The following is a 57671-nucleotide window of genomic DNA, read 5'->3' as shown; positions in this document are numbered from 1 at the left end:
AGGCGCCCGTCCTCCAGGCGCCGCTCGGACTGCACGTCGGGGACGTGCTTGATGCAGACCACGGTTTTCATGCCCCCAAGGTTGCCATAACCGGGGCCGCACTCCGATGAGCGCTGGATCACCTGGGACACCCCGGCCGCGGCCCCACTGCTAAGACGATATGTCAATCGAAAACCATAGCGAATGGCGAGAACCGCGTATTGCCGCGCTCAAGTGAGCGTGGAGAAGGGCCCTGCTCCGGCGCCGCCGGCCGGAGCGGCACGGGGATTAAGAATTCATCCCTCCACGACGGCTCGCCGAGTTGGCCAGCATGGAGTTGAGTCGCGACAATGGAGCCCATGTCCTATCCACCCCTTACCGAGGCAGCACCGCTAGCCGCCTGCGACGCCACCAACCGCAGCCGCGTGGGTGCGACCCTGGCAGGGGACGGCACAGACTTCGTCATCGTCGCCCCGCACGCCCGGGCCGTCGACCTGTGCCTGGTTCAAACTGACGCCGAGGGGGCCATCACCAGCGAGCGGCGAATCGGGATGCACGGCCCCCTCCACGGGGCCTGGAGCGCCCACGTGCCCGGGGTGGGTGCGGGCCAGCGCTACGGTTACCGCGTTCACGGCGAGTGGAACCCCTCCGAGGGCCTGCTCCACAACCCCCGCAAACTGCTCATCGACCCCTACGCCAGATCCTTGGCCGGTCAAACCCTCCTATCCCCTGAGGTCTACGCGCACGCCGTCGATAAGGATTTGGCCCCCACTTTCGTGCCCTTCAGCCCCTCCGCCCTGGACTCTGCGGGCTTCGTGAGCCTGAGCGTGGTCACCGGCCCCTCCTTCCCGGTGGTCCCCGGACCGCGAATCCCCTGGAATCGCACGGTCGTCTACGAGACCCACGTTAAAGGACTGACACTCAACCTCCCCGGTGTGCCCGAGCACCTGCGCGGCACCTACGCGGGCTTGGCCCATCCGGCCACCATCTCCCACCTGAAATCCCTGGGCGTGACCACCATTGAACTGCTGCCCATTCACGCGGCCTTCTCCGAGGCGTTCCTCCAGCTCAAGAACCGCACGAACTACTGGGGCTACTCGACCCTGAGCTACTTCGCCCCCGAACCCTCCTACGCCACGGCCGCCGCCCAGGCCTCCGGGCCCCAGGCCATCCTTGACGAGGTCCGCGGCATGGTCTCCCTCCTGCACGAGGCGGGCCTGGAGGTCGTCATGGACGTGGTCTACAACCACACCTGCGAGGGCGGCATGGACGGGCCCTCACTGTCTCTGCGCGGCCTGGGCAACTTGGAGTACTACCTGCACGCGCCGCACCGCCCAGCCGGGTACGTGGACGTCACGGGCACCGGCAACACCGTGGACTTCCGTTCCACCCGCGCCGTCCAGCTGGTCCTGGACTCGCTGCGCTACTGGGCCGGTGACGTCGGCGTCGACGGCTTCCGCTTCGACCTGGCCGTGACGCTGGGCCGCAACGCCGCGGAGTTCACCCCGCGCCACCCGCTGCTCGTCGGCATGGCGGTCGACCCGGTCCTCAGCGATGTCAAGCTCATTGCCGAGCCCTGGGACATAGGCCCCGGCGGCTGGCGCACCGGGGAGTTCCCCTCCCCCTTTCACGACTGGAACGACCGCTACCGGGGCACAGTGCGCTCCTTCTGGCTGCACGACGCCTCAGAGATGTCCAAGGGCCGCCCGGGCTCCGATCTGCGCGACCTGGCCACGCGCCTGTCCGGCAGCGCCGATGTGTTCATTCACGGCGAGTACCCCGGCGGGCGCGGCCCGCTGGCGAGCATCAACTTCGTCACCGCTCACGACGGCTTCACCCTGCGGGATTTGACCTGCTACGACCACAAGCACAACTTGGCCAACGGTGAGGACAACCGCGACGGCACTGACGACAACCGCTCGTGGAATCACAACTTCGAGGGCCCCGTCCCCGAGGGTTTGGACGGCGGGCCGATCGAGGTGCTGCGCCGCCGTTCAGCCCGCAACTTGCTGGGCACCCTGCTCATTAGTGCCGGCACCCCCATGCTGCTGGGCGGTGACGAGATGGGCCGCACGCAGGGCGGTAACAACAACTCCTACTGCCAGGACTCCCCCATCTCCTGGTACAACTGGGACCTGGAGGCCTGGCAGAAGGACCTGGTGGCCACCACCCGCTTCCTCATCCGGCTGCGCGATGAGCATCCGGTGCTCCGTCCGGACCGTTTCGCCACCGGCATGGTCCCTGAGGATGACACTCTGCCGGACCTGTCCTGGTATCGGGCCGACGCCATGCACATGAGTGCCCAGGACTGGCACGACTGCCACACCCGGGTGGTACAGATGCTGCGATCGGGAGCCAGCTGGGGCGACGACGACCTGCTGGTGGTCATTAACGGCTCACTGGACCAGGTCGACGTGGTCCTGCCCAATGGGCACAACACCGACTGGCACCTGATATGGGATTCCACCTGGGCGGTGCCGCGCCCGCGCACCTCGGCCTTCGCCCTGGCCCGACGGGTGTTCCGCACCGAGGCCGCCGCCCGCGCGGTGTGTCATGGGCGCTCGCGGGGCCCGCGGGCCGGGACCACCGACTGCCGTCAGGACCGGCCCGGTGATACCACGACCATGGATCCCCTGAGCCTGAGGATCTACCTGTCCGGGGAGCTCCTGGGGCCGGCTCCCCGCGACCAGGACGAGATGGCCACTGCCGGCTAGCCAGTCGGGCAGGATTACTGTTTCGACCGAGGAGCCCATCGGCTGCCGGCGGACTCCTCGGCGGGGCGCGTCGTAGCCGGATTGTCGCCGCCCCTTGGGGCGGGCGGCGCTCAATCCTCGGGGAGGAAGCCCACGAGCTCGCCGTTCTGGTTGGCGACGACGAGCCTGGAGTAGAGCGCCGTGACTGTTCCCGCCACGGTGCTGCTGGGCGCGTTCGACTTGGTGGAGGCGGTCGTCACCTGTGCCCCGCTCGGGCCCTGAAGCAGGATGACGGACGCCCCATCATCGGCCTTCCCGTCCAGCAGGGTCAGTGTGACTGGGCAGGTGCCCGAGCCATCAGCCAGGCTCGTAATGTCCACTTCCCGGCCCTCGACAGTCCATGTCGCACAGTCGGCGCCGGCCGACGGGAGCACGACATTGACCTGTTGCGCTCCTTGGTAGAGGTTCCACGTCCCCCTCGCAGCGGCCTGAGCCCCGTCCTCCACAAGGGCGTTGAACTCCTCTTCGCTGAAAACGCTCGGGCTCCCCAGGAGATGCACCGGGCGCCCGGCGTCGACCTCGTAGGGTGCTGACGGCGACGCACCCGCGGCGTCGTAGAACTGGGCGCGGCCGGCCTCGGCCTCAATCAGAAACACCCCCTGACCGGACCCGGCGAGGAGCACCTGGGCATCCTGCGCGCCGCGCAGGACCTCCTGGCCAGTGGCCCACTCCAGGAGCACCGTCTCACCGCTGGTGGCGTCCTGCGCCCGCAGGAGTCGGCTATTGACCTGCTCAACATTGCGGAAAGGACCCGGCGAAGACCATAACGGCGTCGAGTGGTTCACCATCCAGACTGAGAGCGCTCCCTCCGGCCGGCCGTCAGAGCCCGTGCCCTCCACAAAAAGCGCCCAAGAACTGCGTTGAGCAACCAGGCGGCCAGTGGCATTGGTGCTGACCTCATCGGTTGCCGCGCTCTGGGAGCCCTGCCCCTGCTCGTCCTCTGAGACACTGATCTGCGTGCTCCCGCACCACAGGGACCTGGCCCCCAGGGCCCACCCCTGGGGGCAGGGGCCCGACCATATCTGAACCGGCCCCTCCTCGGCGCCATCCCCCATGTCCCATAGCCCCACAGAACCGTCGGCGAGCTCGGCGGCAATCAGGTTCCCGCCCTCAGAGTCCTCAACCCGACTCCCGGGAGCCAGGCCCGGGATCCGCCAGGCCTCGGTGAAACCGGAGGCGAAATCGGGGTCAAGACGGGCTGGATCCAAAATCCAAGTGCCGTAGCGGAGCCAGCCCAAGGACGGAGTGCGCACATCTAATCCCGGGATGGTCGAGGGCCGCACGCTCGGGGCGTGGCTGGTGCTCTGGCCGTCAAGACCAAGCATCCCGATGCAACCCCGCCCTAGGCCCAGGATCAGGACAATGACCGCCAGTACTGCCACCCAGGATCCAGAACTCTTTCTCTGCTGCGCTTTTCTCCGCTGCGCCGTAGCCTGGCCGCTCCGGCGGCGCTGCGCGGCGGGAGCGGCCGAGCCGCGCTGGCCGGGCGCTGTCCCTCTGGACGCCTTCCCTCCCTGGGGTCCCCTACCCGCCCCGGGGCCGCCGCCCCAGGGCGGCGCCGACTGCCCCCGGCCGTCAGAGGGACAACTGCGATCACCGCCGTCCCGGGGCGGCGGTGACTGGCCCTGGGGCGGCCCTGAGGCCTGGAAGCGATTCGGCGGCGCCTCCGGCGCCCTGAACGCCTCAGGCTGGGGCGCCTCGGCCGGCTTATGGCCGCGGGGGTGCCGGGTCCTGGCCCGCCTACCGCCGGCCGCCCGCCGCCTGGGGGGCTGAGAGGGCTGGGAGCCCCAGGAATAGATGGGAACCGGGGGCAGCAGGCGCACACCATTACTGAGGTCCCAGTCATCCTGGTCGCCCACAGCCCCCAATGGCCCACCCTCAACGACACCGAGGGGGCCTTGGGAGTCTGTTGCGACCTGCCTGAGGGATGAGCGGGACCCGGCCGTGGGCGTCTGTCGATGCGCAAGGATCTCTTGGACCTGAGCAGACCCGTAGGAACGCATGACTCCCAGCACCGTTTCCGGCGTGGACGGGTTGGCGGCCAGGACGGGCCACAGATCAACACGGGAGACGGCAATGCGCTCCAGGGTGAAGTCCAGGGCCGTCGGATCTGCCGCGGCGAGGGCATCAAGGTCATCAGGCGGACTCGGGACCATGGGGGTCATTCTATGGTGTGCCATACCCTCCCCGCTGAGCCGGGGGTCAGGGACGCCGGGGAGAACTGCCCACGAGTCCGCATAGGATGTCACCATGACATTGACCTCCACCGCTGGCGAGGATGCGCTGGCCAACGCCACCAATGAAGCCTCGCTGGCCCGCTCGATCGCCCGCAGCCAGGAAATCAGGGCGGACCTGGTCGTCAATCCCGGCCGCTACCGCATGCTCACGGGGGTGCGCCCCACCGGGCACATGCACCTGGGCCACTACTTCGGCACCATGCACTCCTGGAAGACCATCCAGGACATGGGCATCGACACCTGGATCCTAGTGGCCGACTACCAGGTCATTACCGACCGCGACGCCCTGGGACCCCTGCGCGAGCGAGTCCTGTCCCTGGTGGCCGACACCCTCGCCGTGGGCGTGGACCCGCAGCGCTCCACCGTCTTCGCCCACTCGGCCGTGCCAGCGGCCAACCAGCTCATGCTGCCCTTCCTGTCCCTCGTCACCGAGGCCGAACTGCACCGCAACCCCACGGTCAAGGCCGAGTTGGAGGCCACCGACGGGCGGGCCATGAGTGGGCTGCTGCTGACCTACCCGGTCCACCAGGCGGCCGACATTCTCTTCTGCCAGGCCAACCTGGTGCCGGTGGGCAAGGACCAGCTCCCCCACCTGGAGCAGGCCCGCCTCATCGCCCAGCGCTTCGACAAGCGCTACGGGCGCGCAGTCAAGGACCATCCGGTCTTCCGCCGTCCCGAGGCGCTGCTCAGTGAGGCGCCGTTGCTCCTGGGCCTCGATGGGGAGAAGATGAGTAAGTCGCGCCGCAACACCATTGAGTTGCGCATGAGCGCCGATGAGACCGCCAGGCTCCTGAGGAAGGCTAAGACGGACTCTGAGAGGGTCATCACCTACAACCCGGCGGACCGTCCCGAGGTCTCCAACTTGCTTATGCTCGCCTCCTTGTGCGGGGCCGGAACACCCCGGGAGATCGCCGAGCGCGTCGGCGATGGCGGCGCCGGCACCCTTAAGAAGGTGACCACTGAGGCTGTCAACGAGTTCCTCGCCCCCGTTCGGGCCCGCCGCACCGAGCTGGCGGCCAATGAGGATTATCTTGTGGAGGTCCTGCACGCCGGCAACGAGCGGGCGCGTGAGGTTGCCGGGCAGACCCTTGACGCCGTGCGCGCCGCCATGCACATGAACTACTGAGACTGCTGAGACCGCAGCCGCAGGCATGAGGCGGCGGCCGAACCGATTTCGACAAGGGAACGCGCGGGGTTGACGTGACGCAAACGAGTATGAACCCGTAGGCTTGGCCTGTGACCGCGAACACCACGCGCAACGCCGCGCCCCAGCCCCCTGCCCCCGCCACCGCCGCACCCGCGCCGCAACCGGCGCCGTTTGCGCCGATCGGCCGTATTCCAGTGACCGAGGTCTTCCCCGTCGTCGAGGACGGGCGCTGGCCAGCCAAGGCCGTGCCCGGCGAGGTGATCCCGATCCGGGCCACCGTCTTCCGCGAGGGTCACGATCGCTTCGGTGCCACTGCTGTTCTCATCCGCCCCGATGGCACCGACGGCCCCAGCGCCCCCATGCGCGAGGTTCTTATGGGCCTGAACCGCTATGAGGCCCGCCTGGCCGCCGATGAGCCCGGCGACTGGTCCTTCCGCGTCGAAGGCTGGTCAGACCCTTACGCCACCTGGAGCCACGACGCCGGCATTAAGGTTCCTGCTGGCGTAGACGTCGAACTCATGCTCGAGGAGGGCGCCCGCGTCCTGGAGCGCGCCGCTGAAGTCCCCGGCCGGGCCGGGGACGATATCGCCGTCCTGCGCAGCGCCGTGGAGGCCCTGCGCGATCAGTCGCGTGAGAGCGCCGACCGGCTCGCGGCCGGCCTGGCCCCCGCGGTCGTCGAGGTCTTGGATCGTCTGCCCTTGCGCGACTTCGTCACCCCCTCCCCGAGCTACCCGCTGCAGGTCGACCGCGAGCGCGCCCTGGCCGGCTCCTGGTATGAGATTTTCCCGCGCTCCCTGGGCGCGCATGTCGACGAGAACGGCCAGTGGCATTCGGGCACATTGCGCACGGCCGCCGCCCGCCTGGACCGTATCGCCGCCATGGGCTTCAACGTCCTCTACCTCACCCCCATCTCCCCGATCGGCCTGACCAACCGCAAGGGCCGCAATAACACGCTGACGGCCCGTGAGGGCGATCCGGGCTCCCCTTACGGCATTGGCTCCCCCGATGGCGGCCACGACGCCATCCACCCCGACCTGGGCACTTTCGAGGACTTCGAGGCCCTGGTGGCCCGCGCTCGCGAGCTGGGCATGGAGGTCGCCCTGGACCTGGCCCTCCAGTGCTCCCCGGACCACCCGTGGGTGTCGGAGCACCCCGAGTGGTTCACGGTCCTGGCCGACGGCTCTATCGCCTATGCGGAAAACCCGCCCAAGAAGTACCAGGACATCTACCCCCTGAACTTCGACAATGATCCCGAGGGCATCTACCAGGCGATCTTGGAGGTGCTGCGCACGTGGATCTCCCATGGAGTCACCATCTTCCGGGTGGACAACCCCCACACCAAGCCGCTGAGTTTCTGGCACCGCCTGCTGCGCCAGATCCATGAGGAGAACCCCGAGGTGCTTTTCCTGGCGGAGGCCTTCACCCGTCCCGCCATGATGCGCACGTTGGGCATGATCGGCTTCCACCAGAGCTACACCTACTTCGCTTGGCGCAACACCAAGGAGGAGCTCACCTCCTACACCGTCGAGTTGTCCCAGGACACCGCGCACCTGCTGCGCCCGGCGTTCTGGCCCACCACGCACGACATCCTCACCCCCTTCATGACCAACGGGAAGGTGCCCGCTTTCAAGCTGCGGGCCGTTCTGGCGGCGACGCTGTCGCCAACGTGGGGCATCTACTCGGGCTATGAACTGGCTGAGTCCACTCCGCGACCGGGCTACGAGGAGCAGATCGACAACGAGAAGTACGAGTACAAGCCGCGCGACTTCGCCGCCGCCCGTCGCAATGGCATTGAGATCCTTCTGACCCGTCTCAACGAGGCCCGCGCCAAGCACCCGGCCCTGCTCCAGCTGCGTGACGTGTGGTTCCACGGCACCAGCGATGACAACCTCATCGCATTCTCCAAGCGTGTCGACGCCGCGCACTCGCCCACCGGCGAGGATGACACCGTCCTGACGGTGGTTAACCTCGACCCGCACGGGGCGCATGAGGGCGAGGTCTACCTCAACCTGGAGGCCCTGGGCCTGCCGGCGGGCACGGACGGCTCCCACCCGGTGCTGGCAGTCACTGATGAACTCACCGGCTCCACCTTCGAGTGGTCCGGCCAGAACTACGTCCGCCTGGACCCCTACGGCGGCCAGGTCGCGCACGTACTCAGCGTCAAGCCCCTATAAGGCCACTCCGGTGTGGTGATGAACGGTTCGTTCATCACCACACCGGTTCCTTCGCCCGCCCACTCTTATCCAAGGAGCCCCGTGACCGCTTTCGGCACCTTGTCAGCCTCTGCCGTCTCGGCGTTCCCCGGCGTCCCCAATTCTCCGCCTCAACGGCCATGGCGGCCCACCGGCCCCGGTTCGGCGCAGCGTGGCGCCGAGCATTCCGCCGTCGGGGCCGGCCTGCCGGATGCGGCCGCCCGCGAATCCCGGGCGCGGGGATCGGGCGCATGGGGTCGCCGCCGCATTGTCCGTCAGCAGGACGGGGAGGGGAAGGACAATGGCTGATCGCACCCAGGTGCCGGCATGGCCCGAGGACGCTGCCCTGCTGGCCGCGCTCGAGTCCTGGATGAGGGACCGGCGCTGGTTCCCGCTCAAAGGAGACGCCGCGCCTGAGCCCGGTTCGCTGTCCATCATCGGCAGTTGGGAACTCGCTCCCAGTGTCCGCGATCTGCTGGTGTCTGCTCGCCGCACCGGCTCCCGCCAGACGGCTCCCGTCCTCATGCACGTGCCCGTGGTGCTGGAGAGCGCCGCGGAGCTGGCGCGCTTCGCCGTCGATGGCGAGGCCCCCGGCAGTGAGGGCGTGCTGGCCCCCGCCCCTGACGGGAGCCAGGTGGCGCTGGTCGACGGCGCCCACCACCCGGCCTTCTGGCGGGCCTGGGCACTGGCGGCGCTGGCGGCCGGCACCACTGTGGACCCGGCAGGCACGCGCGCCATCGCCCAGCGCGCCCAGCGGCTACGGGTCATCACGGGGGAGCAGTCCAACACCAGCGTGGTCATGCCCGCTCCCGCCGAGGGCCAAGAAGCCCAGGGCCGTGAGGACGGGGCCACTGGAGACGTCATTGTCAAGCTCTTCCGGGTGCTCGCCGCCGGACGCAACCCCGATGTCGAAGTGTGCGTGGCCCTGGCCCACGATGGCTGGCAGCAGGTTCCACCCCCGGTGGCCTGGTCGACCCTGACCTGGAGCGACCCGGACACGGGCCAGGAGGCGACCACCGACGCCGCGGTCGCCTGCGCCTTCATCCCCCGGGCTCGCGACGGCTTCTCCCTATTCTGCGACCTGGCCCGGCAGGACGACGCCGGCGGTCCGGCGCGCCGCCGCGCCATTGAGTTGGCCACGGACCTGGCCGCGACCACCGCCCGCATGCACGCCCACCTCGCCTCCGCCCTGGGCACCGCCGACGGCGGCCGGCCGGCCGAGCTGGCGGCCGGGTTGCGCCGTCGGGCCGCCTGGGCCCTGGATGAGGTGCCGGCGCTCATTGGCGACCTGCCCGGCCTCCAGGGGCGCCTTGACGCCCTGCTGGCCGACCTGGCCGCCCTGCCGCGCCTGGCCGCCGCTACCCGGGTCCACGGCGACTACCACCTGGGGCAGGTCCTCCACACCAGTAGCGCTGAAGGTCACTGGTATGTCCTGGACTTCGAGGGAGAGCCCTTGCGCCCCCTGGCCGAGCGCAGCGCACCGGACCAGCCGGCGCGCGACGTGGCGGGGATGCTGCGCTCCTTCGACTATGCCGCGGCTGTCGGCCGAGCGCAGGACCCCTCCTGGCTTCCGGCCGTGCGCGCGGCTTTCCTGCGCGGCTACCGGGACGCCGCCCCGCCTCGGACTCCGGAGCAGGAGCGGACCGAGGACTGCCTGCTGGCGGCCCTGGAGTTCGACAAGGCCCTCTATGAGGCGGTTTACGAGGCGCGCAACCGCCCCACCTGGCTCACCATCCCAGTCAATGGCCTTAAGGCCCTGTTGGCCGGGGGTGAGCGCTGATCCGGGCCGGACGCCCGTCCTTCCCAACCGACACACCAGCCGCCTGAAACACCCGGTGCAAAGTAGCCCTTGGCACCCACACCTCATGGAAGAGTTGATGACATGACCGACGTCAATAGCCCCGAGTCTCCGTCCCCCGTTCCCGTCGATCCCTGGATCCTCGCGGATGTCGCCTACGCCCGCTACCACAACCCTCATGAGGTGCTGGGCGCCCATGTTGGCGAGGACGGCATCACCATCCGCACCGTTCGTCACCTGGCCGACGGCGTTAGCGTTGTCACCAAGGACGGCACCTACCCGGCCGTGCACGAGTGCGACGGCGTGTGGGTCGCCGTCATCCCCGGTGACACCATCCCGGACTACCGCATTGCGGTGACCTACGGCGAGGACACCACCACGGTGGACGACCCGTACCGCTTCCTGCCGACCCTGGGGGAGATGGACACCTATCTCATCTCCGAGGGCCGCCACGAGGAGCTGTGGGAGGTGCTGGGATCCCACATTAAGCGCTACTCCGGCGACATGGGAGAGGTCGAGGGCGTCGCTTTCGCCGTGTGGGCCCCCAACGCCCGCGCGGTGCGCGTTGTCGGCGACTTCAACTACTGGGACGGCACCGCCACCGCCATGCGCTCCCTGGGGGCGTCTGGCGTGTGGGAGCTGTTCATCCCCGGAGTGGGCGTGGGCGCCCGCTACAAGTACGAGTTGTGCTTCGGTGACGGCTCCTGGCATCAGAAAGCGGACCCGCTGGCCCGCGCCTCGGAGGTCCCCCCGGCCACCGCCTCGGTGGTCACTGAGCGCTTCCACGAGTGGGGCGACCAGGAGTGGATGGAGAAGCGCGCTAAGACCAATGCGCACAACGGGCCCATGAGCATTTACGAGGTCCACGTCGGCTCGTGGCGTCAGGGCCTGGGCTACCGCGGCCTGGCCGAGGAGCTGGTGCCCTACGTCAAGGAGGCCGGTTTCACTCACGTGGAGTTCCTGCCGGTGGCCGAGCACCCCTTCGGCGGCTCGTGGGGCTACCAGGTGTCGGGTTACTACGCGCCCACGGCGCGCTTCGGCACCCCGGACGACTTCCGCTATCTGGTGGACCAGCTCCACCAGGCCGGGATTGGCGTCATTTTGGACTGGGTGCCCGCCCACTTCCCCAAGGACGAGTGGGCGCTGGCCCGCTTCGACGGCACCGCCCTGTACGAGGATCCGGACCCGCAGCGCGGCGAGCACCCGGACTGGGGCACCTACGTGTTCAATTTCGGGCGCAACGAGGTGCGCAACTTCCTGGTGGCCAACGCCCTGTACTGGCTCTCGGAGTTCCACGCCGACGGCCTGCGCGTGGACGCCGTCGCCTCCATGCTGTACCTGGACTACTCGCGCCAGGACGGCCAGTGGCACCCCAATCAGTTCGGTGGCCGGGAGAACCTGGAGGCGATTTCCTTCCTGCAGGAGGCCACCGCCACCGCCTACCGCAAGCACCCGGGCATCATTATGGCCGCCGAGGAGTCCACCGCCTGGCCGGGGGTGACCGCCCCCACCGAGTACGGCGGCCTGGGCTTCGGCCTGAAGTGGAACATGGGGTGGATGAACGACACCCTGCGCTACCTCGCCGAGCTGCCCATTAACCGCCGCTACCACCACGGCGAGTTGACCTTCTCATTGGTGTACGCCTTCTCCGAGCAGTTCGTCCTTCCGCTCAGCCACGACGAGGTCGTGCACGGCAAGGGCTCACTGCTGTCCAAGATGCCCGGCGACGCCTGGCAGGAGTTGGCCGGTCTGCGCGCCCTGTACGCCTACCAGTGGTCGCACCCGGGCAAGCAGTTGCTGTTCATGGGCCAGGAGTTCGGTCAGGGCGCGGAATGGAATGCCGACCAGTCCCTGGACTGGTGGATCCTAGACGACCCGGGCCACCAGGGGCTGCTCAAACTGGTCAGCGACCTCAACAGCCTCTACAAGGCCTCCCCCGCCCTGTGGGCCGATGACTTCTCCCACCGCGGCTTCGAGTGGATCGAGGCCGGCGACGGCGACCACAATGTCATCTCCTACCTGCGCAAGGGCACTGACTCCGAGGCGCACAACGACCTCATGGTGTGCATTGTCAACTTCGCCGGGACCCCGCATGAGGGCTACCGGGTGGGTCTGCCCTTCGCCGGCGAGTGGGACGAGGTCCTCAACACCGACGCCCCCGAGTACGGCGGCTCCGGCGTGGGCAATATGGGTCACGTTGAGGCCGAGGAGCTGCCGTGGAACGGCCGCCCGGCGTCGGTCAAGCTGCGCGTGCCCCCCATGGGGGCGGTCTTCCTGCGTCCCACGCGCGACTGAGGCGGTGAACCACCGGGCTTGCTCGGTTTCGTGTGAGCCCACGGGGCAGCGGGTGAGGCCCCTGGGCTCGCCCTGGCGCGACTGAGGCGGTGGAGTCGAGTCCGCCCGGGCTCGCGTCGGTGGTCGACGCCATGGCGTCGGCCACCGACGCGTCGCGCGTCCCCGGCGTGTTCCCCTGTCCGTTCACGCCGCTGACGGCATGCGCAGATCCATCCCGCCGGGGTCGCCCCGCCAGGAATACAGTTCTGAATTGTCAGTCGAGGAGCACGCCCAGATAATCGAAAGACTTTTGGTGCGTAAAAAACTGGAAACGTGTCGCGCCAACGTCTCCAAATCTCAGTGGCAAGGACGACAACCCCTCAGCGGGCACCTGCCACATCCACCCGGTAAGGTCTTGGCCCGTGGCAAGCGCCATCCATGCGCACGGGCTAAGGCAGGTCCTCATGATCCGGACTGTGCCCAGCGCCGTGGGGCGCTGCACATGTTGGCGGCAATCCCCATGCGGCCAACCGTCATGTTGCCTGACAAGGGAAGAAAAATGACCAAGAACCTGGCCGCAACCGTGCCTTCCCAGGTGCGCGCCGTCTCCGGTCACCCGGCCGCCGCATCCACCCAGATGGAGGTCTGGCAGGGCCTGTCCTCCGCCATTGTCGACGCGATCGCGGATGAGTGGCACGCCACCGAGCAGACATACCGCGCCGGGCGGATGGAGCACTACTTCTCCGCCGAGTTCCTCATGGGTCGCGCCCTGCTGAACAACCTCACCAACCTCGGCCTGGTCGATGAGGCCGCAGCGGCTGTGGGCGCCTTCGGCCAGAATCTCTCCGACATCCTCGAGCAGGAGCCCGACGCCGCTTTGGGCAATGGGGGCCTGGGACGGCTAGCGGCCTGTTTCCTTGACTCCTGCGCCACCTTGGACCTGCCGGTGGCCGGCTACGGCATCCTCTACCGCTACGGCCTGTTCAAGCAGCTGTTCTCCGACGGCTTCCAGACCGAGCACCCCGACCCGTGGATGGAGGAGGGCTACCCCTTCATTATCCGCCGCGAGGAGGCTCAGCGCCTGGTGCGCTACGCGGACCTGACCGTGCGGGCCGTCCCCTACGACATGCCCATCACCGGGTACGGCACCAAGAACGTCAACACGCTGCGCCTGTGGCGGGCCGAGTCGGTTGAGGAGTTCGACTACGACGCCTTCAACTCCCAGCGCTTCACCGACGCCATTGTGGAGCGTGAGCGCACCGCCGATATCTCTCGTGTGCTCTACCCCAATGACACCACCTATGAGGGCAAGGTCCTGCGCGTGCGCCAGCAGTACTTCTTCTGCTCGGCCTCTCTGCAGGAGATCGTCGACAACTACGTCGCCCACCACGGCGAAGACCTTTCCGGCTTCGCCGAGTACAACTCGGTCCAGCTCAACGACACCCACCCGGTGCTCGCCATCCCCGAGCTCATGCGCATCCTCATGGACGAGCACCACCTGGGCTGGGATGCGGCCTGGTCGGTGGTGACCCGCACCTTCGCGTACACCAACCACACGGTGCTGGCAGAGGCCCTGGAAACCTGGGAGATCTCGATCTTCGAGCGCCTTTTCCCACGCATTCTGGAGATTGTTCGCGAGATCGACCGTCGCTTCCGCGAGGATCTGACCGCGCGCGGAGTCAATCAGGGCGCCATCGACTACATGGCCCCCCTGGCCGGCGGCAAGGTTCACATGGCCTGGTTGGCCTGCTACGCCTCCTACTCCATTAACGGGGTGGCGGCCCTGCACACTGAGATCCTCAAGCGCGACACGCTCAAGGACTGGTATGCGATCTGGCCCGAGCGCTTTAACAACAAGACCAATGGCGTGACCCCGCGCCGCTGGCTGCGCCAATGCAATCCGCGCCTGTCCGCCCTCCTGGATGAGGTCACCGGCTCGGACGCCTGGGTCAAGGACCTGTCCGTCCTGGCTGCGCATGCCGGGGCGGCCGACGAGGCGGTGCTCGACCGCCTCGCGCAGGTCAAGCGCGCCAACAAGGCGGACTTCGCCGCCTGGGTGGCCAAGCGTGAAGGTGTCGAGATCGACCCTGAGGCCATCTTCGACGTGCAGATCAAGCGTCTTCACGAGTACAAGCGCCAGCTGCTCAACGCCATCTACATCCTGGACTTGTACTTCCGCATGAAGCAGGACCCGTCCATGGAGGTGCCGAAGCGCGTCTTCATCTTCGGCGCCAAGGCGGCCCCCGGGTACATCCGCGCCAAGGGCATCATTAAGCTCATTAACGCCATTGGCGAGCTGGTCAACAATGACCCTGATGTCTCCAAGACCCTCAAGGTTGTCTTCATCCACAACTACAATGTCTCCCCGGCCGAGCACATTATCCCGGCCGCTGACATTTCCGAGCAGATCTCGATGGCCGGCAAGGAGGCCTCCGGCACCTCCAATATGAAGTTCATGATGAACGGGGCCCTGACCCTGGGCACCCTCGACGGCGCGAACGTGGAGATCCTTGAGGAGGTAGGCCCGGACAATGCCTACATCTTCGGCGCCACCGAGGACGAGTTGCCCACGCTGCGTGAGACCTACGACCCGGTGTGGCACTACGAGAACATTCCGGGCCTCAAGCGCGCCCTGGACGCCTTCACCGATGGCACCCTGGACGACAACGGCTCCGGCTGGTTCGCCGACCTGCGCCGCAGCCTCCTGGAGAACTCCTACGAGCCGGCCGACGTCTACTACGTCCTGGGGGATTTCGCCTCCTACCGGGAGACCAAGGATCGTATGGCCGTCGACTACGCCGACCAGCGGGCCTGGCAGCGCAAGGTGTGGGTCAACATTACCGGCTCGGGCCGTTTCTCCTCGGACCGCACCATTAGCGACTACGCCCGTGAGGTCTGGAGGATTAAGACGACGCCGATCGGCTGACGGCCTTTGCGCATGAACGGCACAGCTCTGGGTCCTCCCGCATATGGGAGGACCCAGAGCCTTGTTTCAGCGAAGTCCCCCGGCGACACCCAACGCCCCCTGACCGCTGCCCGCCTCGGGTGTCAGCAAGAAGAAGGACGGCGAAGAATGGCCGGTGGTGCGGGCTCAGTACAGGTCAGTACAGGATGGAGGCGAGGTGGCGGCGGGCCCGCGCCACTTCTGGGGAGGTTGAGCCGATCACCTCGAAGAGCTCTAAAAGACGCAGGCGGGCCGTCTCCCGCTCCTCGCCCTGATGGGAGCGCACCGCCTCCAGGGCGCGCCCCAGGCAGGCGTCAATATCCCCCATGGCCAGTGAGGCGTCGGCGCCGGCCAGGGCGGCGTCCACATCCTGCGGGTTGGCGTCAGCGGCGGCAAGCAGCTCAGTGGGATCCTTGCCCTCCATCCGAATCAGCACCCTGACCTGGGCGCGCCCGGCACGCAGGTCTCCGTCCCCCGGGCTCTGCGCTATGGCGTGGTCGTAGACGGCCTCCGCGGCCGCATAGTCGCCCCGCTCCATGGCCTCGCGGACCTGGCGCTCGACCTCGCTCTCCTCAGGCTCCGCGGGCGCCTCCCGCCCCAGGTCCAAACGCCCGGTGACACCGTTGGCGGCCGCCACCTCCAGAACGCGCTCGAGGAGCTCACGCAGTGAGGGCTCCTCAATAGTGCCCTGAAGAACGGGCACCGGCTGCCCCCCGATCAAGGCGACGATCGCGGGCACCGACTGCACCTGGAAGGCCTGGGCCACCTCTGGGGCGGCGTCAATGTCGACCCGCGCCAGCTCGAAACGCCCCTGGTACTCCTCAGCGAGACGGGAAAGCAGCTCGGCGAGCGCTGTGCTGGCCTGTGAGCGGGGCGTGTGCAGGATCAGGATGACGGGCACCCGGGTGGAGACGTCGGCGACGTCGCGCAGGGAGGCGGCGTCGACATCAACAATCAGGGGTGCGGGCACCCCCTGGGCGTGCGACCCTGCCGGCTCCTGGCCCGCGGCCGCCGGTGAGGGGGTCGAACCGGCCGGTGAGGTGCGCGCAGGCGTCGTGGGGGCAAGGGTGGACAGGTCAACTGCACCGAACATGCTCATGGAGACCTCCAATACTAGGCGGGAGCCTGGGAGTCATCGCGGGCCACTGAGGACAGGACCATCGTGGCTCCCAGAGCCACTGGCGCCCCACCGACGTCTGCGGAGGGCACCGAGAAGGCAATGATGACATCGTAGGAAGCGGTGACAGTGCCGCGCACCTCGGTGTCGCTGCCCAAAAGAGTGCCCACGGTCCCACCCAGGTTGAAGGTTGCGCCGGCAACAGTCTTCTTGTACACGGTGGAGTAGCCGAGGGTGGTGGTGACAATGGCACCGCCCTCAGTGGTGCGCAGCCCCTTGAAGCCGTCTGTGCCCGCACTCGCCGAAACTGAGACCTCGCCGGCGGCGGCGACATCTGTGGCCCGGGCGGCGGCAACGGACTGGCGAACAGGGTCGTCGGCGAAGAGCGCCCCGTTCTCCCCGTCAGGGGCGTTCAAGGCGTCGATGTAGGCCTCTAGGACCTCCTGCGGGGTCTTAACCAGGCCCGTGGACTGCACATCAACCTGTTCAGAGCCCACCGAGGCGGTAGTGGTGGAGGGCACCTCGACCCCGGCGAACAATCGTGCCCAGCCCCAGAGCTCGTAGTCGTCCCGTGGGCTTTCCTGGGTAAGGGTCAGCAGGTAGGGGACGGTGTTCGTGGTGTCGGTCTGGGTCACGGTCAGCGCCGTGCGAGGGAAGGTAGTGGTCAGGCCCACTGCGCCGGCCTGGCTGGTGGTGGAGAAGACGTCAATGAGGCCGTCGTCACCGGCGGCGGTGGCAATGGCGTACTCGGCCTTGCGCACGCGCGCCGCAGGCCCGGTGAGGTAGCCGCTGAGGGCATCGGCGTCCTTATCCTTGTCAGCCGCCACCAGACCGGTGTTAATGCGCTCCAGGACGGCGGTCAGACGATCCGAGTCCAGCACGGGCTGGGCCTCGGCGCTCACTGTCGCCGAGGGCGAGGCGGGCAGGTCCTGGGAGCAACCGGCCAAGAGGGTGGTGAGGGCTGCTGCGGTGCTGCCTGCAAGAAAGGCTCGGCGGCTGTTCATTATGCGTGCTCCTCATTGTCGTCATCGTTCTGGTCCGCGCCATACAGATCCCAGGTCCGTGGCTGCGTCCTCCACCGCTCACCGGTGACCTCGGACCACGGCCGGCCCTCACCGGCCGCCGGCCACCCCTGGTCATCATCCGTGGCCGCCGGCCACCCCTGGTGGTCTGCAACCGTCGGCTGCTCCCGGTCATCCGTAACCCCGGACCACGGCCGGCCCTCACCGGCCGCCGGCCACCCCTGGTGGTCTGCAACCGTCGGCTGCTCCCGGTCATCCGTAACCCCGGACCACGGCCGGCCCTCACCGGCCGCCGGCCACCCCTGGTCATCATCCGTGGCCGCCGGCCACCCCTGATGGTCTGCAACCGTCGGCTGCTCCCGGTCATCCGTAACCCCGGACCACGGCCGCCCTTCACCGGCCGCCGGCCACCCCTGGTCATCATCCGTGGCCGCCGGAATATAGGCGTCCCCCTCCTCAGGCTCACGTCCAGCGCGGTAGGCGGCCGCGGCCTGTGCCGACAGACCGGGGACGACGGCGCTGCCGCGGGCAGTGCCGGCCATATCCACGGCATCCACTGCATCCACGGCGTCCACCTCCGCGCCACCCACGGCGTCGGAGGACTCCAGTGCCGCTGAGGCCCCGGGGACGCCGGACCCTTCCGGACCCGCGGGGGCCCCAGGGATGGTCGGGGCCTCAACCCCGCCGTAATAGACCTTGCCGGTGCGCGGGTCGACCCACTCCTCGCCGGTGCGCTCAGCACGCTCCTTGTCCCGTTTTTCCCGGCGAGTCAGCGGCCGGTCGGGATCGTCGAGCATGGGCAGGGATGCCGTGGCGACGCCATCGGCCGCCGCAATACGGGCGGCGCGCTCGGCGGCGCGGGCGCGCCGCTGCGAGTCGGCGTGACGCATCTGGATGTCAATGAGGAGCACGAAGACCCCTACCAGGAGCAGGAGACCACCCAGGACCAGACCCGGGATGAGCCAGGGGGTGGATACGCTGCGGGGCCATGACAGGGCCAGTTCAGGTGCGGCATCGGCCCCGGTCGTGGCCGCGAGCACCACCAGGTCCGGGTTGGTGGCGTCAAGGGTAAGGCTGGTGCTGCCCGTGCCGGTCTGGGTCTTGAGCCACAGATCGGAGGCAGCAGGATCGGCGCCCGAACTCGTCAGGGCAGTGCATGTCGCAGAGGCGCTGGAGGCGGAAGTGTCACCTGCCTCCGGGGTGGCCGATGCGCTCGCATCAGCCTCCGCTGTGGCCGTGTCCTTCGATGTGGCCACGCTGGCTCCGTCTTGGTCGCAGCGCTCGGTGACATCGGTAGAAGACAGGGTGTCCCAGCCACTCAGGCCGCTAATGGACGTGTAGGGGTCGTCGGCAAGCCAGGCCTGCATGTCAGAGGAGCGGGCAACGACAATGATCACGTTCTCATCGGTTGCCGCCGTGGCTGTCACCGTGACCTCGGAGTCGACCAGACCAAGCACCCCGGGCTCGGTGACCACGTAGGGCAGTTCGGTTGGCGCGGCCATGCGGGCCTGCGCCGTCGAGCTGGGGCGCCACACGGTGGCGGAGCATACGGCCAGGGCGATGACGATCAAGCCGATGAGAATGGTGATCGCACTCAGCAGACGTCGGTTCACGACGTTGATCTCCTTGGTTGGCGGATAGTGGCACCGAAGGCGCGGCCCTGGAGCCGGCGCCGAATCCGGATGCGCAGAGGCGCTCTAGGCCCAGCGTCCCACGCCTTGGGCGCTGACGCACGACTCCCAAGAAAGATCACAAGATCCTGCGCCCTGAGCGGAAGAGCCGTGATCTGCCCGTGATCATCCCGAAAGGTACCTGGGAGGCACCTTCCGGATGCCGTTGGAGGGGGTGATCCTCCCTCTTCACGGCCCCCTACAGGGCCTCGGGCACCGCTAATCTAGGGCCTACGGCAGGGCGGCCGACGCCCGCCAGAATGCCAGGAGGAGTGAGGAGTGAGGACTGTGGGCGGAGACCGCTTCGAGTTCGCCATCACCATGCGTGGATATGACCGGACGCAGGTCGACCAGCGTCTGGACGCACTGAACCGTCAGCTTGCAGAGGCTCGTCGCGAGGTCGCCAACCTCGACCAGCGGGCGATGACCCTGACCGGAGAGCTCGCCGATGCCAGGCGGCGACTGCGTGAGGCGGACAAGCCCAGCTACGCCGGCTTGGGCTCGCGCATCGAGCAGCTCCTGCGCAGTGCGGAGGAGCAGAGCGCCTCGGTGCTCTCCAAGGCCAATGCCGAGGCCGATTCCCTGCTGTCACGCACCCGCACCAATGCGGCGCGCCTATCCGAGCGCAGCTCAGCAGAGGCGGCCGCACGCCTGACCGACGCCCGTCGCGAGGCCCAGGAGTTGACCAATAGGTCCCAGGCGGAGGCCTCAACCCTCCTGGACAACGCCAAGGCCCGTGCCGAGGAGCTCGTCGCCGCCGCTGAGCGCCAGGCGGCGCAGATGACGGCGGACGCCCAGTCCGAGGCCACGGAGTTGCGCGCCGCCGCCGAGCGCGAGGCGGCCCTGACGGTCAGCCAGGCCAAGAAGCAGGCTGCCGAATTGTCCGTGTCCTCCGAGCGGGAAGCCACGGCCACGCGCGAGGCCGCCGTCGCCGAGGCCGAGGAGTTGCGCTCATCCTCCACGGCCCGCGCCGAGGCGACCGTCTCCTCCGCCACGGAGGAGGCCCGCCTGACTTTGGACAAGGCCCGCGCCGAAGCCACTGAGGTCCTTGGCGCAGCACGCCGTGAGTCTGAGACGCTGCGACGTACCGCTAAGGATGAGGCGGAGGCGGCCCGCGCCGAGGCCACTGAACTGCGGCAGCAGGCCACCTTGGAGGTGGCCGCCGCCCACGAGGCCGCGGCGAAGGAGGACGCCGAGGCGCACGAGTCGACTCGTGCTCGCATTGCCCAGATGCACGCCGAGGCCGAAGAGCAGGCCGCCGAGGCCGAGAAGCGCCTGCAGGAGACCCTGTCCCGCGCTGAGGCGGTGCGCGCCCAGACCGATGAGGCGGCCTCCGCCCGCCAGAAGGAGGCCATGCGCCAAGCCGAGGAGATCCTGCGCGACGCCCGGGAGGAGGCCGAGCGCATTGTCGAGGACGCCCGCACTGACGCCGAGGCCCAGGCGGCGGCCGCCAACCGGCAGGTCAAGGAGCTTGAGCGCCAGCGCGACTCGGTGGCCGGCTACTTGGAGGAGATGCGAGGAGTGCTGGGCGCCGCCATCCCGTCTCCCGTTTTCGCTGCTGTGGAGGAGGACCCCAAGGCTGAGACGGAGCAGGCCCAGGAGGCGGCCCCCGCACAGCCGGCCCCGGCCCCCGCACCCCCGAAGGCCAAGGTGCAGGCCTCCCCGAAGGCGAAGGCGCCGGCCCCGCCCCAGGCGAAGGCTCCGGCCCCTTCCGTGGGCAAGACGGCCTGACCCTCCCCGGTTAGGTGTTTTTGGTCCCCCGACGCGGTACGGCGTCGGGGGACCAAAAACACCTAACCGGATTATCGGGTTAATCCGCTCTGTGCGCATATGGCTCGAACCATGTGCAGTGGCATGCGTCGCCAGACACATGGCGCGCTCCTGGGCTCCGTTTTCAGAGGCTCGGGGGCGGTGCTGTTGGGACGGTTCCAGGGCTTCGCCGGCCGGCCGTCCAAGGCCACGCGCCCTTCAGCCCCAGGCGCGGCGCACCAGCGCCAGGGCCTCCTCCTGGGTGGCCCCCAGTGCCCGCATGGCTGTCGTGAAGCGCAGCGCCTCGCGCTGCCGCGCAGTACCCGACTGGTCGACGACGAACGTGCCTCGACGCCCGCGCCCCTCCAGGCATCCAGCGATCTCAAGTTCACGGTACGCCTTGGCGACTGTGTTCACGGCCACGTCGAGTTCAGCGGCCAGGGCGCGGGTGGTCGGCAGCCGGGCTCCGGGGTGGAGCCTCCCGGATTCAATGTCAGTACGGATGGCGGTGCAGATCTGGGCGAAGACGGGCTCGGTCGAACTGGAGTCCAGGTGTATGCGAAGTCGTACATCCATAGCCGTCACCTTGGGTGCGTGATTCGTGGGGCGGTCTGGTATCGGGCCGGCTGGTGGGACGGCCGAAGCGCCTTGCGGGAGCCGGGCCGACAGCCGGCACGGTGCCAGTGCCGGGCACACTGTATGACATAATGACATAGTTGATGACATAGCTGTGGCGCCCGGGCTCACCAGAGGCCGCGCTGCCAGCACGAGGAGTGCCAATGACGCCGTTCCTCAAGTCCTCGATCGGCGCCGAAAAGAGACTCGGTGCTCCACGCCACAATATGAGGTGTGCCCGGTGGGATGGTGCGATTACAGCCCGGGCAGGTGTAAGTCTTCTGCCCGCCGCGCACCCGCCGCACCGTGAACTCCGCTCCCCCAGGACCCGCCTGGGTGCGAGGAAGTGACCTGAGCCGCCCCATGTCCAGGGGGATGTGCCCATCCCGGTAGGGGCGTTTGGAGCTGCGGCGTGCCATGACCTCGTCACAGTACCGCAGCGCCGCCGCCCCAAAAGTCCGCCGCGCCACGGCGCTGGTGCCCCGGGCGCCAGCACGCCCCGGGGCACCAGTGGGGAGGAGATCCTCAGATGAGGCCCATGGAGGCGACGGCGCCCTTCTCCTCCAGGAGCTCAGCCGCCGAGGCGTCAATGCGGGCGCGGGAGAAGTCGTCGATCTCCAGTCCCTGGACGATCCTCCACTCACCGTCGCGCGCAGTGCAGGGGAAAGACGAAATGATGCCCTCGGGCACGCCGTAGGAGCCATCGGACATGATTGACGAGGACGTCCAGGAGTAGCCGGTGACGCCCAGGCACCAGTCGCGGACGTGGTCGATGGCGGCCGAAGCGGCAGAAGCGGCCGAGGAGGCGCCCCGGGCGGCGATAATGGCGGCGCCGCGCTTGGCCACCGTGGGGATGAAGTCGTTCTCAACCCACTCGCGCTCGGCGAGGATCTCGGGAATGGGAGCGCCCTTGACGGTGGCCTGGGTCAGGTCGGGGTACTGGGTGGTGGAGTGGTTGCCCCACACGGTGACCTTGTCAATGTCAGTGACGTGGCAACCGGCCTTGACGGCGAGCTGGGCGAGGGCGCGGTTGTGATCCAGGCGGGTCATAGCGGTGAAGCGGGAGGCCGGGATGTCGGGGGCGTGCGAGGCGGCGATCAGCGCATTGGTGTTGGCCGGATTGCCCACCACGAGAACCTTGATGTCCTCGGCGGCACCGGCGTTGAGCGCCTGGCCCTGGGGGCCGAAGATGCCACCGTTGGCGGCCAGGAGGTCGCTGCGCTCCATGCCCGCCTTGCGGGGCATCGAGCCCACGAGGAAGGCGATATTGGCTCCCTCGAAGGCGGCTGCGGCGTCGTCGAAGATGTCCACCGAGCCCAGGGTCGGGAAGGCGGAGTCGAAGAGCTCCATGGCGGTGCCTTCGGCGGCCTTGACCGCCTGGGGGATCTCCAGCAAACGTAAGTTGACGCGCTGGTCGGGGCCGAGCAGGGCGCCGGAGGCGATGCGGAAGAGCAGTGCGTAACCGATATTGCCGGCGGCACCGGTGACGGTGATGGTGACGGGAGCGTTTGCCATGAAGGACTCCTTTGGAACGATCAGTCACGGGCCGCGGGCAGCGCGGCCCTTTGCCCGCCAGCCTACGGGCCCATGGTCTAACCGGCCCAGGACGATAGCCGGGGCCCTCGTTCGCCGTCGAAGAGATCGGCGCTCCCTGCTGGCAGGATGTGCGGTGCCGCATCCGTCCAGCGCCCCCAACCGCACCCCGCTGACGTATTGTCACCTCGCTAGACTCATGAGCGTGAAGGTTAGGCTCACCTCACTGCCTGTCGCTGTTGTCTTCGTTGTCTGCCAAGAAGGTCCACAATGCCCCTGACCGCACCCCTCCCGCATCGCACGCATGGCACGGCGCCGCCCCTGGCCTCCCGGCGCGGGCGCCTCGCCGCGGCCATGTCCTTCCTTCTGACGGCGCTGGCCTCCCTGGCCGGAGGGTGGGCTCTCATCTGCACCGGACGCGCCCTGGGAGCCCTCATTGAGCCCGCCGATCCCACCGGGTCCACGGGCCAACTCCTCCAGGCCCTGGGCGCCGCCCTGGTGAGCGCCGCCTGCCACCTGGCGGTCCAACTCCTCTCGCGCTTGAGCGCCGCCGGCGAGGAGGCCCACCTGCGGCGCCTGGCCCTGGGGCATTTACTCGACCTCGGTCCGGCGGCCTCCACCGCGGCCCGCAGCGGCGCCACGGTCTCCCTGCTCACCGACGGCGTTGAGCGCGTGGCCCTGTACCGACAGACCTTCCTGGCCCCCACGGTGGCGGCGGCCCTGTCCCCCCTGCTGGTCCTCCTGGAGCTGGGCCTGACGGTTGACGCCGTGCCCGCCCTGGTCCTGGGTGCCGCCGTTGTCCTCGTCCCGGCCGCCATTGCCGGGCTCCACTCGGTGCTGCGCGCCCCCTCCTCGAATTCTCGGCGCGCCCGCACGCGCCTGGCCGCCGAGTACCTTGACGCCATCCAGGGCCTGACCACCCTGACCCTGGCCCGCGCCGCCAGGCGCACACAGGCGCGCCTGGAACGGGCCGGGGAGGAGAACCGCCGGGCCGTCATGGGCCTCTTGGCGGGCAATCAGCTCGTCATTCTCATCACCGACAGCCTCTTCTCCCTGTTCCTCATTACCGCCGCCATTGCCATGGCCCTGCTGCGCCTGGGTTCGGGGGCCATTGGCGCCGGTGACGCCCTGGCGGTGGCCCTGACCTCCTACGTGCTGTTGGAGCCTTTGGACCACGTGGGCGCCTTCTTCTACGTCGGCATGGGGGGATTGGCCAATCAGCGGGCTATTCGGGAGGTTCTGTCGCGCCGGCGCCCCGGTGATCCGGCCACCACCGTGAGCGCCACCGGTCCGGGCCCTGCCGCGCCCGGGGCCGCACCGACCCGCGTTCCGGTCGCATCGGGCGCCGCCATAGAGCTGAGCGGTCTTGACGCCTCCTGGGATCGCAGCGCCATTCTCACCAATGTGGACCTCCTGGTGGCCCCTGGAACTCACCTGGCCATTGTCGGCCCCTCGGGCTCGGGGAAGTCCACGCTCCTGGCGGTCCTGGCCGGAGACCTCCTGCCATCAGCCGGTACCGCGCGCATCCACGGCATTGAGCTGAGCGCGCGCACCCAGGATCACGTGCGCTCCCTCAGCGCCCTGGTAGCCCAGACCACCTGGCTGTTCACCGGGACCATAGCCGATAACCTGCGCCTGGCCTCCCCCCGGGCCACCGACCACGAGATGTGGCGGGCCCTCGAAGCCGCCAACCTCGCCCAGGAGGTCCGTCTCATGCCCCAGGGCCTGGACACCCAGGTCGGGGAGGCCGGCCTGGGCCTGTCCGGCGGGCAGGCCCAGCGCGTTTCCCTGGCGCGTGCGGTGCTGGCGGACCGTCCCGTCCTTCTCCTCGACGAGCCCACCAGCCAGGTCGATCTGGCCAGCGAGGCCCAGATCGTGGACGCCGTCGAGCGCCTGGCGAGGAACCGCACCGTGGTCACCGTCTCGCACCGAGAACACGCCCTGACCACCTGCGACCGGCTCCTGGTCGTGGCCGCCGGGCACGTCACCGAGACAGTTGCGCCCCAGGCGCCTCAGACGCCCCGGACATCCCAGACGGGGCATGCCGCTCCCGTCCCGACCGCCTCCAAGGGGGACTAATGGGCACTCAGATGGGCACTCGGACCACGCCTGAGCCATCCGCCACCGGCCCTCGGGCGGGCCGGCCGGTCCCGCCCCGGCGCCGCGTCCTGGTGGCCTGGTTGTTGCGGGTCGCCCGCCCGGTTCTGGCCCCGCTCCTGGGCTCAGCCCTGTGCCGCGTGGCCGACCTCCTCGCCGGGGTCGCCCTGTTCTCCCTGGGCGCCTGGGCCATTGCCCGGGCCGGCCTGGACCTGGCGCAGGGGCGGGCTCCGGCCGGGGTGTGGCCGGTGGTCATGGTCATGGTGGGCCTGTCGCTGCTCAAGGCCGCGCTGCGCTACGGAGAGCAGTTCCTGGGGCACCTGGTGGCGTTCAGTTCCCTGGAGCTGCTGCGCGCCGAGATCTTCCGCTCCCTCATCCCCCGCTCGCCCCGAGTGACCCTCACCTCGCGCTCAGGGGACCTGCTGGCCCGTGCCACCAAGGACGTGGATCGCATTGAGGTCTTCTTCGCCCACACGTTCGCCCCTGCCGTGTCCGCCGCGGTAGTGCCGACGACGGTGCTGGTGGTCATTGGTGCCACCGCGTCTTGGTCCCTGGCGGCAACGGCTCTGCCCTTCCTGGTCGCCGCCCTGCTGCTCGTCCCCCGCGCCGGCTTCCACCGCAGCCTGGAGTCCTCCCGGCAGGTCTCGGCCCACCGGGCCCACCTGACCCACCACGTCACCGACACCGTTCAGGGCATGAGCGAGGTGGTGGGCTACGGCCGCAGTCAGGACCGTTTGGAGCAGATGGCGGAGATTGAGGGCCGGGTGGCGCGGGCGGGCCGTCCCAGCGCCGTCTGGGCCTCAGCGCGGCGCGCGGCCTGCCAGCTGCTGCTCCTGGCGGCGCCGGTGGCCGTTGTTTGGGCCGGCGCCGCCGGGGCGGGCCGGGAGGCCGTGTCCGTGCCGGCTCTCGCCGCCGCCGCAGCAGCCGTGCTGCGCCTGAGCGAGTGCGTGCGCGGCGTAGAGGAGTTCGCCGCCGCGCTCAACGCCTCTTTCGCTTCAGCGGAGAGGGTGTGGGAGGTGGTGCACTCCCCTATTGAGGTCGCTGACGGGGGGCGCGTCCTCGCCCCGGGCCCCTCCCACGAGGTGGTCTGGGAGAATGTGACCTACTCCTACCCCGGGGTCGGAACGACGGCGTTGCGCCAGGTCAATGCCCGGGCGTGCGCCGGGCGGTGGACCTGTCTGGTGGGCACCAGTGGCTCCGGCAAATCCACCCTGGCGCACCTGGCGTTGCGCTTCGATGACCCGCAGGACGGGCGGGTGCTGATCGACGGCGTTGACATCCGTGAACTCACCGGCGAGAGCCTGCGCCGCCAGGTCGGCCTGGTCTCCCAGCGCACGCACCTATTCCGGGCCAGCATCGAGGACAATGTCCGCCTGGCCGCCCCGGGGGCCACCCATGAGGAAGTAGTCGCCGCCTGCTGTGACGCGGGGATCCACGAGGACATTGAGGCCCTTGAGGAGGGTTATCAGACCCTGGTCGGTGAACGCGGTGCGTCGTTGTCGGGCGGGCAGCGTCAGCGCCTGTCCCTGGCCCGGGCGCTGCTGGCCGCCCCGAGCGTGCTCATCCTGGACGAGTTCACCTCTCACCTGGATGCCGAGCTCGACGCGGCTGTGCGCCGGCGGGTGCGCCGGCGCCTGGCGGGAGCCACGGTCATTGAAATCACCCACCGCCTCCAGTGGAGTGCGCAAGCCGACCATGTCGTCGTCCTCGATGCCGGGGGCGTCCTGGCCTCCGGCTCCCCCGCCGAGCTGCTGTCCACTGAGCAGGGGCCGCTGCGGCGCCTCATGGCTGGACGATTCTCCGCCGCGCGGTGAACCACCCGTCGGACACGCGCGCCGGGGCGGCCACCCCCGTCAGGGGGCCGCCCCGGCGCACAGGCCGTGGGCCCGCAGTCAGTGGACGGCGTCGGGGCCGGCGGCCTTAGCGGAGGCCGCCAACTCCTCAGGGCTGACCACGCCCTCGACACTGACGCCGTCAAGGTAGGCCATGCCGTCGAAGGAGAGCTCGCGGGCGTTCTCCGGGTCGCCGTCGGAGCCAATGCGCCCATCGGCCATGCGGTCCACGACAATGGCGATGGCGCCGTCACCGGTGACATTGGTGGCGGTGCCGAAAGAGTCCATGGCAATGTAGGTGGCGATCATGAGGGCCACCTGGGCGTCATCAAAGCCGAGCATGGTGGACAGTAGGCCGGTGGCGGCCATAATGGCGCCGCCGGGCACCCCGGGAGCGGCGACCATGGTAATGCCCAACATGAAAACGAAGCCGACCCACTGGACCGCGGAAACGCTCAGGCCCTGGGTCAGGGCGATGGCGAATGCAAAGGCGAAGATCTTTGAGGTCGAGCCGGCCAGGTGAATGGTGGCGCACAGGGGGACGGTGAAGGAGGCCACCGCGTCGGAAACGCCGTTCTTCTTGGTCTGGGCCAGGGTCACTGGGATGGTGGCCGCTGAGGAGGAGGTGCCCAGGGCGGTGAGATAGGCCGGCAGCATGGTGACCACTGCCTTAAGCGGGTTCTTGCGCCCTATGATCCCGGCGACCGTGTACTGGGTGGCCAAGATAACGACCTCCAGGATGAGTACCACCACGACCACGCGCAGCAGGGTTCGCATGATGCTCCACGCCTCCCCGGTATAGGTGAGGTTGAGGAAGATGCCGAAGATGTGCAGCGGCAGCAGCGGGATAATAATGCGCTCAATAAGACGGGTGATAATGGCGCGGAACTCCACAAAGCCCTTGCGCAGCACGCCGCGGGGCACCATGGCCAGGCCAATGCCCAGGACGAAGGACAGCAGGAGGGCGGTCATGACCTCGACCACCGCGGGCATTTCAATGGTGAAATAACTGGACAGGGCCGAGCCGGGCTCGGCCACATTCGCCAGGGCCGTGCCCGACAGCAGCGAGGGCAGCACGGTGGCGCACACCAGGTAGGTGACGAAGCCGGCGAAGAGGGTGGACCCATAGGCGATGGCGGTGGTGATGCCCAGCCACTTGCCCGCTCCGCGCCCCAGGTCGGCGATGGCCGGGGTGACCAGGCCAATAATGATCAGCGGGATGGAGAAGGAGAGGAACTGGCTGAACAGGCCGGAGAAGGTGGCGAAGACGCGACCCGCCGGCACTGGCACGAGGTGGGCGCCCCCCACCTTGATTGAGCCGAGTAGGAGCGCCAGGATGATTGCGGCGAGCACCCACACCAGGATGCCGCCCCTGGCCAGGACGGTGCGGACATTCGACATGTCATGCCTTCCAGACTGGGGAGTTGACGGCCGGGCGCCGTCGCAATCGTGGAGACTTTCACATATCTAAAGACCCGGACAGTGGCCGCCCGGATGACGGACGTGAAGGTGCGTGAAAGCTCCAGTCCTCCTCGCACGGGAACCTAAAAGACTCGCGGCAGGGTCGCATAGTAGGACAGGGCGAGGAGGGCCAGAGCCAGGCCCAGCCCGAAGACGACGTCGAAAAGCCTGCTGCGCGCGGCAATCCAGGTGCCGTCAGGGCGCTGAAGACGGACCAGGGCCAGAGCCAGCATTCCGGCCGCCATCCACAGAACAGCCAGACGGTTGTGGCCCAGCAGCGCCAGTACCGGGACGACGAGCAGGCCGGCCGCCACCAGGACGACGGCGATAGTACGGTAGGGCCGCCTGCGCTCGGCCCGGTGCGGCTCGTCATGCTGGCTCACCCCGTCATCGTAACCGCCGGCACACGCTCACGGGCGGCCCGCGGCCGTACCCTGTCCCCATGAGCTACCGCCGCGCCATCACCACGCGTCTGAGGGTGCCCGGCGGGCGGTGGCTGCACGTGGTCGAGCACCGTCCGCAGGTGTGTTTCGGCCCGACCCTGGTGTTGGAGTCGGGCCTAGGGCTTTCACGCCTGCTGTGGGCGCGCACTGTGCCGCGCCTGACCGCCCAGGGGATGACGGTGGTCACCTACGACCGGGCGGGCCTGGGGCTCTCCCCGCCCACTGGGCGGGGCCGTCCGCTCAGGGAGCTCACCGGGGATCTTCTGCACGTCGTCGCCTCCCGGGCGGGCTCTGGCGCGATTCTGGTCGCCCACTCCTATGGGGCGATCCTGGCCCGGCACGCCGCCGCCCTGCGCCCCGAGATGGTCACCGGTCTGGTGCTCATTGAGCCCTCCACCGAGCGGATACTGGCTGAGGCGAGCCTGCCGGGCCGGATGATTGACGCCGCAGTCCAGGGGCTCCTGGTGGCCGCCTACCGGCTGGGAGGAGGCGGGGCGGTGCTGGACGCCTCGGGCTTCCGCCACCTGCCACGCAATTTGCGTCGGCGGGTGCGGGCGGAGGACTCTGACGCCGCCACGGTTCGCAGCCGCGGCCACGAGTTATTCCACTACCCGCAGGCACTCATGAGCCTGGCCGCCAACCCGCTGCCGGCGCCCGCAGTCCCGGTCACCGTCCTGAGGGCGCGCGGCCCCTCCGCGTGGGCCTGGGCGGCATACGAGTACGCCTCCGCCGTCCCTAACGGGCGAGTCATGGTGGCCCGTACGCGCTCCCACATGGTGCCGCTGACTGATCCGGGCTCGGTGGTGCGCGCGGTCGTCTCCACCGCCACGCGCCGCCCGATGGCCTCAGAGGATCTGCCGGCCCGTGACGGGCGGTAGGGCGGTGGAGGCCGGGGAGTTCGTGCGGCCCGCGACTGCGGGAGTACCTTGCTCCGCGAGTCCCCAGCCGCTCTTTCTCAACGTGCGGCCCCGCGACTGCGGGAGTACCGCCCTTTGACAACAGCCCAGGCAATGGGTCCGAGCGGGCCCGGTGGGCCTCAATGCGCGAAGTGGCGGGCGCCGGTGAAGTACATGGTGACGCCGGCGGTCTGGGCGGCCTCAATGACCTCCCCGTCGCGGATGGAGCCGCCGGGCTGGACGACGGCGCGCACGCCGGCGTCAAGGAGCACCTGGAGGCCATCGGCGAAGGGGAAGAAGGCGTCGGAGGCGGCGACTGAGCCGCGAGCCCGCTCGGGTGCGCGGGCCTGAAGGGCCTCGGCCCCGCCCGCGGCGCCCTGCCGCGCGGGCTTGTCAGTCGCGGCGTCGCCGGTGGTGCGCGAGCCCAGGGTGTTGGCCCGCTCGACGGCGAGCCGGCACGAGTCGACGCGGTTGACCTGCCCCATGCCCACGCCCACGGTGGCGCCGTCGGCCGCAAGCAGGATGGCATTGGAGCGCACGGCCCGCACCGAGCGCCAGGCGAAGACGAGGTCGGCCAGGGTGGCGTCGTCGGCGGCATCGCCGGCGACCAGCGTCCAGGTGGCGGGGTCGGCGTCCCCGGCCTGGTAGGAGTCGCGCTCCTGGATGACGGCGCCGCCTGAGACCGGTTTGATCTCATAGCCCTCGTGCCGCGGCGGCTCAATGAGGAGCAGGCGCAGGTTCTTCTTGGCCGACAGGATCGTCACCGCCTCCTCCGCAAAGGCGGGGGCGGCGACGACTTCGGTGAAGATGGGGCTGACCTGGCGGGCCATCTGGGCGGTGACGGTGGCGTTGGTGGCAATAACGCCACCGTAGGCGGACACGGGGTCGCAGGCGTGGGCCTTGCGGTGGGCCTCAGCCACATCCCCGGCCGCTGAGACGGCGATGCCGCAGGGGTTGGCGTGCTTGACCACGGCCACACTCACGGCCTCGTGATCGTAGGCGGCGCGCACGGCGGCGTCGGTGTCGGTGTAGTTGTTGAAACTCATGGCCTTGCCGTGCAGCTGGCGGGCGTTGGCCACTCCCCCGCCCTGGCCGGGGCAGGTGTAGACCGCTGCCCTCTGGTGAGGGTTCTCCCCGTAGCGCAGGGACCCGAGGCGCTGGTAGCCGGCGCCCACGTAGGCGGGCAGGGCCGCGGCCCCGCCCTCGACGGCCAGCCCGGCCTCCACCTGCTGGGCGAGCCAGGTGGACACGGCGGCGTCGTAGGCGGCGGTGTGGGCAAAGGCGGCCGCCGCCAGGGCGCGGCGCTCCGCGGCGGTAAAGCCCCCCGCTCCCAGCGCCTCCTCGACCTCGGCATAGCGGGCGGGTTCGGTGACCACCGCGACACTGGGGTGGTTCTTGGCGGCGGCGCGAACCATGGAGGGGCCGCCAATGTCGATCTGCTCAACACAGGCGTCGAAGGGGGCGCCGGAGGCGACCGTGGCGGTGAAGGGATAGAGGTTGGTCACGACGAGGTCGAAGGGGGCCACGCCCAGTTCATCGAGCTGGGCCAGGTGGCTGTCCTTACGGCGGTCGGCCAGAATGCCGGCGTGGATCCGCGGATGAAGGGTCTTGACCCGGCCCTCAAGGCACTCGGGGAAACCGGTGAGCTCCTCAACGGGGGTCACCGGCAGGCCCGCGGCCTCAATGGTGGCGGCGGTCGAACCGGTTGAGACCATCTCGACGTCTGCCTGCGCCAGGGCCCGGGCGAGTGGGACCAACCCGGTCTTGTCGTAAACGGAGACCAGAGCGCGGCGCAGGGGGACACGGCCGGCGCCGGTTCGGTCAGAGGCGGGCCCGGGGCTGGCTGGTGCGGACTCAGACGTGGACATGTGGTGCTCCTTGGTGCCGGTACGGCGGTGGGGCGCCCAGGCGGGCGACGCCCCTCCGCGGAATCGGCCGCTCCCCGGTGGTGGTCCACCCTCGCCAGTCGCGGCCCGTCCAGGCTACCGCCCCGGCCGGCCTGGGCGCATGCCCGTCACCGGGCAGGCCAAGAAGCCGGAGGCGCGCCCACGACGCTAAGCAACCGCCCGGACATCCCCAGGGTCAGCCGTCCCCGGGGTCGAGGGAGTCTGGTGCCGCCCGGTGAGCGCTGCGGCCCCGCCCCATGATCACTGCGGCCCCGGCCGCCCCGGTCGTTAGTCGCCCGCTCTAGGGCCGTGGCTCCCAGGTCGACAGGGCCGTGGCCTTTTGGGGGCCGGGGCGCCGCCTGCTTGCGCGAGCCCCCTGCCCTCCAGTGCTCTTAGAGTGCTCTTAGGGCCGGCCGCTCTCCTGGCCTGTGCCGTGGTCCTGGTCGGGATCGGCCACCCGCCTGCCCCGGGGGCGCCGAGGCGGCCACGAAGGAGCGGCGCCGCGCGCCCCCGCCCGGCCCGCCCGTGTTGGCTTCCCCTCCTCCCGGCGGGACTCCTCCCGGCGGGACCCCTCCCGCTCGTCCACGAGGGCGCCGGCCCTCCAGCTGACAGCGTCACTGTCCCACGCCTTCTGATGATTCTCATGCTGCGCCTCGTCGGCGCTGACCGTCTGCCGGCGGGCATGGTGCCCGGCGCGCGGGCCACGGGCGCTCTCCGCCTCGACATGCTCACGGGCGGCCTCGTCACCGGTCTCGGCGGTCTGGTCCGTCCCTGGGGCATCCCGCGCGACCAGGCGACGGATCGCCGGATGAGTCAGGATCGACACGCTCACCAACCCAACGCCGGTCTCTAATGCGGCGGCAGCGGTCGTCATGAGCGTGTGGGGGCCCACCTGGGTCATGCGACCCGGCCCCACCGGCCCGGACGCCGCCAGACAGGCCAGGAACACCCCGGCCGCAATGGTCGCGGCGGCCGCCACAGCAGCGCCCACGGCCCCGCCCGGGCTCAACTCGCGCAGGGCGGCGCGGCACCGCCAGGCGACGACCATGGCCGCCACCACGACGACGACGGGCAAGTAGCGGCCGACCGAGCCCACCCCGGCGGTGGGCAGTAACCCGAGCAGGGGGACGGAAGGGACGGCGCCGGCCACAACCTGGTTCGGGGAGAACACGGAGCCCGCCCCCACGCCGAACCCCGGGCCCAGGAGCCAGGAGACGGCCCACACCAGGACTGTGGGCGCCCACCCGACCTGGAGCGCCACCAGCCCGGCCGAGGCGAGAAACCCCCCGCCCGAGAGCGTGTCGTGCAGGCGCATCATTCTGCCTCCCCCGCCCACGACGGCCGCCGCGAGGACGACAACACCCAGGGCCATGAGGACAATGATGGTCTCGCGGGCCATGCGCGCGGCGGATCGGACCCAGCCCGGGCACCTGCCCCACCGGGCCGTCAGCCCCGCCCACCCCCTGCCCGAGGACTGCAAGTGCCAGAACGTCACTACGGCGGTGAGCACGCCGGTTCCGGCGATGGCCGGGGCCGTGCGCGAGCCGGCCGGGCTGCCGGCCAGGACCGCGACAAGGCTGGTGGCCATGGCGCTCAGGACGCACCAGGCGCCCGCCGAGGGGCCGCTCAAGGTGGCGCGGCGCACCATGGCCCAGGTCAGGAACGCCTGGAGGGCGGTGGCTCCCAGGAGCGGCAGCCCCAGGACCCCGTCGGGATTCGTGGCCGACCCCAGGCTCCCGCCCAGCCCCAGGCCCCACAGGCCCGTGCCGGTGCGCAAGGCCTCACCCACCGACAGCGCGGCGGCGGCATCCAGGGAGGAGGTCGCCAGGAAGACCGCCACGCAGGGTAAGACAATGGCCAGCCAGCTCAGGAGCACCGACTCCACGCCTGCCCGCACGGCGAACGGCCAGTCGCCGGGCATTAGGTGGCGCTCGCCTTGATCCCCGTCCCCGCCGGCCGGGGCTGTGAGCCTCACGCCTGCGCCCCGGTGGCCGCGAGGACTTCGCGGGCGATCTGCGCGGTCTCGGTCGGGGTACGGCCCACGCGCACGCCCACGGCCTCCAGGGCCGCCTTCTTGGCCTGGGCGGTGCCCGAGGAGCCGGAGACTATGGCACCGGCATGCCCCATGGTCCTGCCCTCCGGGGCGGTAAAACCGGCGACATAGGCCACGACGGGTTTCGTCATGGAGGTCTTGATGTACTCCGCGGCCCTCTCCTCAGCGTCCCCGCCGATCTCTCCAATCATGACCACCAGGCGGGTGTCGGGGTCCGCCTCGAAGGCGGCCAGGGCGTCAATGTGGGTGGTGCCGACCACGGGGTCCCCGCCAATGCCAATGCAGGTGGTGAAGCCCAGGTCGCGCAGGTCGTGCATGAGCTGGTAGGTCAGGGTGCCGGACTTCGAGACCAGGCCCACCGGGCCGGCGCCGGTGATGTCAGGAGGGGTAATGCCCACATTGGAGCGCTCCGGGGAAATGATGCCGGGGCAGTTCGGGCCAATGATCCGCGCGCCCTTAGAGGCGGCGTAGGCGCAGAACCAGGTGGTGTCGGCCACGGGCACGCCCTCGGTAATGACCACGATCAGGCCGATGCCGGCGTCAATGGCCTCGACCACGGCCTCCCGGGTGTGGGCCGGGGGCACGAAGAGCACCGAGACGGTGGCGCCGGTGGCCCGGCGGGCTTGGGCCACCGTGCCGTAGACGGGCACCTCCACGGTGCCGGCGGAGACTCTGCCCGCGCCCGGACCAATCGGTTCGATGTCGAAGGCGACACGGATTCCGGCCTTGTGAGGGTTGACGCCGGCGACGACCCTGGTGCCGGCGGCGAGCATGCGGCGGGTGTGCTTGCGCCCCTCCGAGCCGGTCATGCCCTGAACAATGACGCGGTCGGTCTCAGTCAGGAAGATGCTCATGGCTCAGGCCTCCTTGATCTCAGCGGGCTCAGGGAACTCAGCGGGCTCAGCGGTCCCAGTGGGCTGCTGGCTCAGAGTGTGCGCGATAGCGGTCACCGTCTGAGCAGCCTCGTCCATGGTGTCCACCACGGTGACGCCCTCCAAGGCGGCCTCGGCGAGGATCTGGCGGCCCGCCTCGGCGTTATTCCCATCGAGGCGCACCACGATCGGCTTGTCGGTCTCCTCCAGGGAGGTCACCGCGTCAACAATGCCGTGGGCGACGGTGTCGCAGGAGGTAATGCCGCCGAAGACATTGACGAGGATGGCGCGCACCTGCGGATCGGAGGCGACAATGCCCAGGCCGGTGGCCATGGCCTGGGCCGAGGAGCCGCCCCCAAGATCCAGGAAGTTGGCCGGCCGCATTTCACCGTGCCGGCGCCCGGCTCCAGCGACGACGTCGAGGGTCGACATGACCAGGCCCGCACCATTGCCCAGAACGCCGACCTCGCCCTCCAGGCGCACATAGCCCATGCCCACGGCCTTGGCGCGGGCCTCCAGGGGGTCGACGGCGGCGGTGTCGACCAGGTCGGCGTGATCAGGGTGGCGGAAGCGGGCGTTGTCGTCCAGGCTGACCTTGCCATCCAGGGCCAGCAGGCGCCCGTCGACGGTCAGGGCCAGGGGGTTGACCTCCACCAGGGTGGCGTCCTCGGCGGTGAGGACCTTCCAGAGTCGGACAATGACGGCGGCGACCCGGTCGGCCACCTCACCGGGCTCCAGGCCGGCGGCCCGGGCAATGCGGGCGGCCGCCTGGGCGGTCATGCCCGTGCAGGGGTCGACGGCCAGGCGCGCCAGCGCCTGGGGATGCTCCTGGACAAGGGCCTCAACGTCCACGCCGCCTTCGCGCGAGCACAGGGCCATGTAGCCCCGCGTGGCACGGTCGAGCAGAACTGAGAAGTAGAGCTCCTGGGCAATGTCCACGCCGTCGCAGACCAGGACCATGCCCACGGTGTGTCCTTTAATGTCCATGCCCAGGATGGCGCGGGCGTGCTCGGCGGCCTCCTGGGGGCTGTAGGCGCGTTTGACGCCGCCGGCCTTGCCGCGCCCCCCGATCTTGACCTGGGCCTTGACGACGACTAGATCACTGCCCTCCTTGAAGAGGGCCGAGGCGACCTGCTGAGCCTGCTCGGGGGTGGTGGCGATGCCCCCGCCGAGTACGGGAACGCCGTGCTTCCGGAACAGGTCCCTCGCCTGGTACTCGTACAGGTCCATACGGCTTGTCCTTCCAAGTCGCGTCCGCCCGTCCCCCGCGGGCGATGCTCCCTATTGAGCCTAGCGCGACAGGAGCGTCATCTACGCCTAGACACAGCGCAATCTGGGACTAACGTCCGTCTCGAATAGGGGCGGGGGCGGCGCCGGACACTGTGCTCTCATAGATGGCTTCCGCCGTCGGCGCACTGCCCCCATGAGCGTGACGCGGCTCATGGTGACAGCTCACAATGGATGTGCAGCAGGTGCAGCACTCCGGAGGGAAGGAACCCATGCCAGCCGACGCGACCACTCCCAGCAGCCAGTTGAAGAACAGCACCAGCACAGCGCCTGAGAGCACGGCGGTGCGCATTGGCGTACTCACCTCCGGCGGGGACGCCCAGGGCATGAACGCCGCGGTGCGCGCCGTCGTGCGCACCGCCTTGCGCATGGGGGCCCGTCCCTACGCCGTCATGGAGGGGTGGGCCGGCGCAGTCTCCGGGGGAGAGGCGATCCGCCCCCTGGAATGGGATTCGGTGGGCTCAATCCTCCACCGCGGAGGCACCATTATCGGCACGGCCCGCAGTGCTGAGTTCCGCGAGCGCGAGGGCCAACTAGCTGCCGCCCGCAACCTGCTCAAGCACGGCATTGACCGCCTGGTGGTCATTGGCGGCGATGGCTCCCTGACCGGGACCAACATTTTCCGTGAGAACTGGGAGGGGCTCGTCGAGGAGCTGGTGTCGCGCGGGGACATTAGCGCCGAGGAGGCCGCCGCTCACCCCGCGCTCATGGTGGCCGGCATTGTCGGCTCTATTGACAATGATCTGGTGGGTGCGGATATGACCATTGGCACCGACTCGGCCCTCCACCGCATTCTGGAGGCCATTGATGACATCTCCTCGACGGCCGCCTCCCACCAGCGCACCTTCATTGTGGAAGTCATGGGGCGTCACTGCGGCTACCTGGCGCTTATGGCCTCGGTGGCCGGGGGCTGCGACTACGTACTGGTGCCCGAGCTGCCGCCGGGCGAGGACTGGGAGGCCGACATGTGCCTCAAACTCCAGAAGGGCCGTGAGGCCGGCCGGCGCGAGTCCATGGTGATTGTGGCCGAGGGCGCCACCGACCGCGAGGGCAACCGTATTACTGCCAACGACGTCAAACGAATCCTGTCCGAACGCCTCGGGGAGGACGCGCGGGTGACCATCCTGGGCCACGTCCAGCGCGGGGGCAAGCCCAGCGCCTACGACCGCTGGATGTCCACGCTGCTGGGCTGCGCCGCGGCCCGCGAGGTACTGGTGGCCACCCCGGAGACGGAGCCGGTCATTATCGCCGAGCGCCACAACCGCATTCGCCGCCTGCCCATGATGCAGCAGATTGCGGCCACTCGCGCCGTCAAGGACCTGGTGGCCGCGGGGGATTATGAGGGAGCGGTGGCCGCCCGGGGGTCGAGCTTCGGCAAAATGCTCTCGATCTTCGAGACGATGTCCACTCCCCCTGAGTTGGACGCCGACGCCATCCCGGGTGGGGGGTCCTTCACTCTTCAGCATCGGGTCGCCATCTTGCACGCCGGGGGTCTGGCCCCGGGCATGAACACGGCGGCCCGCGCGGCCGTGCGCCTGGGCCTGGACCACGACTTCACCATGCTGGGCGTCTACGGGGGCTTCCCCGGCCTGTTGGACGGCGAGGTGCGCGAGTTGAGCTGGGACGACGTCGAGGGCTGGGTCGGAGACGGGGGCGCCGAACTCGGTACGCGCCGCGAGGTGCCCACCATTGAGCAGCTTTACGCCCTGGGGCGGGCCATTGAGTCCCATCAGATCGACGCGCTGCTGGTCATTGGCGGATTCAACGCCTACCTGTCCGCTCACCGCCTGGTCACTGAGCGCAGCCGCTACCCCGCGTTCAAGATTCCAATCATCTGCGTGCCGGCGTCCATTGACAATAACCTGCCCGGCTCCGAACTGAGCGTGGGAGCGGACACGGCGCTGAATAACGCGGTGGACGCCCTGGACGCCATTAAGCAGTCGGCGGCGGCCTCGCACCGCTGCTTCGTGGCCGAGACCATGGGGCGCAAGTGCGGGTATCTGGCGCTCATGAGCGGGATCGCCACCGGTGCTGAGCGGGTGTACCTGCACGAGGACGGCATTACCCTCTCCCAGTTGGCCCAGGATTCTAAGCGCATGGTTGAGGCCTTCCACGCCGGTCGCAAGCTCTATCTGCTGGTGCGCAATGAGCGGGCCTCTGAGAGCTACACCACCGACGTGCTGGCCCACATCTTCTCCGAGGAGGGCCATGGCCTGTACGACGTGCGTGAGGCGGTCCTCGGCCACCTTCAGCAGGGCGGGGACCCCACCGCCTTCGACCGCATTATGGCCACTAAGCTCGTCGACCACGCCCTGGGGCTGCTCTCCGACCAGCTCGAGGCCGGCACCTACCACTCCTCCTATGTGGGGCTTGTGGGCGGGCGCGTCACTCACCACCCCTTGGAGCGAATGAACGATGAGCTTGACCGCGATAACCGCCGCCCCCTCAACCAGTGGTGGCTGGGGCTGCGCGAGGCGATCCCCCTGGTGAGCCAGAACGTGGGCGTGCTGGCGCTGGAGGATGTGCCCGACTTCCGGGCCACCGTGGAGGAGGCCGCCTCGCTGTAATCCTGGCGCTAATCCTGACGCTCAGCCCCCTGGGCCGCGCCCGGGCATGGCGGGGTGCGGCGCCCGGTCCCGGCCGCGGCGACCGTCCCTCAGGGGCGGGTGCGGCTAGGGTGCGTCCATGGCCTGTGACCGCCGCCGGCTGCTTCGCGCCGGCCGTCTGTTTGTCGCCGTCGTGCTCACCGGGGTGGCCGCGGGCCTCATTGGCATTCTCATGGCCCACCTCCTGGAGTTCTTCGAGTCGGTGTTCTACGGGGCGGGCGAGGGCAGTCTCCTGGAGCGGGTCGAGCGGGCGCCCCTGTGGCGCCGCGTGCTCGCCCCCGCGGCGGGGGGCGCGATCGCGGGCGCCCTGTGGTGGTGGGAGCGCTCCACTGGCGGTGTCGTCCCGGTGGAGGCCGCCATTGCAGACCTCTCAGGCGGGTCACGACGCCGTATGGGGATAGCAAGGCCCTTCCTGGACGGCACTCTCCAGGTGCTGACGGTGGGTGCCGGGAATTCAGTGGGCCGCGAAGGCGCTCCGCGCCTCATGGCGGGGGCGGTGGCGGCCCGCCTCATTGACCCGCTCATGATCACCGGCCTGTGGGGCCCGGCGCTCATGGCCTCCGCGGCCGGGGCGGGGCTGGCCGCCATGTACAACACCCCGCTGGGCGGGGCGGCCTACGCCGTGGAGATTATGCTCGGCGCCGGGAATCGACGACGCGGCCTCCTGCTGGCGGTGCCGGTGAGCCTGGTGGCCACCATGGTCTCCTGGATGCACAGTCGCGGCCGCCCGACCTTTCAGATGCCGCAGGCGGCACCATCGTGGTGGACTCCGGCGGTCATGGTTGCGCTCGTGCCGGTGCTTGTGGCCCTGGGCGTGGGGGCGCGGGCCGGGTGGAAGTGGCTGCGCGACCACCGGCTGCCCGACACCTGGACCCTGCCCGTGGGCCTCGGGGCGGCCGGGGCGCTCACTGGGGCGTTGTCCTTGGGGCTGCCCATGCTGCCGGGCAACGGCAAGGACGCCATGGCGGTAGCGCTGGACTCCCCGGCCACGGGCGCAGCCCTGGCGGCGCTCGTGGCCATCGTCGTCCTCAAGCCCGTGGCCACCGGCCTGACCCTGGGCGCCGGGGCCACCGGGGGGCTGCTCGCCCCGTCCTTCGCCCTGGGCGGTTCGGCCGGGGCCGCTGTGGCCGGCCTTGCCAACCTGGCCGGCGCCCAGGTCAGTGTGGCGGCGCTGGCGCTGGTGGGGGCCAGCACCGTACTGGGCGTGACGCAAAGAGCACCGGTGTTCGGGGTGCTATTCGTGTGGGAGCTGGCGCGCGGGCCCTTGTGGACGCTGGCGGCAATGTCACTGATGGCCGGGGCGGCCTGGTGGCTGACCACGGCGCTGCCCACCGGCATGAGGAGGCGCCGGCGGGACGGCGCTCAGGCCGCCCGGGCACCCCGCCGGCCAGGGCCCCAGGGTGGCCCCGCCGTCGCCGGCTAGGGCCAGGACGGCGAATATGGCGGCACCACCGGGCAGGAAGCGGGCGGACGTCAGTGACGATCGTCCCCGGCCACAGCAAGCCGGCGTGGCGAAGAAGACCCGGACAGGAGGGCGCCCTTTTTTACTCAAGTTCCACTTAGGTTCCACTCAGGTTCTACTCGGGCTCTGCCCGCCGCCTCAGCCCCGGCGGCGCAGAATGAGCGAGTCCCAGCCCGGCAGCGTCCCTGGCGCACCGGTGTGCCCCGAGCCGGGCTGAACGGTTGGGTCGCTGGCGCGCAGTAGCTGCTCGGCGCCGACCCACTGCTCCGCCTCCAGGCCCTCGGCTGCCAGCGCCTCCCACAGGCCGCCGGCCCCGTTGAGCACCAGGTCCTCGCGCGAGCACGCGGCCAGCAGCAGCACCTGCGCCCGCCCACCGCTGGCGTCCACAAGCTCGCGCAGGATTACCCAGGCACTGGGGTGGTCGGCCGCCAGCAGGCGGAAGGTCCCCAGGGCCACTGTCTCATCCTGGTGGCGCAGGGCAATGAGGCTGCGGTAGTGCTCGAAAACGCTTCCCGCCACATCCACTTGAGAGGCGGCATTGATCTGCCGATGGTTGGGCGCCAGGTCGATCCAGGGCTCACCGGTCGTGAACCCGGCCTGCGGCGAGTCGTCCCACTGGACAGGGGTGCGGGCGTTGTCACGGGAGTTGACGGCCATGGCGGCCACCAGGGTCCGCGGGTCGGCCCCGGCGCAGACCTGCTCGCGGAAGTGGTTGATGGACTCCAGGTCCCGGTAGTCCTCAATGGAGGTGAAGACGGTGTTGGTCTGCCCCAGCTCCTCGCCCTGGTAGACGTAGGGGGTGCCCCGATGCAGGTGGAGGACGGAGGCCAGGGTCTTGGCGCTCACCTCTCGCCAGGCGGGGTCGTCGTCCCCGAAGCGGGAGACAGCACGGGGCTGGTCGTGGTTGTCCCAGTAGCAGGAGTTCCAGCCCACCTCAGTGAAGTCGGCGGTGGGGGCCAGGGCCGCCTGCCAGGACGCCAGGTTCTGCTTAAGGGCCACCATGTCCACCGGCCGGGGGTCGAACTTCCCGCCAGGGCCGTCGGCCAGGCCCACGTGCTCGAACTGGAAGACCATGTCGAGTTCTGCGCGCGCCGGGTCGGTGTAGCGGGATGCCTCGGCCAGGGTCACCCCGGGCGTCTCCCCCACGGTCAGGATGTGCCCGGGGCGAGACGCGAAGACCTCACGGTTCATCTCGGCCAGGAACTCGTGGACGCGCGGGCCATTGGCCACGGCCTCGAAGCAGCTGCCGTAGCGGGCGCCAGGGCTCCGGGGCCCGTCAACCAGGGGGTAGGTCTTAGAGATGAGGTTAATGACGTCCATGCGGAAGCCGTCCACGCCCCGGTCCAGCCACCAGCGCATCATCGAGTAGACGACGTCGCGGACGGCCTTGTTCTCCCAGTTGAGGTCGGGCTGCTTGACGCTGAACAGGTGAAGGTAGAACTCCCCTCTTTCCTCGTCCCAGGTCCAGGCCGGGCCGGAGAAGACCGAGCCCCAGTTGGTGGGCTCGGTGCCCGGCCGGCCGGGGGCCAGCCCGGGAACGTGACGGGCGGGGCGCCAGATGTACCAGTCGGCGTAGGGGTTGACGTCACCATCGGGCAGCACCGGGCCCTGGCGACTGGCACGGAACCAGGCGTGCTCGTCACTGGTGTGGTTGACCACCAGATCCATGACCAGGCGCATGCCGCGCTCGTGCAGGCCGGCGATGAGCGCCTCCAGGTCGGCCAGGGAGCCGAAGAGCGGGTCAATGCCCTGGTAGTCGGAGATGTCGTAGCCGTTGTCGTCCTGCGGGGAACGGTAGACGGGGCTGAGCCACACCACGTCGACGCCCAGGGCGTCCAGATAATCCAGGCGAGCGGTAATACCGGGGATGTCGCCAATGCCATCGCCGTCGGAGTCCTGGAAGGACCGGGGGTAGACCTGGTAGACCACCGCCCGGCGCCACCAGTTCGGTTCAGTGCCCGTGTGCCGGGGCGAGGGCGTGAGGGGCGGGACAATGGTGCGGCGGCTCATCGCTTCTCCTCATGGCGTGTGGTCCAAGGCGGGTGGGGCCGCGAACGAGCTGGTAGGCGGTGGGAGCGCCGCGGCCCGCGGTCGGGGTCCTCCAGGGAGGATACGACTCCTCCCGGCACAAGCGGGTTCTGACCGTGGGCGGGGCGCGGCCCGCCGGCCTGGTGCCCGTGGCCCATCTGGTCCTCCAGAACCGCTTGAGCGCGGGCGCCGCCTCGACCACAGTGACAGGCTGACTGCCATGACCTCACCACTGTCCAACGCCCCCGACCGGCCCCGCCCCGCCCCCGCCCGCCCCGAGGCGATCGTGGAGGGGCCCGGCTATCGCTTCACGGTGCTCACCAGCCGGCTCATTCGCATGGAGCATGTGGCCGACCCCGCCACTGCCTTCACCGACGCCGCCACCCAGTTGGTCCTCAACCGCGATCTGGGGCCCGTCCCCGACTTCCAGGTGCGCCGTAGCGGAGTGTCCGGGGAGGAAGTCCTGGAGATCCTCACCGACCACCTCCACCTGCGCTACCGGCCTTCGCGCGGGTTCTCCCGCTCCGGGTTGAGCGTGACCGTGCGCAGCAAAGTCCTCCATGTCTACGGCGGCACCTGGCACTTCGGGGACGCATGGGACCCCCAGGAGCCCTATCCGACGAACTTGGGCGGCACCGCCCGCACCCTGGATGCGACCGATGGCGCCGTCGTCCTGTCCCCCGGGCTGCTGTCCATGAGCGGCTGGGCGGTCCTGGATGACTCCGCCTCCCTGCTGCTTCAGGCCGACCAGTGGGTGCGCCCCCGCCCCTCGGCCAGCCCCGTGGACGGGACCACGCCCGACCAGGACCTCTACCTCTTCGGATACGGCCAGGACTACCTTGCCGCACTGCGGGACTTCTTCCGCCTAACCGGCCCCACCCCGCTCATTGACCGCGCGCTGCTGGGCAACTGGTGGAGCCGGTACCACCCCTACTCCGAGGCCGAGTACCTGGCCCTTATGGACCGTTTCGCCGCCGAAGGCCTGCCCGTGTCCGTGGCCGTAGTGGACATGGACTGGCACGAGGTGGACATTGATCCGAGTATTGGCAACGGCTGGACCGGCTACACCTGGAACCGGGACCTGTTCCCCGACCCGCAGCGATTCCTGGCCGCCCTGCACGAGCGCGGCATGCTGGTCACCCTCAACCTTCACCCCGCCGCAGGCGTCCGCCGCCACGAGGAGGCCTATGCGCCCATGGCCCGCCAGCTCGGCCTGGATCCCGCCGGTGGCGCCGCCATCCCCTTCAACATTGGCGACAAAGAAGTCACCGCCGCCTACCTCGCCCACGCCCACCACCCCCGGGAGGAGGAGGGCGTGGACTTCTGGTGGCTGGACTGGCAGCAGGGCGGGGTGACCGACGTTCCGGGCCTGGACCCGCTGTGGATGCTCAACCACGTCCACTACCTCGACTCCGGTCGCGAGCGCATCACCGGCTCGGGCACTGCGCGTCGTCGTCCCGCTATCCTCTCGCGCTTCGCCGATGCCTCCAGCCACCGCACCCCGGTGGGCTTCTCGGGTGACACGCACGCCACCTGGGACTCGCTGGCCTTCCAGCCGGTATTCACTGCCACGGCCGCCAATATCGGCTACTACTGGTGGTCTCACGACATTGGCGGGCACATGCTGGGCAGTGCGGATCCGGCCCGCTCGGCCCGCTGGGCGCAGTTGGGCTGCTTCTCCCCCATTAATCGTCTCCACTCGAGCAGTTCGGCGTTCAGTTCCAAGGAACCGTGGCGCTACCCTCGGGATGCGCGCGCCACCATGGAGGCTTACCTGCGGCTGCGCCACCGTCTGGTGCCCAGCCTCTACACGTGGGCGCGCCGCGCCCACAGTGAGGGCGTGGGCATGGTCCGTCCGCTCTACCACGACCACCCCCTCCAGGTGGGCGCCTATGAGCACTTGAGCACCTTCCTCTTCGGGGACCTCGTGGTGGTTCCCATGGTCCACCGACTGGACGCCGTTACCGGCCTGGGCCGCGAAGACGCGTGGCTGCCCCCTGGGGTGTGGTGGGACCTGCCTACTGGGCGGCGCTATGAGGCCCAGTCGCCCGCGGGGCGCGCCCTGACCTTCTTCCGCCCGCTGGAGCGGGTGCCGGTGTTGGCGCGCGCCGGCACTGTCCTGCCGCTGGCCGGGAATCTATCGGAGGCGGCCGGAAGCAACCCGCACCACCTCAGTGTCCTGGTGGTGCCCGGCGCCGACGGCGAGTTCGTTCTGGAGGAGGATGACGCCTCCGCCGACCCTGGGCCGGGCTCCGTGGTCAGCACGCGACTGACCACCACCTGGTCGGCCTGCGGCGTGAGTCTGCATATTCTCCAGCGGGACGCCGACTCCGTCGCCCCGCAGCGCCGTCGCCTCACCATCGAGTTCCTGGGGGTCCGGGCGGCCGAGGGGCAGGTGCGGGTGAGCCTGGACGGCCGCCCTTGTGGAGCCCGGGCGGTGCGTCCTCGCGCCGCCGACGGTTTCACCCTCGGGCCGGGTCTAAGCGTCGAGGTCGGCCAGGTGGAGGAGGCCGCCCTGCGCGCGGGCCTGACTGTGGAGGTCAGCGGCGTCCTGGAGCGCGGCGCCGACCTGCGCGGGGAGGTCTTCGAACTCCTGGATGCCGCGCAGATTGACTACGCGGTCAAGGACATGGCCTGGGCGGCCGTAGAAGCTGGGCTGAAGGGTGTTGAACTCCTGGGTGCGCTGCGGGCGGCTGGAGTCCCTGAGGGGCTGCTGGGGGCGGTTGCGGAGGTCGCCTGACGCCCGGACCGCGCCCACCGCTAAGCCTTCTTGAGGCTGTTATACGTGTTGTTCCCCGCCGCGGCCGTGGCGGGGAACAACACGTATGAGGGCGGGGCGCGGCCATTGGCCGGTGCCCCCCTTACTTCTCGGTGTCACTCATCTTGTCGTGGTCATCCATCTTGTCGCCGTCGCTCATCTTGTTGTCGTCGCTCATCTTGTCGCCGTCTGACATCTTGTTGTCGTCGCTCATGGAGTCACTGGTCTGGCTCTGGCTGGCCGGGTCCTTCGTCTCGGCAGTGCTGTCGTTGCCGCAGGCGGCCAGGCCCACGGCGGCGGTGGCGACGAGGGCGGACACGACGGCGATCTTGCGGATGCGCATGAGGAGTCTCCTTAGGAGTTGGGTTTCAGGCACCACATCGGCGCCTCTCACTGACCTGTTCGGAGCCCTCCACCCGACGGATTGGAGAATCTGGATCAGTTTTCTCCAATCCATAGGTCCCTCTGTTCCGAACTGTGTGCGACAGACCCTCGTCGACTAGGAGCACACATGACCAGCCTTGTCCTCATCGGCCTCCTCGGAGGCCTTATCACGGGCATCTCCCCGTGCATCCTGCCGGTTCTGCCGGTCATCTTCTTCTCCGGCGGCGCACAGGGCGCCAGGCCCGGCTCCGAGCAAGCCGTCCCCTCCCGCTGGCGGCCCTATCTTGTGGTCGCCGGCCTGGTCACCAGCTTCACGGTCTTCACGCTCCTGGGATCGACCCTCCTCAACCTTCTGCACCTGCCGCAGGACATCATCCGCTGGGCCGGGATTGTGCTGCTCGCCCTCATTGGCGTGGGCATGATCATCCCGCGAGTCATGGAGGTTATGGAGCGCCCCTTCGCCCGTTTCCAGAAGGCGGGCTCACACAGGCCCGGCAACGGCCTGGTCCTGGGCCTGGTCCTGGGCGCTGCCTATGTGCCCTGCGCCGGCCCTGTGCTGGCAGCCGTCTCCGTGGCCGGGTCCACCGGGCGGATCGGAGCTGACACCGTCACCCTGGCTGTCTCCTTCGGTCTGGGCACGGCCGTGCCCCTGCTCGCCTTCGCCCTGGCGGGGCGGGGCATCACCCAGCGCCTCAAGGCCTTCCGCACCCGCCAGCGCGGCGTGCGCATAACCGCCGGCGCCCTCATGATCGCCCTGTCCGTGGGGCTGGTCTTCGATCTGCCCGCCGTCCTCCAGCGCGCCCTGCCCGACTACACCGCCTCCTTGCAGGCGGGCACGGACCAGGCGCTGCGCGGCTCCAGCGGTGCGGGCACGAATGGGGCCTGCCTGGACGGGGCGACCGAGTTGGCCGACTGTGGTCCTCTACCGGACGTCACGGGGATCGTGGCCTGGCTCAATACCCCCGGCGAGCAGCCCTTGAGCCAGGCCGACCTGGCCGGCAAGGTCCGGCTCATCGACTTCTGGGCCTACTCCTGCATTAACTGCCAGCGTTCCATCCCCGGCATCCAAGCGCTCCACGACACCTACGCGGACTCGGGCCTACAGGTCATCGGGGTCCACTCCCCGGAGTACGCCTTCGAAAAGGAGGTCGACAATGTGCGCGGTGGGGCTGACAGGCTCGGCATCACCTACCCCGTGGCCGTGGACTCCAACCTGGCCACATGGCAGAGCTTCGACAACCACTACTGGCCCGCCCACTACCTGGCCGACACCAATGGCCGGCTTCGGCAGGTGTCCTTCGGGGAGGGCGGGGAGGCCACCACTGAGAGACTTGTCCGCGAACTGCTGGTCCAGGCCAACCCCGACGTGGTCCTGCCCGACCCGGTTTTCACCTCCGCCGACGACGCCCCCTCGGTGACCGGTCCGCGCACCCCAGAGACTTATCTGGGAGCGGCCCGGGCCCAGAATTTTGCGCCCGGGCCCTTGGAGGAGGGCCGGCAGGCCTTCACCTTCCCCTCCCCCCAGCCGATGGACACCTTCGCCCTGGACGGCACCTGGGAGGTAACCGCGGAGTCCATCTCCCCGGTGGGCCAGGACGGCCGGGTGCGCCTGTCCTTCCACGCGAAACAGGTCAACCTCGTGGTCTCCGGGGAGGGCGACCTCACCTACAGCGTCGACGGCGAGGCCGCCCGGACCACGCGCGTGTCCGGCGTGCCCAACGGCCTTGAGATCTTCAGTTCTGAAGAGACCACCGGTGGTGTTATTGACATCACCGCCAGCCCCGGGCTCCAGCTCTACTCCTTCACCTTCGGGTGAGGGCCAAGCCGTGTACTCCACCGGCGCCATTCAGGCGCCCTCCCGCCTGCGCCTGGTTCCGGCCCCGTACGATGCCCATGTGACAGCACAGGACACCGCTGCCGGGGCCGGGCCGGGCGCCCGGGAGGCCGAGCTCCTGGCCCAGGTCGCCGAGGGGGACGCCCAGGCCTTCGCCGCCCTCTACGACGCCTGGTCGGGCAGGCTCTTCGCCCTGGTCCTACAGATCCTCGTCGACCGAGCCCAGTCCGAGGAAGTGCTCCAGGAGGTCTTCCTGGAGGTGTGGCAGCGCGCCGCCACGTTCTCACCCGAGCGTGGCAGCGCGCGGGCCTGGCTGGTGACCATGACCCGCCGCCGCGCCATTGATAGAGTCCGCGCCAGCCAGGCGGCCCGGGACCGTGACCGCGCCTACCGCGGCAGCTATGAGCCGAACTACGACATGACCGTTCAGACCGCGGAGGACCGTCTGGAGGGCCGCCGGGTGCGCCGGGCCCTGGAGGCGATCGGTGAGCCCCACCGCTCCACCATTGAGTTGGCCTACTTCAGTGGCCTGACCCACTCCCAGATCGCCGAGCACTGCGGAGTGCCCCTGGGAACCGTGAAGACGAGAATACGAGATGGCATATCCAAGCTGCGCGCCCATCTGGAGGTGGAGAGATGACCGACCCGGAGAATCCAGGGAGCACTGGGCACAGCGCCATCCCCACCGATGCCGAGCTGGATGCCCTTCTTGAGAGCGAGACGGTCTCACGCCTGGGGGCCTGTCTGACGCCAGTGGACCCGCCACCGGCCCTGCGGGACGCCCTCTTGAAGCAGATCGCCACCACTGCCCAGGAGGGTCGACTGGGGCGCGCGTCAGGGCCCCCTGACCTCGTTGAGGTTGAGGCGGCCAACGAGCGCCAGAGCACCGTGGTGCCCTGGCGCCGGCGTCGCTGGCTGGCGGCCTCCCTGAGGGCGGCAGCGGCCCTGCTCCTGGTGGGGACCGGGGCGGTCCTGGGGCGTTGGAGTGCCATGGACTCCATGGCCCCCACCGAGCACTTCGCCCACCTCAACCAGGCCCAGGACGTCCAGCGGGTCTCGGACACCATGCCCGATGGGCATGTGGCGACACTGACCTGGTCCCAGGACATGGGGATGACGGCCCTGAGCCTGCCCGCCGAGATGTCCGCCGCCGCTGAGGGCTCCAGCCTCCAGGTATGGCTCCAGGACGGGGAAACGCTCACCTCGCTGGGCGTCTACGACCCCCAGTCCGGAACCACCTTCTCCTTCCTGACCATGATGCCTCAGGCGGGGCAGCAGATCCTCATCACCCTGGAGCCCCTGGGGGGCTCAAAGCAGCCGACAAGCACTCCCCTGGTGGTCCTCCAAGTCACCGGCGACAGCGCCCCGGCGGGCACCGGCACGGCGCCGCCATCGCCGTCGTCCCCGAAGACTCGGACCTAAGAGCAACTGCAGACGGCAGCGCCCTCCCGCCCGGTGCAAGGCCTGCGCCCCCCTACCGGGAGGGCCGGGGCCTTCAGCGGCACCCTTCCACCCGCGCGCCGAGCCCACGGCGCCCCGCGGTCAGGGCCGGCTCCCGATGGTGCCTTCACCCCATGGCTCCAGGTTTGTGACTCTTGCTACCGTCGAGGCATCTCGTCGACCATGTAGCGCTCTGGAGGAGTCATGCAACTCTCACGTCGCACTATCCTCACCGTCCCCGTCCTGGTAGCCCTGGGGGCCGTGGCCGCTTGCGAGGACCAGCCCCCGGTGACCGGCGCCTCACCGACCGCATCGCCCACGCCCGGCCAAACCGCTTCGACCACCATCACCAACATTGAGTTGACCCTTAATGTCGGGCCGCTCATTCGCGTCGACCAGACCACCACCGTCCTGCCCCTGCGCGTCACCGGGGACTCGACGGCCAGCGGGGCCGACAAGTTGCGTCCCGGACGCCTCCTGGTGGGGGACGCCGTCTCCGACCTGGCGAATTGCCGTCCCCTGCGGTTGATCGACACCGCCGGCGGCCGCCTGTGGTCCACGACCTCAACCCGCACCGAGTTCCCGACCCTCGCCGAGTCCGGCGAGCAGGACCTGCACGCCACTTTTGGTGCGGTCGACGTCGACACCGTCACCGTCTTCCTCTCGCGCACTGCTTTCGTGGAGGTGCCCGTGGTCAACGAGGCCCCCGACATTGACATTGACCTGACGGCGGTGGTCGAGGACTCCGCCCCGAATACGGCCCTGGCCGAACCCGTCGTCCTGGAGCGTTACACCGAGGCGATTGACGGCTCCTCCTCGAGCCTGACCACCGAGGAGTCCACAACAGTGGATGTGGCCAGTGATGTCACCTTCGATGTTGACTCCGCCGAGTTGAACGCCGGGGCGGAAACGGCCCTGACCGGGATCAGCCAGACCATTTCCCAGTACGAGGGCGGCTCGCTGTCCATTACCGGGCACACCGACGACATCGCCGACGACGCCTACAACCAGGACCTCTCCCAGCGCCGCGCTCAAGCCGTTGCCGACCGCCTGGGGGCCCTGGCGGACCTGAGCGCCTGGGAGGTGACAGTCTCGGGCAAGGGCGAATCCGAGCCCCGAGTCCCCAACGACTCCGACGAGGCCCGTCAGGTCAACCGTCGTGTGGAGATCGTTATCACCCCCACCGGGGGCACCAACGGTGAGATCGGCCGCTCGGGCTCCCAGGCGGCGCTGCCCGACTCCACCGGCCCCACGGCCACGGGCGCCACGGGAGTCACCGTGGACGCCCCGCAGACCGGACTCGGCCAGATCCAGGTGAGCCTGGCCGAGGTGAAACGGCGCGGCACACTCCTGCTGGGCGAGCTCACAGTCACCGGCGGCACGGGCGGATCCTTCACCCCCCTGGGCACCGGCTGGCTGGACGATCCGGGGTCGGTGCTGGCCAACGCCCGCGGAGAACTGGGCGGGGCAACAACCGTCTTCGCCGCCAACGGGTTGACCCTCTTGGCCGGCTCGGACCGCGTCTTCCCCGTCGACTACCTTCTCCCGGGGACCAGCGCGCACCGCGCCCTGACCGAGCTGGAGCTCATTGAGCCACTGTCCCAGGATGAGAAGGCCACGGTGCTCGTCGTCTGGCCGGATACCGGTGAGACCACACTCATCCTGGACCACGACGCCGGAGGCCTGCTGTCCTACCCCTTCCGGCTCACCGACATTCCTGTGGTGACCTAGAACTGAGCAGGCCGGGCCAACTCGGTGTCGGCGGCCGGTAGGGTCCTGGCATGAGCGAGACCGCGACAAGCACCCCCTTCCCCCTGGCCGCCCCTTTCTTCGAAGGCGATGAGCGGTCCAACCGCGAACGCATGCTCGCCGGCGACTGGTACGTGGCCGACGACCCGGACAACAAGCGGATTGCCGCGCACGCCCGCAAAACCCTCCACCGATTCGAGGCCGCCTTCGCCGACGGCGAGGAGGACTGTTGGGACCTGCTGCGCTCAGCCATCCCCGGCCTGGGCCAGGGGGCCCGGCTGCTGCCGCCGGTGCGCGTGGACTACGGGGACAACATCACCGTAGGTGAGGGGACCTTCGCCAACTACGGCCTGGTGGCCCTGGATGTGGCACCGATCCGTATTGGCGCGCACTGCCAGATCGGGCCCAACGTCCAGTTGCTCACGCCGGTCCACCCCTTGGAGCCCACTGCCCGGCAGGCCGGGCTGGAGTCGGCCGACCCCATCACCATTGGCGACAATGTGTGGCTGGGCGGGGGCGTCGTGGTCTGCCCGGGCGTGACCATTGGGGACAACTGCGTGGTGGGCGCCGGCTCCGTGGTCACCAAAGACCTGCCCGCGAGTTGTCTGGCGGTGGGCAACCCGGCGCGAGTGCTGCGCGCCCTCGACGATTCGACCTTCAGCCCACGTCACTGAGCCCACCCGGGCCGCCCTGGGCCACTATTGACCGGGGCGGCCCAGGAGGCGCTTACGGGCCCGCCAACGTCGGGGGGTCACTTGTCCTGCTGGTCCTGCGCGCCGCTGTCCTGCTGGTCCTGCGCGCGGCGTCGCCAACTGGGGGCCACGATCATGCCGCGGTGATGGGCCAGGAGGAGCATGACCAGGCCCGCCGTCATGCACACGACAATGGCGACAATAGATGCCTCAATGCCCATGTCACCGCCGGTGATGAGATCGGGGCCTGAGAACGAGGCCTCGAACAGGCCACGGCCGGTGCCCGCACCGGAGATATCGGAACCGAAAATGCCTCCCTGGACGAAGTTCCAGGCAATGTGCAGGCCAATGGCCAGCCACAGGCGGCGGGTGAGCATGAAACACGCGCCCATGAGGATCCCCGCCTCCAGGGCGATGGCGATCGCCCCGAAGAGGCTCGCCTCAGAGTTGAGCAGGTGCGGGAGGCCGAAAACAGCGGAAGTGATGCCCAAGGCCCACCAGGAACCCAGCCAGGCCTCCAGGAGTCGCAGAATAACCCCCCGGAAGAGGATCTCCTCGGCGAAGCCCGCCATAATTCCAACACCCAGGCCCACGAGGATGCCCCCATTCCAGCCGACCTGCACGATCCGGTAGGCGCCCACAATGGCTAAAACGGCGAAGACCAGGGCGATGAGCGCGGCCCCCAGGGCCAGGCCGACCCCGAGCTCCTTGAGAATGCCCGGTCCGCCCATCTCGGCAACAGGGCGCTGACGCAGCAGGCGCATGAGAATCCAGTAGCCGGCCACGGCAACAACCGCTGACGCGATCGCCCCGGGAAGGAAGACAGCCGGGTTGTTGAAAAGGTCCTTAGAAGACGTACTCAACGCCTTCGCAGGGTCCAGACCGCCTCCCAGCATGCCGAGCACAATAGCGACTACGCCGATGGTTGTCTGGGCGCACAGGAAGACGCCAACACCGACGATCAACTGCAGGCCCCACACACGCATGGATCCTGGTGCCGGCCAGGCGCCCGCGGGGGGCCTGGGGACGAACCGATCGAGGGCATGCAATGGAGTCGAGGAGTTCACAGTCACAGGAAGATACCGCACCCGGCGGCCGGAGGAGCATCCTTGCACGGCCGAAGTCGACCGGGCCGCACCCGCCCGCCGCGGCCGTCAGACCTTGGCAATGGGGGCCAGTCGCAGCATGAGGCGCTTAATGGTGGGGGCGCCGGCCACTGTGAACTGGACGTGGGCGACCGTGGACCGCCCGGAGCCCTCCAGGGCGGTCACAGTCCCCACCCCGTAGGTGTCGTGGCGGACCTGGTCGCCGGCTTTCAGTCCGGCGACCGCCGCGGGAAGCGCCTCCTCCTCGGTGCCGGCGCCCCCTCCGAGCCGGGTGGGCGCGCCGCGCTTGAGCCTGCGCTCACCGGCCCGCCTAGCGGCGCGGTCCTTGGCGGTCTCGACGCGTGAAAGCCTGCCGCGGCGGGGGGCGCCTGAGCCAATGGCAGGAGCGAAGTCGTCACTATCGGAATTATCGGAATTGTTGGAGGTCGAGTACCGGCGCCGGCCGTCCCCGTGACCATGGCGGCGCCTCGCATCGAAGCCCCCCTCACCCCAGGTCGACCCCCAGCCGGTGCCTCCGCCGCGCAGGGCGTCCATGGAGGAGGCCAGTCGCTTCCACTCCATGGCCGAGGCGGGGATATCGTCCAGGAACCGGGAGGCGGGCATGGCGTTGGCCGCGCCCCAGGCGCTGCGCACGGCGGCGCGTGTCACGTAGAGGCGCTGTCGGGCGCGGGTGAGGGCCACGTAGGCCAGACGGCGCTCCTCGGCGAGCTCGGTGTCCTCGGTCAGAGTCCGCACGTGCGGGAAGGTGCCGTCCTCCATGCCGGTGACGAAGACGACCGGGAATTCCAGGCCTTTGGCGGTGTGGACGGTCATGAGGGTGACCTGGCCCTGGTCTTGGCGCACAGCCTCGTCCTCGGCGCTCAGGTCTGGAGCCGGCGGCAGCTGGTCGGAGTCGGCCACCAGGCTGACGCGCTCCAGGAAGTCCGCCAGGGTCCCCTCGGGGTTGGCGGCCTGGAAGTCGGCGGCCACGGAGTGCAGTTCGGCGAGGTTCTCCACGCGGGTGGCGTCCTGGGGGTCGTCGGAGGCGCGCAACTCGGCGAGGTAGCCCGAGGCGTCCAGGGCGGCGTCGAGGATGTCGGCCACGCCGTCGCCGGCCGACAGCATGTCGCGCAGTGTGGAGAGCAGCTCATGAAAACCAGTGACCTGGTTGCGGGCGCGGGTGGCCAGGCCCTCCACGGGCGGCGGTTCAATGCCGGGGGTGTCGAGGTCGCCGTCGGCGGCCGGGCGCAGGGCGCCCGCGGCGTCAGCGATGGCCTGCCCGAAGGAGACCGCGTGCCGGGCGGCGTGCTCGGCGAGCGTGGCCTCGGCCTTGTTCCCCAGGCCGCGCTTGGGCACGTTGAGAATGCGGCGCAGGTTGACGTCGTCGTCGGGGTTGTCCACGGCCCGCAGGTAGGCAATGGCGTCCTTGACTTCACGCCGCTCATAGAAGCGGGTGCCGCCGACAACCTTGTAGGGCTGGCCCGAGCGGATGAAGGCCTCCTCCAGGGCCCGGGACTGGGCGTTGGTGCGGTAGAAGATGGCCACGTCGGCGGGGCGCAGGCCATGTTCGTCGGTGAGGCGGTCGATCTCGGCGCTAATCCAGCGGGCCTCGTCGTGCTCAGAGTCGGCCACGTAACCCACGACCTTGGCCCCGTCCCCGGAGTCGGTCCACAGATTCTTGGGACGGCGCCCGGTGTTGCGAGAGATAACGGCGTTGGCGGCGGTGAGGATGTTCTGGGTGGAGCGGTAGTTCTGCTCCAGCACGATGGTGCGCGCGGTGGGGTAGTCCTTCTCGAACTCCTCAATATTGCGGATGGTGGCGCCGCGGAAAGCGTAGATGGACTGGTCGGAGTCGCCGACGACAGTGAGCTCGCCCGGCGGCAGGGGGGTGCCGGCGCCGGAGGTGCCCGGGCCGCCGACGAGTTCGCGCACCAGCACGTACTGGGCGTGGTTGGTGTCCTGGTACTCGTCGACGAGTACGTGGCGGAAGCGCCTGCGGTACATCTCGGCCACGGCCGGCCGGGTCTGGAGCAGCGCGACCGTGCGCATAATGAGGTCGTCGAAGTCCAGGGCGTTGGCGGCGGCCAGACGGGCGGCGTAGGCGCGGTAAACCTCGACCAGGTGGCGGTCCAGCGGGTTGGAGGTGACGGCTCTTTCCGCGTACTGCGCGGGGGTGATGAGTTCGTTCTTCAGCTCGGAGATGCGGTGGGCGAAGGTCTTGGGTGTGAAGCGCTTGGGGTCAATGCCCAGCTCGCGCACAATGAGCGTGATCAGGCGGGTGGAGTCGGCGGCGTCGTAAATGGAGAAGGTGGAGCGCAGCCCGGCGGCGTCGTGCTCGCGGCGCAGGATGCGCACGCAGGCGGAGTGGAAAGTGGACACCCACATGCGCTCCCCCGCCGGGCCCACCAGGGCGGTCACCCGCTCGCGCATCTCGGCGGCGGCCTTATTGGTGAAGGTGATGGCCAGGATCTCACCGGGGCGGGCGCGGCCGGTGGCAATGAGGTGGGCGATGCGGTGGGTGAGCACGCGGGTCTTGCCCGAGCCGGCGCCGGCGATAATGAGCAGGGGGGAGCCGGCGTGAGTGACGGCCTGGGCCTGGGCGGGGTTGAGGCCGGTCAGGAGGTCAGCGGGATCAGCCACGGTTACGCCCCACATTGGTGCGCCGGGGCGGTGCGATGAAGCAGCGTCGGCCTCGCCGCTGCGGGCGGCCGCAGCGTTGGCTTGAGCACGGGCCACGAGGGCGGCGGTCTGCGCCTGGTGCTCCTCCCACGTGGGGGCAATGTCCTTGGCGTCATCAGGGGCGGGCGGGTCCTCTGGACCCCAGTCCTCCTCGGGCGCCTCAACATCGGCCCAGGAGTCGTCATCGGCGGGGGCGAGGGCGGGCAGGGCGGCCTCGGCCGGTGGCTGGGCGTCCGCGCCGGGCATGGGCAGGTTGCCGAAGAGGGAGTTCGTCGCGTTCATCGTGGGGCCAAGCCTAGACGGCCTAGACGAGGGGCGAGGCGCTCCTCCGATTCCGGATAGGCATTCCTTCCCAGGCAGGCTCTCCCCCAGGACATGACCAACCACTTCGCCAGCAGGCCTGACGCGCGACATCACGGCAAAATCTCATCCACCAGCGCAGCAGCGGCCCGGACGACAAAACTCCTGGTGGTCGCTGCCGGAGGCAAGGAACCCGGCTCAAGACCGTAGAGATGGCGCTGGAGTGGGCTCATAAGCACAGGCCACGCCGCAAGGCCGATGATCTGGAGCAGCAATGGGGCGACGACATCTTCCCCCAACCCAGGAAACGCCTCCGCCACACTTTTGACCTTATCGGCGTAATAGTTGTGTCTTTCCGCCTCGACCGGCAAAGCTCCATCCCGGAAGGCGAGCGCTTCCCACGCGAGCAATCGATTGAAGTCCACATTCTCTTGATGGAAGTCGAAAACTCGCCCCGCATACTCAATGAGCTCATCCCGCGACTGCGGCAGTGGAATCGCGTCAGCGAGACGACTAAAAGCATCCGCGAGTACCGCCTCGAAAAGCTGATTTTTATCGCCAAAATACGCATAAATCCGTTGCTTGTTGATATGTGCAGCTTCGGCAATCCTATCTACACGGGCCCCCGCGATACCGAATTCAGCGAACTCCGCTCGAGCTGCGCTCAAGATCCGTGCCTTCGTCTCGACCGCGCGGTCCATCCAAACATCTCCGATCGTCGTGCTTCCCATTGGCATTTCATCCCAGTCTGCCACACGCGGCCGTCCAACCCTTGACAGCGCACTCGTCGGAAGGTAGCCTTCGAGCCATCACCAACTTGTTGGTTGGCCATGTACAACGCCCTTAGTTGGGCGCACCGTGCCGACCCTCAGCAGGAGCGGCAGGACCACCAGCTGGACCCGCCAGACCCCAACACGCAACCGCATGAGAGAGGCAGACGCACCGTGACTCGCAACCAGGAAGCAGTTCTCGTCGTCGTAGGCGACCGGTTCGAGGGCATCACTCATCACACCTGTGCGCGGACGCTCGCCCAGGTTGTTCGGATGGCCCAAAGCGATCCTGAATGTATCCCGGACACCCTCATCCTCGGCCAAGGGATTCGGGGCTCCGATCTCCTCTCCCTCGACGCGGCACTGAACGAGAACCATCGACGGCCCCTCCCTAAGGCCAACTTCAGCCGAACGCAGATCACATCAAAAAGAGCAAGTCATAAACTACATTCCCAGAACGTACTAATCTCAAACCCGATAAAGACCGGGACTTTACACGACTCGAGCCGATCTCACGATCGACAATGACAATGAGCTGTTGCTCGACCACCAGACCGGCCTGCACGTGCAGGGCATGATTGCAATCGAAGCCTCCCGTCAAATGTTTCTCGTTTCGACCACGATTCTCCATCTTATCGACGATATCGAAGAACCATACTTCGTCATCCACGAAATCAGCACGAAATTTCAGTCATTCCTCTTTCCGTTGCCGGCCACTCTGACATTTGTCACCGATGAACCCGGACGCTCCCGAGCCGACTCCGTAGAGTTCAAAGCCGTAATTGAAATCCTGCAAAACGAAGTCACCGCCAGTCGGACCATCGTCACTTACAGTGTCTTCAAAGCAGACCGAATTCAAGAGATCGAAACCAAAAAGGCTAAGCAATCCATCGAACTTCTAGTATCCAAAAACAAAAGTGAAGCATAAAATGCAGAGACCACTCCTCGCCCTCTTTGACGTCGACGAAACCCTGATTCGCGTCAAAAGCATGTTTTCCCTCCTCGATAAGATTCTCCTCGCCCAAGGATGGTACGAACCAGATCGACAACATGCAGTCGAGCGCTTTCAGAGACTCGCCGACAGCGGGGAAAGCCGCGAGAAAGTGAACGCCGCGTATTATCGAGGGTTCGCAGGTTTCAGCCGGAAATGGGTTATGCAACAAGGCAGGGAGTGGTTCATCGAATCATCTGCGGAAGAAACCCTCTTTCACAATCCGGTCCTTGCAGAACTCGAAGAACTGCGAGACAGGGGAACCATCATTGCACTAGTGTCCGGTTCTTTCGAGGCATGCCTCGAGCCAATTGCCAATGCGGTGAGAGCCAATTATGTACTTGCATCACGCCCCGCAACCAACGGCGACATCTATACGGGTGAGCTTCAAACTCGAATGATCGGTCAAGCCAAAGGAAACGGCGCCGCAAACCTCATCGAAGATTTGAAACTTGACCCGAGCCTTACTCGGGCTTATGGCGACCATCCTAGTGACGCTGCACTCCTTCGAGCCGTCAACGAAGGAGTTGTGGTCGGAAGGAATCCCGAAATGCTTCGCCTTGCGTACCAGGAGGGCTGGCGAGTCCTACCGACAAACTAGGTCCCTCCCGTCACCTTATCGATCCACTCTTCTACGAGAATCATTAAGGAGTACGATGTCCGCCCCGATCATTCAACTGACCGAACTAGCCATTATCAAAAATCACCTCAAGACTGCACGAAACGCATGGCGAAAGTTGATTCCTGACAGTTCCAATACAGCACGACTTTATGAGCAGCTAGATAGTCCGACGCTTCTCGAATTGCGCGCCTATCCTACATGGCCAAATCTCTTTGACACGGCGCCTGAAAGGAGAGAACTCTGGGAAACTCTCTCGCAGTATGCTGAAGGAGACTTCCGTCGCGAACTATAGCCGAAATGAAACAAAATCGTATTCTGTGGTTTAGTAGTCTGGAAATCATGTGCCGCTCGCTGTAGAATACCTGCATGCAAGTGGATGTGACGCAGAAGGAACACGATGTTCTTCTGAGATGG

Annotated in this window: 41 protein-coding genes, 2 pseudogenes and 1 riboswitch (1 of these 44 running past the window's edge); of the genes and pseudogenes, 22 read left to right on the top strand and 21 right to left on the bottom strand. The window is 68.7% G+C overall.

Features of this window, described 5'->3' with window-relative positions; genetic code table 11:
• Positions 1 to 71 carry the 5' portion of an electron transfer flavoprotein subunit beta/FixA family protein gene (locus tag EUC46_RS08555; RefSeq protein ID WP_128773753.1) on the bottom strand. The gene continues 712 nt to the left of window position 1, outside the view, so only the first 71 of its 783 coding nucleotides appear in the window; it begins with the start codon at positions 69 to 71; its stop codon lies beyond the left edge, outside the window.
• A 258-nt stretch (positions 72 to 329) separates the two neighbouring features.
• Here EUC46_RS08555 and glgX point away from each other — a divergent pair, with 258 nt between their 5' ends.
• Positions 330 to 2693, top strand: a complete 2364-nt coding sequence (gene glgX / locus EUC46_RS08550) for a glycogen debranching protein GlgX (protein ID WP_128773752.1) — start codon at positions 330 to 332, stop codon at positions 2691 to 2693.
• 110 nt (positions 2694 to 2803) lie between these two features.
• On the opposite strand, the gene EUC46_RS08545 is transcribed toward glgX, so the two are convergent.
• Positions 2804 to 4114 (bottom strand): hypothetical protein, encoded by a 1311-nt coding sequence (locus EUC46_RS08545; protein WP_128773751.1) that lies wholly within the window; start codon positions 4112 to 4114, stop codon positions 2804 to 2806.
• A 582-nt stretch (positions 4115 to 4696) separates the two neighbouring features.
• Positions 4697 to 4888 (bottom strand): annotated as a pseudogene (locus tag EUC46_RS13525) (variant leucine-rich repeat-containing protein); the annotation flags it as partial.
• Positions 4889 to 4982: 94 nt separating this feature from the next.
• Between EUC46_RS13525 and trpS the strand changes: the two are divergent.
• From trpS to EUC46_RS08520, 5 genes are all read left to right on the top strand, one after another.
• Positions 4983 to 6095, top strand: a complete 1113-nt coding sequence (gene trpS / locus EUC46_RS08540; protein ID WP_128773750.1) for a tryptophan--tRNA ligase — start codon at positions 4983 to 4985, stop codon at positions 6093 to 6095.
• Positions 6096 to 6205: 110 nt separating this feature from the next.
• Complete coding sequence (locus tag EUC46_RS08535) at positions 6206 to 8290, top strand: alpha-1,4-glucan--maltose-1-phosphate maltosyltransferase (RefSeq protein ID WP_128773749.1); 2085 nt, start codon at positions 6206 to 6208, stop codon at positions 8288 to 8290.
• Between the two features lie 319 nt (positions 8291 to 8609).
• Positions 8610 to 10088, top strand: coding sequence for a phosphotransferase (locus tag EUC46_RS08530; protein WP_128773748.1), 1479 nt, complete (start codon positions 8610 to 8612; stop codon positions 10086 to 10088).
• A gap of 102 nt (positions 10089 to 10190) precedes the next feature.
• Positions 10191 to 12401, top strand: a complete 2211-nt coding sequence (glgB, locus tag EUC46_RS08525) for a 1,4-alpha-glucan branching protein GlgB (RefSeq protein WP_128773747.1) — start codon at positions 10191 to 10193, stop codon at positions 12399 to 12401.
• 538 nt (positions 12402 to 12939) lie between these two features.
• On the top strand, positions 12940 to 15306 hold the full coding sequence (locus tag EUC46_RS08520; RefSeq protein ID WP_128773746.1) for a glycogen/starch/alpha-glucan phosphorylase: 2367 nt from the start codon (positions 12940 to 12942) through the stop codon (positions 15304 to 15306).
• Between the two features lie 175 nt (positions 15307 to 15481).
• Here EUC46_RS08520 and EUC46_RS08515 read toward each other — a convergent pair whose 3' ends face one another.
• The 3 genes from EUC46_RS08515 to EUC46_RS08505 are packed head-to-tail and all read right to left on the bottom strand — an operon-like array spanning position 15482 to position 19076.
• The gene (locus EUC46_RS08515) at positions 15482 to 16423 is read right to left on the bottom strand and encodes a tetratricopeptide repeat protein (RefSeq protein WP_128773745.1); all 942 of its coding nucleotides are present in this window, start codon (positions 16421 to 16423) and stop codon (positions 15482 to 15484) included.
• 14 nt (positions 16424 to 16437) lie between these two features.
• Entirely contained in the window at positions 16438 to 17445 is a 1008-nt protein-coding gene (locus tag EUC46_RS08510) for a hypothetical protein (RefSeq protein WP_206645944.1), read from the bottom strand.
• A complete protein-coding gene (locus tag EUC46_RS08505; protein WP_128773743.1) occupies positions 17445 to 19076 on the bottom strand; it encodes a hypothetical protein in 1632 nt (543 codons plus the stop codon). The genes EUC46_RS08510 and EUC46_RS08505 overlap by 1 nt, the downstream gene beginning before the upstream one ends.
• 378 nt (positions 19077 to 19454) lie before the next feature.
• On the opposite strand from EUC46_RS08505, the gene EUC46_RS08500 reads away from it, so the two are divergent.
• Positions 19455 to 20864, top strand: a complete 1410-nt coding sequence (locus EUC46_RS08500) for a coiled-coil domain-containing protein (RefSeq protein WP_128773759.1) — start codon at positions 19455 to 19457, stop codon at positions 20862 to 20864.
• Between the two features lie 237 nt (positions 20865 to 21101).
• On the opposite strand, the gene EUC46_RS08495 is transcribed toward EUC46_RS08500, so the two are convergent.
• From EUC46_RS08495 to EUC46_RS08485, 3 genes are all read right to left on the bottom strand, one after another.
• Complete coding sequence (locus EUC46_RS08495) at positions 21102 to 21458, bottom strand: GntR family transcriptional regulator (protein WP_128773742.1); 357 nt, start codon at positions 21456 to 21458, stop codon at positions 21102 to 21104.
• Positions 21459 to 21625: 167 nt separating this feature from the next.
• On the bottom strand, positions 21626 to 21916 hold the full coding sequence (locus tag EUC46_RS13055) for a hypothetical protein (protein ID WP_128773741.1): 291 nt from the start codon (positions 21914 to 21916) through the stop codon (positions 21626 to 21628).
• A 106-nt stretch (positions 21917 to 22022) separates the two neighbouring features.
• Positions 22023 to 23012 (bottom strand): malate dehydrogenase, encoded by a 990-nt coding sequence (locus EUC46_RS08485; protein ID WP_128773740.1) that lies wholly within the window; start codon positions 23010 to 23012, stop codon positions 22023 to 22025.
• 288 nt (positions 23013 to 23300) lie between these two features.
• On the opposite strand from EUC46_RS08485, the gene EUC46_RS08480 reads away from it, so the two are divergent.
• Together EUC46_RS08480 and EUC46_RS08475 are read left to right on the top strand one after the other, a co-directional pair.
• Positions 23301 to 25109, top strand: coding sequence for an ABC transporter ATP-binding protein/permease (locus EUC46_RS08480; protein WP_128773739.1), 1809 nt, complete (start codon positions 23301 to 23303; stop codon positions 25107 to 25109).
• Positions 25109 to 26941: an amino acid ABC transporter ATP-binding/permease protein gene (locus tag EUC46_RS08475; protein ID WP_128773738.1), complete on the top strand. Its 1833-nt coding sequence runs from the start codon at positions 25109 to 25111 to the stop codon at positions 26939 to 26941. Before EUC46_RS08480 ends, EUC46_RS08475 begins: the two co-directional genes overlap by 1 nt.
• 78 nt (positions 26942 to 27019) lie before the next feature.
• Here EUC46_RS08475 and EUC46_RS08470 read toward each other — a convergent pair whose 3' ends face one another.
• Positions 27020 to 28360, bottom strand: a complete 1341-nt coding sequence (locus tag EUC46_RS08470) for a dicarboxylate/amino acid:cation symporter (RefSeq protein WP_128773737.1) — start codon at positions 28358 to 28360, stop codon at positions 27020 to 27022.
• Between the two features lie 143 nt (positions 28361 to 28503).
• Positions 28504 to 28803 (bottom strand): DUF3017 domain-containing protein, encoded by a 300-nt coding sequence (locus EUC46_RS08465; protein WP_128773736.1) that lies wholly within the window; start codon positions 28801 to 28803, stop codon positions 28504 to 28506.
• 59 nt (positions 28804 to 28862) lie between these two features.
• On the opposite strand from EUC46_RS08465, the gene EUC46_RS08460 reads away from it, so the two are divergent.
• Positions 28863 to 29741: an alpha/beta fold hydrolase gene (locus tag EUC46_RS08460; RefSeq protein WP_128773735.1), complete on the top strand. Its 879-nt coding sequence runs from the start codon at positions 28863 to 28865 to the stop codon at positions 29739 to 29741.
• Positions 29742 to 29899: 158 nt separating this feature from the next.
• Here EUC46_RS08460 and purH read toward each other — a convergent pair whose 3' ends face one another.
• From purH to sucC, 4 genes are all read right to left on the bottom strand, one after another.
• Positions 29900 to 31627 carry a bifunctional phosphoribosylaminoimidazolecarboxamide formyltransferase/IMP cyclohydrolase gene (purH, locus tag EUC46_RS08455; protein ID WP_128773734.1) on the bottom strand — a complete coding sequence of 576 codons (1728 nt, stop codon included), beginning with the start codon at positions 31625 to 31627 and terminating at the stop codon, positions 29900 to 29902.
• Positions 31628 to 31654: 27 nt separating this feature from the next.
• Positions 31655 to 31739, bottom strand: a riboswitch (ZMP/ZTP riboswitch).
• Between the two features lie 309 nt (positions 31740 to 32048).
• Positions 32049 to 33566, bottom strand: coding sequence for a cell division protein PerM (locus tag EUC46_RS08450; protein WP_128773733.1), 1518 nt, complete (start codon positions 33564 to 33566; stop codon positions 32049 to 32051).
• Between the two features lie 50 nt (positions 33567 to 33616).
• Positions 33617 to 34552: a succinate--CoA ligase subunit alpha gene (gene sucD, locus EUC46_RS08445; RefSeq protein WP_128773732.1), complete on the bottom strand. Its 936-nt coding sequence runs from the start codon at positions 34550 to 34552 to the stop codon at positions 33617 to 33619.
• Positions 34553 to 34555: 3 nt separating this feature from the next.
• Positions 34556 to 35800, bottom strand: a complete 1245-nt coding sequence (gene sucC, locus EUC46_RS08440; RefSeq protein ID WP_128773731.1) for an ADP-forming succinate--CoA ligase subunit beta — start codon at positions 35798 to 35800, stop codon at positions 34556 to 34558.
• 269 nt (positions 35801 to 36069) lie between these two features.
• Between sucC and EUC46_RS08435 the strand changes: the two genes are divergently transcribed.
• Both EUC46_RS08435 and EUC46_RS08430 read left to right on the top strand, forming a co-directional pair.
• Complete coding sequence (locus tag EUC46_RS08435; RefSeq protein WP_128773730.1) at positions 36070 to 38424, top strand: 6-phosphofructokinase; 2355 nt, start codon at positions 36070 to 36072, stop codon at positions 38422 to 38424.
• 118 nt (positions 38425 to 38542) lie between these two features.
• On the top strand, positions 38543 to 39886 hold the full coding sequence (locus EUC46_RS08430; protein ID WP_128773729.1) for a chloride channel protein: 1344 nt from the start codon (positions 38543 to 38545) through the stop codon (positions 39884 to 39886).
• 177 nt (positions 39887 to 40063) lie between these two features.
• On the opposite strand, the gene EUC46_RS08425 is transcribed toward EUC46_RS08430, so the two are convergent.
• Complete coding sequence (locus EUC46_RS08425; protein WP_128773728.1) at positions 40064 to 41935, bottom strand: alpha-glucosidase; 1872 nt, start codon at positions 41933 to 41935, stop codon at positions 40064 to 40066.
• A gap of 59 nt (positions 41936 to 41994) precedes the next feature.
• On the opposite strand from EUC46_RS08425, the gene EUC46_RS12540 reads away from it, so the two are divergent.
• Entirely contained in the window at positions 41995 to 42168 is a 174-nt protein-coding gene (locus tag EUC46_RS12540; protein WP_164918794.1) for a hypothetical protein, read from the top strand.
• A gap of 5 nt (positions 42169 to 42173) precedes the next feature.
• Positions 42174 to 44693, top strand: coding sequence for a TIM-barrel domain-containing protein (locus tag EUC46_RS08420; protein ID WP_128773727.1), 2520 nt, complete (start codon positions 42174 to 42176; stop codon positions 44691 to 44693).
• Between the two features lie 121 nt (positions 44694 to 44814).
• On the opposite strand, the gene EUC46_RS08415 is transcribed toward EUC46_RS08420, so the two are convergent.
• Entirely contained in the window at positions 44815 to 45054 is a 240-nt protein-coding gene (locus EUC46_RS08415) for a hypothetical protein (protein ID WP_128773726.1), read from the bottom strand.
• A 168-nt stretch (positions 45055 to 45222) separates the two neighbouring features.
• Between EUC46_RS08415 and EUC46_RS08410 the strand changes: the two genes are divergently transcribed.
• From EUC46_RS08410 to EUC46_RS08390, 5 genes are all read left to right on the top strand, one after another.
• Positions 45223 to 46911, top strand: coding sequence for a cytochrome c biogenesis protein CcdA (locus tag EUC46_RS08410; RefSeq protein WP_128773725.1), 1689 nt, complete (start codon positions 45223 to 45225; stop codon positions 46909 to 46911).
• A 79-nt stretch (positions 46912 to 46990) separates the two neighbouring features.
• On the top strand, positions 46991 to 47569 hold the full coding sequence (locus EUC46_RS08405; RefSeq protein ID WP_164918793.1) for a sigma-70 family RNA polymerase sigma factor: 579 nt from the start codon (positions 46991 to 46993) through the stop codon (positions 47567 to 47569).
• Positions 47566 to 48351 carry an anti-sigma factor gene (locus tag EUC46_RS08400; protein WP_128773724.1) on the top strand — a complete coding sequence of 262 codons (786 nt, stop codon included), beginning with the start codon at positions 47566 to 47568 and terminating at the stop codon, positions 48349 to 48351. Before EUC46_RS08405 ends, EUC46_RS08400 begins: the two co-directional genes overlap by 4 nt.
• 222 nt (positions 48352 to 48573) lie before the next feature.
• On the top strand, positions 48574 to 50100 hold the full coding sequence (locus tag EUC46_RS08395; protein WP_128773723.1) for an OmpA family protein: 1527 nt from the start codon (positions 48574 to 48576) through the stop codon (positions 50098 to 50100).
• A 50-nt stretch (positions 50101 to 50150) separates the two neighbouring features.
• Positions 50151 to 50792 carry a sugar O-acetyltransferase gene (locus tag EUC46_RS08390; RefSeq protein ID WP_128773722.1) on the top strand — a complete coding sequence of 214 codons (642 nt, stop codon included), beginning with the start codon at positions 50151 to 50153 and terminating at the stop codon, positions 50790 to 50792.
• 77 nt (positions 50793 to 50869) lie between these two features.
• On the opposite strand, the gene EUC46_RS08385 is transcribed toward EUC46_RS08390, so the two are convergent.
• From EUC46_RS08385 to EUC46_RS08370, 4 genes are all read right to left on the bottom strand, one after another.
• Entirely contained in the window at positions 50870 to 51796 is a 927-nt protein-coding gene (locus EUC46_RS08385; protein ID WP_128773721.1) for a CPBP family intramembrane glutamic endopeptidase, read from the bottom strand.
• Between the two features lie 168 nt (positions 51797 to 51964).
• A complete protein-coding gene (locus EUC46_RS08380) occupies positions 51965 to 54856 on the bottom strand; it encodes a UvrD-helicase domain-containing protein (protein WP_128773720.1) in 2892 nt (963 codons plus the stop codon).
• A gap of 131 nt (positions 54857 to 54987) precedes the next feature.
• Complete coding sequence (locus EUC46_RS08375) at positions 54988 to 55629, bottom strand: TetR/AcrR family transcriptional regulator (protein WP_128773719.1); 642 nt, start codon at positions 55627 to 55629, stop codon at positions 54988 to 54990.
• 54 nt (positions 55630 to 55683) lie between these two features.
• A complete protein-coding gene (locus tag EUC46_RS08370) occupies positions 55684 to 55881 on the bottom strand; it encodes a hypothetical protein (RefSeq protein ID WP_128773718.1) in 198 nt (65 codons plus the stop codon).
• Positions 55882 to 56155: 274 nt separating this feature from the next.
• Between EUC46_RS08370 and EUC46_RS08365 the strand changes: the two are divergent.
• The 3 genes and pseudogenes from EUC46_RS08365 to EUC46_RS08355 form a co-directional block, all read left to right on the top strand.
• Positions 56156 to 56572, top strand: a pseudogene (locus EUC46_RS08365) (AfsA-related hotdog domain-containing protein); the annotation flags it as partial.
• Between the two features lies 1 nt (position 56573).
• Positions 56574 to 57236: an HAD family hydrolase gene (locus tag EUC46_RS08360; RefSeq protein ID WP_128773716.1), complete on the top strand. Its 663-nt coding sequence runs from the start codon at positions 56574 to 56576 to the stop codon at positions 57234 to 57236.
• 55 nt (positions 57237 to 57291) lie between these two features.
• Positions 57292 to 57549 (top strand): hypothetical protein, encoded by a 258-nt coding sequence (locus EUC46_RS08355; RefSeq protein WP_128773715.1) that lies wholly within the window; start codon positions 57292 to 57294, stop codon positions 57547 to 57549.
• Positions 57550 to 57671 lie beyond the last annotated feature (122 nt).

It is taken from the genome of Actinomyces oricola (assembly GCF_004104015.1).
Lineage (GTDB): Bacteria > Actinomycetota > Actinomycetes > Actinomycetales > Actinomycetaceae > Actinomyces > Actinomyces oricola.
The sequence above is the reverse complement of the archived record's forward strand: the minus strand, read 5'-3'. Positions and strand labels throughout refer to the sequence as shown.

What these genes read in the sequence shown, in the direction of transcription:
- EUC46_RS08415 (WP_128773726.1), bottom strand. Translation starts at nt 45,054, where the DNA reads ATGCGCATCCGCAAGATCGCCGTCGTGTCCGCCCTCGTCGCCACCGCC.
- EUC46_RS08500 (WP_128773759.1), top strand. Translation starts at nt 19,455, where the DNA reads ATGCGTGGATATGACCGGACGCAGGTCGACCAGCGTCTGGACGCACTG.
- EUC46_RS08435 (WP_128773730.1), top strand. Translation starts at nt 36,070, where the DNA reads ATGCCAGCCGACGCGACCACTCCCAGCAGCCAGTTGAAGAACAGCACC.
- sucD (WP_128773732.1), bottom strand. Translation starts at nt 34,552, where the DNA reads ATGAGCATCTTCCTGACTGAGACCGACCGCGTCATTGTTCAGGGCATG.
- EUC46_RS08400 (WP_128773724.1), top strand. Translation starts at nt 47,566, where the DNA reads ATGACCGACCCGGAGAATCCAGGGAGCACTGGGCACAGCGCCATCCCC.
- EUC46_RS08395 (WP_128773723.1), top strand. Translation starts at nt 48,574, where the DNA reads ATGCAACTCTCACGTCGCACTATCCTCACCGTCCCCGTCCTGGTAGCC.
- EUC46_RS08370 (WP_128773718.1), bottom strand. Translation starts at nt 55,881, where the DNA reads ATGAGTGATGCCCTCGAACCGGTCGCCTACGACGACGAGAACTGCTTC.
- sucC (WP_128773731.1), bottom strand. Translation starts at nt 35,800, where the DNA reads ATGGACCTGTACGAGTACCAGGCGAGGGACCTGTTCCGGAAGCACGGC.
- EUC46_RS13055 (WP_128773741.1), bottom strand. Translation starts at nt 21,916, where the DNA reads ATGGCACGCCGCAGCTCCAAACGCCCCTACCGGGATGGGCACATCCCC.
- glgX (WP_128773752.1), top strand. Translation starts at nt 330, where the DNA reads ATGGAGCCCATGTCCTATCCACCCCTTACCGAGGCAGCACCGCTAGCC.
- trpS (WP_128773750.1), top strand. Translation starts at nt 4,983, where the DNA reads ATGACATTGACCTCCACCGCTGGCGAGGATGCGCTGGCCAACGCCACC.
- EUC46_RS08385 (WP_128773721.1), bottom strand. Translation starts at nt 51,796, where the DNA reads ATGCGTGTGTGGGGCCTGCAGTTGATCGTCGGTGTTGGCGTCTTCCTG.
- EUC46_RS08390 (WP_128773722.1), top strand. Translation starts at nt 50,151, where the DNA reads ATGAGCGAGACCGCGACAAGCACCCCCTTCCCCCTGGCCGCCCCTTTC.
- EUC46_RS08355 (WP_128773715.1), top strand. Translation starts at nt 57,292, where the DNA reads ATGTCCGCCCCGATCATTCAACTGACCGAACTAGCCATTATCAAAAAT.
- EUC46_RS08475 (WP_128773738.1), top strand. Translation starts at nt 25,109, where the DNA reads ATGGGCACTCAGATGGGCACTCGGACCACGCCTGAGCCATCCGCCACC.
- EUC46_RS08510 (WP_206645944.1), bottom strand. Translation starts at nt 17,445, where the DNA reads ATGAACAGCCGCCGAGCCTTTCTTGCAGGCAGCACCGCAGCAGCCCTC.
- glgB (WP_128773747.1), top strand. Translation starts at nt 10,191, where the DNA reads ATGACCGACGTCAATAGCCCCGAGTCTCCGTCCCCCGTTCCCGTCGAT.
- EUC46_RS08520 (WP_128773746.1), top strand. Translation starts at nt 12,940, where the DNA reads ATGACCAAGAACCTGGCCGCAACCGTGCCTTCCCAGGTGCGCGCCGTC.
- EUC46_RS08530 (WP_128773748.1), top strand. Translation starts at nt 8,610, where the DNA reads ATGGCTGATCGCACCCAGGTGCCGGCATGGCCCGAGGACGCTGCCCTG.
- EUC46_RS08515 (WP_128773745.1), bottom strand. Translation starts at nt 16,423, where the DNA reads ATGAGCATGTTCGGTGCAGTTGACCTGTCCACCCTTGCCCCCACGACG.
- EUC46_RS08430 (WP_128773729.1), top strand. Translation starts at nt 38,543, where the DNA reads ATGGCCTGTGACCGCCGCCGGCTGCTTCGCGCCGGCCGTCTGTTTGTC.
- EUC46_RS08380 (WP_128773720.1), bottom strand. Translation starts at nt 54,856, where the DNA reads ATGAACGCGACGAACTCCCTCTTCGGCAACCTGCCCATGCCCGGCGCG.
- EUC46_RS08485 (WP_128773740.1), bottom strand. Translation starts at nt 23,012, where the DNA reads ATGGCAAACGCTCCCGTCACCATCACCGTCACCGGTGCCGCCGGCAAT.
- EUC46_RS08450 (WP_128773733.1), bottom strand. Translation starts at nt 33,566, where the DNA reads ATGCCCGGCGACTGGCCGTTCGCCGTGCGGGCAGGCGTGGAGTCGGTG.
- purH (WP_128773734.1), bottom strand. Translation starts at nt 31,627, where the DNA reads ATGTCCACGTCTGAGTCCGCACCAGCCAGCCCCGGGCCCGCCTCTGAC.
- EUC46_RS08420 (WP_128773727.1), top strand. Translation starts at nt 42,174, where the DNA reads ATGACCTCACCACTGTCCAACGCCCCCGACCGGCCCCGCCCCGCCCCC.
- EUC46_RS08495 (WP_128773742.1), bottom strand. Translation starts at nt 21,458, where the DNA reads ATGGATGTACGACTTCGCATACACCTGGACTCCAGTTCGACCGAGCCC.
- EUC46_RS08470 (WP_128773737.1), bottom strand. Translation starts at nt 28,360, where the DNA reads ATGTCGAATGTCCGCACCGTCCTGGCCAGGGGCGGCATCCTGGTGTGG.
- EUC46_RS08360 (WP_128773716.1), top strand. Translation starts at nt 56,574, where the DNA reads ATGCAGAGACCACTCCTCGCCCTCTTTGACGTCGACGAAACCCTGATT.
- EUC46_RS08460 (WP_128773735.1), top strand. Translation starts at nt 28,863, where the DNA reads ATGAGCTACCGCCGCGCCATCACCACGCGTCTGAGGGTGCCCGGCGGG.
- EUC46_RS08480 (WP_128773739.1), top strand. Translation starts at nt 23,301, where the DNA reads ATGCCCCTGACCGCACCCCTCCCGCATCGCACGCATGGCACGGCGCCG.
- EUC46_RS08425 (WP_128773728.1), bottom strand. Translation starts at nt 41,935, where the DNA reads ATGAGCCGCCGCACCATTGTCCCGCCCCTCACGCCCTCGCCCCGGCAC.
- EUC46_RS08410 (WP_128773725.1), top strand. Translation starts at nt 45,223, where the DNA reads ATGACCAGCCTTGTCCTCATCGGCCTCCTCGGAGGCCTTATCACGGGC.